Origin of the sequence: Bacillus sp. SJ-10 (assembly GCF_002843505.1) — a bacterium.
GTDB lineage: Bacteria > Bacillota > Bacilli > Bacillales > Bacillaceae > Bacillus > Bacillus velezensis.
Genome location: NZ_CP025258.1, coordinates 1,047,070 through 1,103,327, shown reverse-complemented (window position 1 = coordinate 1,103,327; position 56,258 = coordinate 1,047,070). Strand labels below are relative to the sequence as shown.

General features: G+C 46.9%; 63 protein-coding genes and 1 pseudogene (2 of these 64 only partly in view). 11 read left to right on the top strand and 53 right to left on the bottom strand.

Going from position 1 to position 56,258, the window contains the following annotated elements; translation table 11 throughout:
• The 3 genes from cls (CXL14_RS05660) to xynA all read left to right on the top strand — a co-directional run.
• Positions 1-987, top strand: the 3' portion of a protein-coding gene (gene cls, locus CXL14_RS05660) for a cardiolipin synthase (RefSeq protein WP_007407575.1). Its footprint begins 462 nt before the window's first position; 987 of the gene's 1,449 nt are visible here — the last part of the coding sequence; its start codon lies off the left edge, out of view; the stop codon is at positions 985-987.
• A 135-nt stretch (positions 988-1,122) separates the two neighbouring features.
• Positions 1,123-1,509: a DUF5362 family protein gene (locus tag CXL14_RS05655; protein ID WP_014419086.1), complete on the top strand. Its 387-nt coding sequence runs from the start codon at positions 1,123-1,125 to the stop codon at positions 1,507-1,509.
• A gap of 443 nt (positions 1,510-1,952) precedes the next feature.
• On the top strand, positions 1,953-2,594 hold the full coding sequence (xynA, locus tag CXL14_RS05650) for an endo-1,4-beta-xylanase XynA (protein WP_014419087.1): 642 nt from the start codon (positions 1,953-1,955) through the stop codon (positions 2,592-2,594).
• A gap of 329 nt (positions 2,595-2,923) precedes the next feature.
• Here the strand turns inward: xynA and CXL14_RS05640 are convergent, their stop codons facing one another.
• The 16 genes from CXL14_RS05640 to CXL14_RS05570 all read right to left on the bottom strand — a co-directional run bounded on the left by CXL14_RS05640 (position 2,924) and on the right by CXL14_RS05570 (position 16,208).
• The gene (locus CXL14_RS05640) at positions 2,924-3,328 is read right to left on the bottom strand and encodes an Rrf2 family transcriptional regulator (protein ID WP_014419089.1); all 405 of its coding nucleotides are present in this window, start codon (positions 3,326-3,328) and stop codon (positions 2,924-2,926) included.
• Positions 3,329-3,469: 141 nt separating this feature from the next.
• Positions 3,470-5,179 (bottom strand): urease subunit alpha, encoded by a 1,710-nt coding sequence (gene ureC, locus CXL14_RS05635; protein WP_014419090.1) that lies wholly within the window; start codon positions 5,177-5,179, stop codon positions 3,470-3,472.
• Positions 5,176-5,550: an urease subunit beta gene (gene ureB, locus CXL14_RS05630; RefSeq protein ID WP_003151199.1), complete on the bottom strand. Its 375-nt coding sequence runs from the start codon at positions 5,548-5,550 to the stop codon at positions 5,176-5,178. Before ureB ends, ureC begins: the two co-directional genes overlap by 4 nt.
• Positions 5,547-5,864 (bottom strand): urease subunit gamma, encoded by a 318-nt coding sequence (ureA, locus tag CXL14_RS05625; protein WP_014419091.1) that lies wholly within the window; start codon positions 5,862-5,864, stop codon positions 5,547-5,549. Before ureA ends, ureB begins: the two co-directional genes overlap by 4 nt.
• Positions 5,865-6,217: 353 nt before the next feature.
• Entirely contained in the window at positions 6,218-6,406 is a 189-nt protein-coding gene (locus CXL14_RS05620; protein ID WP_026092293.1) for a CsbD family protein, read from the bottom strand.
• Between the two features lie 74 nt (positions 6,407-6,480).
• Positions 6,481-6,960, bottom strand: a complete 480-nt coding sequence (locus CXL14_RS05615) for a hypothetical protein (protein WP_053285346.1) — start codon at positions 6,958-6,960, stop codon at positions 6,481-6,483.
• A 121-nt stretch (positions 6,961-7,081) separates the two neighbouring features.
• The gene (locus CXL14_RS05610; RefSeq protein ID WP_017418744.1) at positions 7,082-8,212 is read right to left on the bottom strand and encodes a response regulator aspartate phosphatase; all 1,131 of its coding nucleotides are present in this window, start codon (positions 8,210-8,212) and stop codon (positions 7,082-7,084) included.
• Between the two features lie 190 nt (positions 8,213-8,402).
• Entirely contained in the window at positions 8,403-9,428 is a 1,026-nt protein-coding gene (gene moaA, locus CXL14_RS05605; RefSeq protein ID WP_014419094.1) for a GTP 3',8-cyclase MoaA, read from the bottom strand.
• Positions 9,429-9,445: 17 nt separating this feature from the next.
• Positions 9,446-10,234, bottom strand: a complete 789-nt coding sequence (gene fdhD, locus CXL14_RS05600) for a formate dehydrogenase accessory sulfurtransferase FdhD (protein WP_014419095.1) — start codon at positions 10,232-10,234, stop codon at positions 9,446-9,448.
• 94 nt (positions 10,235-10,328) lie between these two features.
• Positions 10,329-10,493 carry a hypothetical protein gene (locus tag CXL14_RS20145; RefSeq protein WP_007407587.1) on the bottom strand — a complete coding sequence of 55 codons (165 nt, stop codon included), beginning with the start codon at positions 10,491-10,493 and terminating at the stop codon, positions 10,329-10,331.
• 85 nt (positions 10,494-10,578) lie between these two features.
• A complete protein-coding gene (locus tag CXL14_RS05595) occupies positions 10,579-11,259 on the bottom strand; it encodes a VWA domain-containing protein (RefSeq protein ID WP_012118657.1) in 681 nt (226 codons plus the stop codon).
• Positions 11,260-11,568: 309 nt separating this feature from the next.
• Positions 11,569-12,255 carry a VWA domain-containing protein gene (locus tag CXL14_RS05590; protein ID WP_007407590.1) on the bottom strand — a complete coding sequence of 229 codons (687 nt, stop codon included), beginning with the start codon at positions 12,253-12,255 and terminating at the stop codon, positions 11,569-11,571.
• 265 nt (positions 12,256-12,520) lie between these two features.
• The gene (gene spoIID, locus CXL14_RS05585; protein WP_014419096.1) at positions 12,521-13,552 is read right to left on the bottom strand and encodes a stage II sporulation protein D; all 1,032 of its coding nucleotides are present in this window, start codon (positions 13,550-13,552) and stop codon (positions 12,521-12,523) included.
• Positions 13,553-13,751: 199 nt separating this feature from the next.
• Positions 13,752-15,062: a UDP-N-acetylglucosamine 1-carboxyvinyltransferase gene (gene murA, locus CXL14_RS05580; protein ID WP_007614362.1), complete on the bottom strand. Its 1,311-nt coding sequence runs from the start codon at positions 15,060-15,062 to the stop codon at positions 13,752-13,754.
• Between the two features lie 33 nt (positions 15,063-15,095).
• Positions 15,096-15,836: a YwmB family TATA-box binding protein gene (locus CXL14_RS05575; protein ID WP_053285345.1), complete on the bottom strand. Its 741-nt coding sequence runs from the start codon at positions 15,834-15,836 to the stop codon at positions 15,096-15,098.
• A 141-nt stretch (positions 15,837-15,977) separates the two neighbouring features.
• Complete coding sequence (locus CXL14_RS05570; RefSeq protein ID WP_007614366.1) at positions 15,978-16,208, bottom strand: DUF1146 family protein; 231 nt, start codon at positions 16,206-16,208, stop codon at positions 15,978-15,980.
• A 172-nt stretch (positions 16,209-16,380) separates the two neighbouring features.
• Between CXL14_RS05570 and CXL14_RS05565 the strand changes: the two genes are divergently transcribed.
• A complete protein-coding gene (locus CXL14_RS05565; protein WP_007407595.1) occupies positions 16,381-16,851 on the top strand; it encodes a hypothetical protein in 471 nt (156 codons plus the stop codon).
• Between the two features lie 44 nt (positions 16,852-16,895).
• Here CXL14_RS05565 and CXL14_RS05560 read toward each other — a convergent pair whose 3' ends face one another.
• From CXL14_RS05560 to spoIIR, 18 genes are all read right to left on the bottom strand, one after another.
• Entirely contained in the window at positions 16,896-17,294 is a 399-nt protein-coding gene (locus tag CXL14_RS05560) for a F0F1 ATP synthase subunit epsilon (protein WP_053285344.1), read from the bottom strand.
• 23 nt (positions 17,295-17,317) lie between these two features.
• On the bottom strand, positions 17,318-18,739 hold the full coding sequence (atpD, locus tag CXL14_RS05555) for a F0F1 ATP synthase subunit beta (protein WP_003151173.1): 1,422 nt from the start codon (positions 18,737-18,739) through the stop codon (positions 17,318-17,320).
• Between the two features lie 25 nt (positions 18,740-18,764).
• A complete protein-coding gene (atpG, locus tag CXL14_RS05550) occupies positions 18,765-19,628 on the bottom strand; it encodes an ATP synthase F1 subunit gamma (RefSeq protein WP_003151172.1) in 864 nt (287 codons plus the stop codon).
• Between the two features lie 75 nt (positions 19,629-19,703).
• Positions 19,704-21,212, bottom strand: a complete 1,509-nt coding sequence (gene atpA / locus CXL14_RS05545) for a F0F1 ATP synthase subunit alpha (RefSeq protein WP_053285343.1) — start codon at positions 21,210-21,212, stop codon at positions 19,704-19,706.
• A 16-nt stretch (positions 21,213-21,228) separates the two neighbouring features.
• Entirely contained in the window at positions 21,229-21,774 is a 546-nt protein-coding gene (locus CXL14_RS05540) for a F0F1 ATP synthase subunit delta (RefSeq protein WP_003151169.1), read from the bottom strand.
• On the bottom strand, positions 21,771-22,283 hold the full coding sequence (gene atpF / locus CXL14_RS05535) for a F0F1 ATP synthase subunit B (RefSeq protein WP_003151168.1): 513 nt from the start codon (positions 22,281-22,283) through the stop codon (positions 21,771-21,773). The genes CXL14_RS05540 and atpF overlap by 4 nt, the downstream gene beginning before the upstream one ends.
• Before the next feature lie 142 nt (positions 22,284-22,425).
• Positions 22,426-22,638: a F0F1 ATP synthase subunit C gene (gene atpE / locus CXL14_RS05530; protein WP_003151167.1), complete on the bottom strand. Its 213-nt coding sequence runs from the start codon at positions 22,636-22,638 to the stop codon at positions 22,426-22,428.
• A 45-nt stretch (positions 22,639-22,683) separates the two neighbouring features.
• Complete coding sequence (atpB, locus tag CXL14_RS05525) at positions 22,684-23,418, bottom strand: F0F1 ATP synthase subunit A (RefSeq protein WP_014419099.1); 735 nt, start codon at positions 23,416-23,418, stop codon at positions 22,684-22,686.
• Between the two features lie 7 nt (positions 23,419-23,425).
• Entirely contained in the window at positions 23,426-23,809 is a 384-nt protein-coding gene (gene atpI, locus CXL14_RS05520; RefSeq protein ID WP_003151155.1) for an ATP synthase subunit I, read from the bottom strand.
• 419 nt (positions 23,810-24,228) lie between these two features.
• Positions 24,229-24,858 (bottom strand): uracil phosphoribosyltransferase, encoded by a 630-nt coding sequence (gene upp / locus CXL14_RS05515; protein WP_014419100.1) that lies wholly within the window; start codon positions 24,856-24,858, stop codon positions 24,229-24,231.
• 134 nt (positions 24,859-24,992) lie between these two features.
• Positions 24,993-26,240, bottom strand: coding sequence for a serine hydroxymethyltransferase (glyA, locus tag CXL14_RS05510; protein WP_014419101.1), 1,248 nt, complete (start codon positions 26,238-26,240; stop codon positions 24,993-24,995).
• A gap of 147 nt (positions 26,241-26,387) precedes the next feature.
• Positions 26,388-26,930: a TIGR01440 family protein gene (locus tag CXL14_RS05505; protein WP_007407598.1), complete on the bottom strand. Its 543-nt coding sequence runs from the start codon at positions 26,928-26,930 to the stop codon at positions 26,388-26,390.
• 13 nt (positions 26,931-26,943) lie between these two features.
• Entirely contained in the window at positions 26,944-27,393 is a 450-nt protein-coding gene (gene rpiB / locus CXL14_RS05500) for a ribose 5-phosphate isomerase B (protein ID WP_003151149.1), read from the bottom strand.
• A gap of 133 nt (positions 27,394-27,526) precedes the next feature.
• A complete protein-coding gene (locus CXL14_RS05495; RefSeq protein ID WP_017418735.1) occupies positions 27,527-27,982 on the bottom strand; it encodes a low molecular weight protein arginine phosphatase in 456 nt (151 codons plus the stop codon).
• A 73-nt stretch (positions 27,983-28,055) separates the two neighbouring features.
• Positions 28,056-28,613: a manganese efflux pump MntP gene (locus CXL14_RS05490; RefSeq protein ID WP_021494810.1), complete on the bottom strand. Its 558-nt coding sequence runs from the start codon at positions 28,611-28,613 to the stop codon at positions 28,056-28,058.
• A gap of 68 nt (positions 28,614-28,681) precedes the next feature.
• A complete protein-coding gene (locus CXL14_RS05485; protein ID WP_053285342.1) occupies positions 28,682-29,722 on the bottom strand; it encodes an L-threonylcarbamoyladenylate synthase in 1,041 nt (346 codons plus the stop codon).
• Between the two features lie 156 nt (positions 29,723-29,878).
• Entirely contained in the window at positions 29,879-30,322 is a 444-nt protein-coding gene (locus CXL14_RS05480) for a GNAT family N-acetyltransferase (protein WP_007614382.1), read from the bottom strand.
• A 70-nt stretch (positions 30,323-30,392) separates the two neighbouring features.
• Positions 30,393-31,073 carry a stage II sporulation protein R gene (gene spoIIR / locus CXL14_RS05475; protein ID WP_014419106.1) on the bottom strand — a complete coding sequence of 227 codons (681 nt, stop codon included), beginning with the start codon at positions 31,071-31,073 and terminating at the stop codon, positions 30,393-30,395.
• A 160-nt stretch (positions 31,074-31,233) separates the two neighbouring features.
• On the opposite strand from spoIIR, the gene CXL14_RS05470 reads away from it, so the two are divergent.
• Positions 31,234-31,608, top strand: coding sequence for a UPF0715 family protein (locus CXL14_RS05470; protein WP_003151143.1), 375 nt, complete (start codon positions 31,234-31,236; stop codon positions 31,606-31,608).
• On the opposite strand, the gene CXL14_RS05465 is transcribed toward CXL14_RS05470, so the two are convergent.
• The 3 genes from CXL14_RS05465 to prfA form a co-directional block, all read right to left on the bottom strand.
• Positions 31,595-31,873 (bottom strand): DUF5316 family protein, encoded by a 279-nt coding sequence (locus CXL14_RS05465; protein WP_025649375.1) that lies wholly within the window; start codon positions 31,871-31,873, stop codon positions 31,595-31,597. The genes CXL14_RS05470 and CXL14_RS05465 overlap by 14 nt on opposite strands.
• A 70-nt stretch (positions 31,874-31,943) precedes the next feature.
• Positions 31,944-32,804, bottom strand: coding sequence for a peptide chain release factor N(5)-glutamine methyltransferase (gene prmC, locus CXL14_RS05460; protein ID WP_017418732.1), 861 nt, complete (start codon positions 32,802-32,804; stop codon positions 31,944-31,946).
• 1 nt (position 32,805) lies between these two features.
• Positions 32,806-33,876 (bottom strand): peptide chain release factor 1, encoded by a 1,071-nt coding sequence (gene prfA, locus CXL14_RS05455; RefSeq protein WP_003151139.1) that lies wholly within the window; start codon positions 33,874-33,876, stop codon positions 32,806-32,808.
• A 111-nt stretch (positions 33,877-33,987) separates the two neighbouring features.
• Here prfA and gloA2 point away from each other — a divergent pair, with 111 nt between their 5' ends.
• Complete coding sequence (gene gloA2 / locus CXL14_RS05450) at positions 33,988-34,371, top strand: SMU1112c/YaeR family gloxylase I-like metalloprotein (protein WP_007614387.1); 384 nt, start codon at positions 33,988-33,990, stop codon at positions 34,369-34,371.
• A gap of 110 nt (positions 34,372-34,481) precedes the next feature.
• Entirely contained in the window at positions 34,482-35,045 is a 564-nt protein-coding gene (racA, locus tag CXL14_RS05445) for a chromosome-anchoring protein RacA (protein WP_021494805.1), read from the top strand.
• Positions 35,046-35,078: 33 nt separating this feature from the next.
• Here racA and CXL14_RS05440 read toward each other — a convergent pair whose 3' ends face one another.
• The 11 genes and pseudogenes from CXL14_RS05440 to spo0F form a co-directional block, all read right to left on the bottom strand.
• The gene (locus tag CXL14_RS05440; protein ID WP_007407608.1) at positions 35,079-36,035 is read right to left on the bottom strand and encodes an AEC family transporter; all 957 of its coding nucleotides are present in this window, start codon (positions 36,033-36,035) and stop codon (positions 35,079-35,081) included.
• Between the two features lie 86 nt (positions 36,036-36,121).
• Positions 36,122-37,819: an oxaloacetate-decarboxylating malate dehydrogenase gene (malS, locus tag CXL14_RS05435; protein WP_007407609.1), complete on the bottom strand. Its 1,698-nt coding sequence runs from the start codon at positions 37,817-37,819 to the stop codon at positions 36,122-36,124.
• Positions 37,820-38,095: 276 nt separating this feature from the next.
• Entirely contained in the window at positions 38,096-38,686 is a 591-nt protein-coding gene (locus CXL14_RS05430) for a thymidine kinase (protein ID WP_038464350.1), read from the bottom strand.
• Positions 38,687-38,770: 84 nt separating this feature from the next.
• On the bottom strand, positions 38,771-38,971 hold the full coding sequence (gene rpmE / locus CXL14_RS05425; RefSeq protein ID WP_003151132.1) for a 50S ribosomal protein L31: 201 nt from the start codon (positions 38,969-38,971) through the stop codon (positions 38,771-38,773).
• Between the two features lie 121 nt (positions 38,972-39,092).
• Entirely contained in the window at positions 39,093-40,379 is a 1,287-nt protein-coding gene (rho, locus tag CXL14_RS05420) for a transcription termination factor Rho (protein WP_003151107.1), read from the bottom strand.
• 22 nt (positions 40,380-40,401) lie between these two features.
• Positions 40,402-40,583 (bottom strand): annotated as a pseudogene (locus CXL14_RS20620) (hypothetical protein).
• Between the two features lie 201 nt (positions 40,584-40,784).
• On the bottom strand, positions 40,785-41,750 hold the full coding sequence (glpX, locus tag CXL14_RS05415) for a class II fructose-bisphosphatase (protein ID WP_003151105.1): 966 nt from the start codon (positions 41,748-41,750) through the stop codon (positions 40,785-40,787).
• A 33-nt stretch (positions 41,751-41,783) separates the two neighbouring features.
• Positions 41,784-43,073: a UDP-N-acetylglucosamine 1-carboxyvinyltransferase gene (locus CXL14_RS05410; protein WP_007407612.1), complete on the bottom strand. Its 1,290-nt coding sequence runs from the start codon at positions 43,071-43,073 to the stop codon at positions 41,784-41,786.
• Between the two features lie 309 nt (positions 43,074-43,382).
• Positions 43,383-44,021: a fructose-6-phosphate aldolase gene (gene fsa, locus CXL14_RS05405; RefSeq protein ID WP_007407613.1), complete on the bottom strand. Its 639-nt coding sequence runs from the start codon at positions 44,019-44,021 to the stop codon at positions 43,383-43,385.
• Positions 44,022-44,139: 118 nt separating this feature from the next.
• On the bottom strand, positions 44,140-44,997 hold the full coding sequence (locus tag CXL14_RS05400) for a class II fructose-bisphosphate aldolase (protein WP_003151102.1): 858 nt from the start codon (positions 44,995-44,997) through the stop codon (positions 44,140-44,142).
• A 175-nt stretch (positions 44,998-45,172) separates the two neighbouring features.
• Positions 45,173-45,547: a sporulation initiation phosphotransferase Spo0F gene (spo0F, locus tag CXL14_RS05395; RefSeq protein WP_012118670.1), complete on the bottom strand. Its 375-nt coding sequence runs from the start codon at positions 45,545-45,547 to the stop codon at positions 45,173-45,175.
• 164 nt (positions 45,548-45,711) lie between these two features.
• Between spo0F and CXL14_RS05390 the strand changes: the two genes are divergently transcribed.
• Complete coding sequence (locus CXL14_RS05390; RefSeq protein ID WP_007407614.1) at positions 45,712-46,233, top strand: DUF2529 domain-containing protein; 522 nt, start codon at positions 45,712-45,714, stop codon at positions 46,231-46,233.
• A 47-nt stretch (positions 46,234-46,280) separates the two neighbouring features.
• Here CXL14_RS05390 and pyrG read toward each other — a convergent pair whose 3' ends face one another.
• The 3 genes from pyrG to CXL14_RS05375 all read right to left on the bottom strand — a co-directional run bounded on the left by pyrG (position 46,281) and on the right by CXL14_RS05375 (position 50,992).
• Positions 46,281-47,888 (bottom strand): glutamine hydrolyzing CTP synthase, encoded by a 1,608-nt coding sequence (gene pyrG / locus CXL14_RS05385; protein ID WP_003151098.1) that lies wholly within the window; start codon positions 47,886-47,888, stop codon positions 46,281-46,283.
• A gap of 240 nt (positions 47,889-48,128) precedes the next feature.
• A complete protein-coding gene (gene rpoE, locus CXL14_RS05380) occupies positions 48,129-48,656 on the bottom strand; it encodes a DNA-directed RNA polymerase subunit delta (protein ID WP_014419114.1) in 528 nt (175 codons plus the stop codon).
• 227 nt (positions 48,657-48,883) lie between these two features.
• Positions 48,884-50,992, bottom strand: coding sequence for a (Fe-S)-binding protein (locus tag CXL14_RS05375; RefSeq protein WP_101287725.1), 2,109 nt, complete (start codon positions 50,990-50,992; stop codon positions 48,884-48,886).
• A 138-nt stretch (positions 50,993-51,130) separates the two neighbouring features.
• Here CXL14_RS05375 and cls (CXL14_RS05370) point away from each other — a divergent pair, with 138 nt between their 5' ends.
• From cls (CXL14_RS05370) to CXL14_RS05360, 3 genes are all read left to right on the top strand, one after another.
• Positions 51,131-52,330: a cardiolipin synthase gene (gene cls / locus CXL14_RS05370; RefSeq protein ID WP_101287723.1), complete on the top strand. Its 1,200-nt coding sequence runs from the start codon at positions 51,131-51,133 to the stop codon at positions 52,328-52,330.
• Between the two features lie 12 nt (positions 52,331-52,342).
• On the top strand, positions 52,343-53,305 hold the full coding sequence (uvsE, locus tag CXL14_RS05365) for a UV DNA damage repair endonuclease UvsE (protein WP_101287721.1): 963 nt from the start codon (positions 52,343-52,345) through the stop codon (positions 53,303-53,305).
• A 68-nt stretch (positions 53,306-53,373) separates the two neighbouring features.
• A complete protein-coding gene (locus CXL14_RS05360; RefSeq protein ID WP_003151087.1) occupies positions 53,374-53,646 on the top strand; it encodes a hypothetical protein in 273 nt (90 codons plus the stop codon).
• 66 nt (positions 53,647-53,712) lie between these two features.
• On the opposite strand, the gene CXL14_RS05355 is transcribed toward CXL14_RS05360, so the two are convergent.
• The gene (locus tag CXL14_RS05355) at positions 53,713-55,440 is read right to left on the bottom strand and encodes an ABC transporter ATP-binding protein (protein WP_101287719.1); all 1,728 of its coding nucleotides are present in this window, start codon (positions 55,438-55,440) and stop codon (positions 53,713-53,715) included.
• 80 nt (positions 55,441-55,520) lie between these two features.
• Positions 55,521-56,258, bottom strand: partial view of a cardiolipin synthase gene (gene cls, locus CXL14_RS05350; protein ID WP_101287717.1) — the end only. Its footprint extends 765 nt past the window's final position; 738 of the gene's 1,503 nt are visible here — the last part of the coding sequence; the start codon falls outside the window, past its right edge; its stop codon occupies positions 55,521-55,523.

Genomic DNA, 56,258 nt, shown 5'->3' with positions numbered 1-56,258 from the left:
GATGAACTGGGAAAAAAATTGCGCGATGCCTTAGTGAAAAAAGCACGGGAAGGCGTAAAAGTCAGAGTGTTATATGATGAACTCGGTTCAAGATCACTCAGAAAAAAATTCTTCAAACCGCTGCGGGACGCCGGCGGCCATGTGGAAGTCTTTTTTCCTTCCAGGCTTCGTCCGATTAATTTGCGGCTCAATTATCGGAATCACCGCAAGCTCGTCATCATTGACGGCGAAACCGGCTATGTCGGCGGCTTTAACGTCGGAGATGAATATCTCGGCCTGAATCCGAAATTCGGCTACTGGCGCGATACGCACCTCAGGCTTCAAGGCACGGCGGTACACGCCATTCAGACACGGTTTATCCTCGATTGGAACCAAGCCTCCCATCATCATACGCTCACATACGTTCCGAATCATTTTCCGGAATGCGAGCCGAAGGGCAATGTCGGGATGCAGATTGTCACGAGCGGACCGGACTCAGAATGGGAACAAATTAAAAACGGCTATATCAAGATGATCTCAACGGCCAAACGGTCGATCCTGATTCAGACGCCTTACTTTATTCCTGACTCAAGTCTTTTAGATGCCCTCAGGATCGCCTGTCTGTCAGGCATCGACGTCAAAATCATGATTCCGAACAAGCCGGATCACGCTTTCGTTTACTGGGCGACTTTATCTTACATCGGCGATCTTTTGAAAGCCGGAGCCTCAGTCTACATTTACGATAACGGCTTTATTCATGCAAAAACGATTGTCGTCGATGATGAGACGGCTTCCGTCGGTACGGCGAATATCGACGTCAGAAGCTTCAGACTTAATTTTGAAGTCAACGCCTTTATTTATGACGTCACCATCGCGAAAAAACTCATTTCCTCATTTAAAGAAGATCTGCTCGTCTCCAGAAAATATACGTATGAAGAATATCAGGAGCGTTCGCTGCGGATCCGCATTAAAGAATCGATTTCAAGACTTCTTTCGCCGATTTTGTAATTCCCGGGGTGTTTCTCGGGAATTTTCTGATACAAAAACGGACACGGCACGAAAAAACACATTTTATATTCAAAAGAATGACCGAATAGTGTATAAATGAAAAGTGAGTATTTTTTTGTAAAGGAGTGCCATAGTTTGAAACCTGAATCAGTGAATCGTTCGCTTATTTCTATTTCGAAATGGGGAAAAGCGACAGGTATTTTATTTATTATCGTGGGTGCGTTTGCGGCGCTGTCGGGCGCGTTTTTCTTTTTAATCGGAGCCATTCCCGGCGTTTTGCAGATCATTGCCGGCATTTTTCTGATGCGCTCGGCAAATGAAGCGGGACAGATGACGGAGCAGTTCAATGAACTGTCAGAGGAACATATGCTGGAGAATTATGCAAAGTTCGTGAAAATGCAGGGGATCTACCTGATTGTGACGGTCGGCTTGTCCGTTCTCGGTATCGTTCTCTTCATTGTCCTCATGACGCTCGGCATCGTGGACGGCGTGTTTAATAATATTGATGCCAATACATATTAAAAAGGAAAATCCCGGCGCATCCGCCCGGGATTTTTTCTTATTCCGCTTCTTCGGTAACGGTAAAGTTTTTCTGCTTTGGATTTTCCAATAACTCTGTCTGCAGATATTTTTTCGGACATTCCGGCTTCAGCTCAAAAAAGTTTTTTCAAATAAAACTTTTCCTCAGAGTTTCAACTGAAATCTCTCAATTGTTCGACTGTTCCTGATCAGGTTTAGAAGCAAGAATTGTGATTCTGCAAAATAAGGATAAAAGCCATGGCGGAACAAGACCACTTATAATACATTTTTTGGGTCTTTGTAATTAAATTACAATTGTTCTTAATATTCACTCATGTATTCATGCTATTATATTGAAAGGAACGATCAAAAGCGTTGGCGTTCGTTAAATATTTACGAGTGCTGCCTCATGTCAAAGTCAGAAAAAATAGTATAGGAGGTAACATATGTTTAAGTTTAAAAAGAAATTCTTAGTTGGATTAACGGCAGCTTTCATAAGTATCAGCATGTTTTCGGCAACCGCCTCTGCAGCTGGCACAGATTACTGGCAAAATTGGACTGATGGGGGCGGAACAGTCAACGCAGTCAATGGATCTGGCGGGAATTACAGTGTTAATTGGTCTAATACCGGAAATTTCGTTGTTGGTAAAGGCTGGACTACAGGCTCGCCATTTAGAACAATAAACTATAATGCCGGAGTCTGGGCGCCGAATGGCAATGGATATTTGACTTTATATGGCTGGACGAGAGCACCTCTCATCGAATATTATGTAGTGGATTCATGGGGTACTTACAGACCTACCGGAACGTATAAAGGTACTGTAAAGAGTGATGGAGGTACATATGACATATATACAACGACACGTTATAACGCACCTTCCATTGATGGCGATAACACTACTTTTACGCAGTACTGGAGTGTTCGCCAGTCGAAGAGGCCGACCGGAAGCAACGCTGCAATCACTTTCAGCAATCATGTTAACGCATGGAAGAGTCATGGAATGAATCTGGGCAGTAATTGGGCTTACCAAGTCTTAGCGACAGAAGGATATAAAAGCAGCGGAAGTTCTAATGTAACAGTGTGGTAACAGCTCATCTTTAATTAGGGGCAGCTAACGGGCTGCTGATCGTTCCTCGAGAAATTTTAAATGATTATTAAGAGGCGAACGGTTTTAGCATTGCTGGAGGCAGGATATCATTTTTTGTTTAACTTGCTCACAGCTGACACCTTCACATAAGCCTTAAGCAAAATAAAAATATCCCGGTAACCGCCTCCTTTAGTTTCGGAGGATTTTTTCATTAAACAGATCGCAATCCCGCATCCAGGCTTGTCTGAATATGGAGCCAATACCGTGATTTCCTCATTACCTCTTGTAAACATTTTTGTTACACCAATAGCGGGATGAACCATCTCTTTTTAACAAAAGAGATGATTCATTACATCATAAAGGGACTTGCTCGCAAGTTCATTCTCCATTGCCCGCTGTACGCTTCCGAACGTCTCATCGAGCGCGCGCTGCATATTTTTGCCGACCGGACAGTCGGGGTTCGGATTGTCGTGAACCGCAAAAAGCTCTTCCTTATTCTGCACAGCCCTGTAAACCTCTAAGAGGGTGATCTCCGACGGATCTTTTTTCAGGCTGGCTCCCGGAACACCCGCCCGGGATGTCAGAATACCCGCTTTTTTCAGCTGGCTGATCGTTCTCCGCACGACGACGGGATTGGTGTTTACGCTGCCCGCAATCATGTCCGATGACGCCCGTTCATCCGTTGAGATCAGCGATAGAATGTGAATGGCCACAGCAAGACGGCTGTTAATCATGTTTTTCACCACCGTTGTAACCGTAATAGTTACATTTCATTTGTTTGTCAACTACTAATATACACTAAAACGGGCGGCAGGATGAAATCAAGTTGGCAATAGAGGTGTAAACAGGCCGGCGGGAAACCGGCCGGAGAGGGATTAAAATAAGAAATAACGCTGTCCGAGCGGAACATAGCTGACAGGCTGGCATGCCAGCTCTTCTCCGTCGGCGAACACCTGATAGGTTTTCGGATCGACTTGTATATTCGGCATCGCGACATTCAGCTTCATGTCGAGCTTACTCAGCTTACGGATATTCCGTACGGGAGAAATCATTTTTTCAAGGCCGAGCTTTTCCGGCACACCGTTTGCGATACCGGCCTGGGACATAAATGTAATAGAGGTATTTCGGTTTGCTTTACCGTATGATGCGTACATCTGCCGCATAAACACGGGCTCAGGCGTCGGAATGGAAGCATTCGGATCTCCCATCTGGGCGCGGGCGATCATGCCGCCTTTGAGCACAAGTTCAGGTTTGACACCGAAGAAAACCGGGTCCCATAGTACAAGGTCGGCGAGCTTTCCTTTTTCAACGGAACCGACTTCATGGCTCAGGCCGTGAGTGACGGCCGGGTTGATCGTGTATTTGGCGATATAGCGTTTGGCGCGCACATTGTCATTGCCGTTTTCTCCTGATAGAGCGCCACGCTGCTTTTTCATTTTATCGGCCACCTGCCATGTCCGGATAATCACTTCTCCCACCCTGCCCATCGCCTGTGAGTCAGATGACGTCATGCTGATCGCGCCGATATCGTGCAGAATATCCTCCGCCGCAATGGTGGCCGCTCTGATGCGTGAATGACTGAATGCCACGTCTTCAGGCACTTTTGAATCTAAATGATGGCAGACCATCATCATATCAAGATGCTCGTCCATCGTGTTGACGGTATACGGAATCGTCGGCGTCGTAGAGGACGGCAGGATATTGGCGTAAGATGCGAGTTTCATAATATCCGGTGCGTGGCCTCCGCCGGCTCCCTCTATGTGATATGTATGGATAACCCGGTCGCCGATCGCATCAAGCGTATTTTCTAAAAAGCCCGCTTCATTTATCGTATCTGTGTGGATCGCCACCTGAATGTCCGCCTCATCCGCCGCTTCCATGCAAGCTTTAATGGCGCTTGGCGTTGATCCCCAATCTTCATGCAGCTTCAGGCCGATCGCGCCTGCTTCCACCTGCTCGATCAGCGGCGCTTTATCGGATGCATTCCCTTTTCCTAAGAAACCGACGTTGATCGGAAACTCCTCGGCCGCTTCCAGCATTCTCGACATGTACCATGCACCGGATGTACAAGTCGTCGCTTTACTTCCCGTCGCAGGACCCGTTCCGCCGCCGAGAAGCGTGGTCACGCCTGAAGAAAGCGCGACTTCCATCTGCTGCGGGCAGATAAAGTGGATATGCGTATCCACCCCGCCGGCCGTTACGATTTTCCCTTCGCCGGAAATGACTTCTGTTCCGGCACCGATAATCATGTGCGGGTCCACCCCATCCATAATATCCGGGTTGCCGCTTTTCCCGACGCCGACAATCCGGCCGTCCTTCACCCCGATATCCGCCTTGACGATCCCGGTATAATCCAGGATGACGGCGTTTGTAATAACCAGATCAAGCGCTCCGTCTTTCCCGGTGATACGCCCGTTCTGCCCCATGCCGTCCCGGATTGTTTTCCCTCCGCCGAAAATCATTTCTTCACCGTAATTCGTGAAATCTTTTTCGACTTCAATCCATAAATCCGTATCTCCGAGTCTGACTTTGTCTCCCGTTGTCGGTCCGAACAGTTCTGCGTATTGCTCACGTGACATTTTCATCGGATCGCCTCCTCCATCCATCCGGCTTTTTTAAGATTTGACAGAGTCTTCTCTTTTCCCCGCTCATCCATATACGTATCGGCCATGCCGTTGAGACCTCTGACCGTTTTTCGCCCTCCGATTTCCACGAGCGTGACGGTTTTCTCTTCTCCCGGTTCAAAACGGACAGATGTGCCTGACGGGATATCAAGGCGCATGCCGATTGCTTTGTCCCGATTGAAGGAAAGGGCGCCGTTGGCTTCGGCAAAATGAAAATGCGATCCTACCTGCACTGACCGCGTTCCGTTATTGGTGACTGACACCTCCAGCGTCTTCCGGCCTTCGTTAATGGTGATGGTCCCCTTTGCGACTTGAATCGCTCCCGGCTTCATGACTTCACCCCCGCTTTGATCGGCTGATGAACGGTGACAAGCTTAACCCCGTCCGGGAACGTCGCTTCCACCTGAATGCTGTCCAGCATTTCCGCAACGCCTTCCATAACGTCTTTTTCCGTCAATACATTGCGGCCGGATTCCATCAGCTCAGCAACGCTTTTTCCGTCTCTCGCGCCTTCCATCAGATAACAGGTCAAATATGCGGCGGCTTCGGGATAATTCAGCAGAACGCCGCGCGCCTTCCGCTGCTTAGCGAGCTCTCCCGCCGTAAAAATAAGCAATTTTTCTTGTTCAACCGGTGTCAGTTTCATCTGTATTCCCCCTTAGTGATAGTCAAACACAATCCGCATGGTCATACCGAAACGATGCAGGCGGCCGTCACCCCCTTCACCTCATGAAATGTTAAGTGATAAAAGTTATTCGACGGTGAACGGCCCGATTCCTTTTGCAGAAATTACCGATTTCTGATTTTTTTCTTCAACAAACGTTTAATTAAATGTGAAGAAAGGTTACATTCTATGTGAATATTATAAAGAAATTACCGGTGAATTTATAGAATATTTAAAAATTTAGTGAATATTAACCAAATGAACTGGAATTTTTGTCATTTCTCATAACAAAAAGCCCAAAATATTTTGGGCTTTTGCTGTGTTTCACTATCAAATTAATCATCACTGAGTTTATCTTTCGTTTTACCGACACCCTTTTGCAGGCTGCCTTTCGCTTTGTCTTTTTTACCTTCCGCTTTTAAGTCGGACTTGTCTGCCATGTCGCCTGCTTTGTCCTTTGCTTCCCCTTTCATTTTGTTCATGCCGCCTTTTACTTTGTCTTTTAAACCGTTATCTTCACTCATGATCTCTTCAGCTCCTTTTTTGTTCTGTGTACTTGTTTTCTTCCCTTTCAGCCTGAACGCAAACATTTCAACTCTCAATTATTGATTTCACAGCGTTCCCCGTAGCGGAGCACTTTGTAAACAGCCAATCCGTCTGACAGCTTATTATCCCCGTATTGCACCGGCAGAAGGGCAAAGAAAACATAATAAGTTGAAAAATAGACAAATTGGTAAAAAAATAAGTTTGGCTCAAGGACATCTTTTATGATCAGCAGATTTATTAAAAAGATAGAAGCGAGATTAAACAGACAGCCTCCGGAATAGACGAGCGCGCTCGTCAGGCGGTTATCTACCCGCAATTCGCCGAACTTGCAGAAAGAATCTATGAAGTAGATACGCCGAACCTGAATCGGCCCTACTTTTAAAAGACGTTTCCCCATTCCGATATCCAATGATGCCTTGCCCCCGAACAGCATGGCCATAAAGCTGTGTCCCGACACATGGATGACAGACACCATCGGCAGAATGATGAGAAATGATACGAAAAACTTTATCATATCATTGAATCCGAACAACAAATCCCTCCTTCCCATCATACTTTTTTCTCTCTTTTGCGATTTTTCCGTTTTTTTCTATGGTCAAACGTTATGATGTGCATAAAAAAATAACCATCTGCTGAGCAGATGGTTAAGAAAATTATATATCGTATAAACACTGTTCTTTTTGAATGTTTTCTCTCATGCGAATCGCTTTTTCATAAAAATACGCCGCTTCTTTATATTGCCCATGTCCGCTTGTGTAAATGGCGGCCTCCAAGGCGAAATCTTCAATATACACATACAGCGATTTTTCATTCATATAGTCAAACACTTCATGGATTAAATCCATATTGAGTGACTCCAAATAAAGCGCTTGTAAAAACTTATACTTCTCTAAACTGAATCGGTCGCCCCGTTCTTTCGCGATCATGACCCCTCTTTCATAATAGGTAAGGGCCGCTTGGTCATCATGCAGCCTGAAAAGGGTGTGCGTTAAGCTGAACAGTGCCTTCGGAAGCTGTTCAAGCTGATGCTCTTCAAAAACGGGAACCGCTTTTCTAAAGTACCGGGCCGCTTCATCCAGATCGCGCTTTTCAGAATAACAATTCCCCAGATTGTAAAGCGAAGACCCGATCAGGCGGGGCTGTCCTTCAAGCAAAGAAAGGCGGAGGGCTTCGTCTAAATGCTCAAGCGCTTTGTCGTAGTTTTTGCAGTCGATGTAGTTTCCTGAGATGACGAAATGGCATTGAATTCTCCGCACTCTGTAGAAATCGTGTTTCATATACGTATCCAGCGCCTGAATCCCGTGATTCATGGAAAAATGAGTCTGCTTCATGACATAAAACACTTCAGACATCTTGAAATGGAATTCCGCCCTCTCTATATCATCCTCGACAAATGAAAGGAGTTTTTCCGCTTTCCGGTAAAAAGAAATAGCCGCAACATAGTTATTGTGATCGAATTCATACATCCCTCTGAACAAATGGAAATAATACTCAGACAGTCCCGATATGCTGTCCGTGCTTTCGATCGTCTTTTGCAGCTCGCTGTACTGAATCTGTGATTGTTCGGTGCATTCCGGCTTGACGTAATCAAGCATAATATGATGGCGGTAGCTGATCAGCTGATAATATAACAGCAGCAGCTGGTCTTCCTCCATACGTTGTATATCCTCATCAATTTCCTCTTTCAGCTTTATGGCATCAGCCGCTTGAAAGGCTAAAATGTGCTTGTACCATTTGTTGATCTTAACTCCAACTTGAGATGACGGAATCTCGTATGCGGTCATGCCCCTTTCACAACCTTTTCTAATTTCTATTGGTTATATTTTAACATATTGTATGGCTTTGGAATTGCATAACTTGATTGTCCTGCATCAAAATTCCTATCATATATTTCGGCTGTCACCGGTATTTTTTGAACAGACCGCTCTCATAATGTGAATAAAAAAGCCTGCCCTGGTCCGGGCAAGCTTTTCTTCATCCGCCTATATAAGACATTTCCACTTTCTTTTTCCCATCCGTTTTAGAAAGCGCGCGGTCAATTGAATACTGATCCGTGCGATTTCTCCAGACAGAAGCGATGGATTCCGTCAATTCGTCATCGGTCAGACCGCCGCGCACGAGTTTCCGAACATCATAACCGCTTGACGCAAACAGGCACGTAAACAGCTCGCCTCTCGCCGACAGGCGCGCTCTGTTGCAGGAGGCGCAGAATGCATCCGAGACGGAGGAAATTACGCCGATTTCGCCGGAACCGTCAAGATAGCGGAACCTGGAAGCGACCTCTCCTTTATAATTCGCTTCTATCGGCTCCGTCGGCATGTGCTGGTTGATCAGATCAATAATCTCGGCCTTCGTGATCACGTCTTTTTTATTCCATTGATTCGTATTGCCGACATCCATAAATTCAATAAACCGGAGAATATGACCCTTTTCTTTAAAATAGCGGGCCATCGGCAGGATATCTTTTTCATTGACGCCCTTTTGAACAACCATGTTGATTTTCACACCGAGTCCGGCCGATTTTGCCGCCTCAATGCCCTCAAGCACCTTGTTCACCGAAACCCCGCGGCCGTTAATGGCCTTAAACCGCTCATCCTCTAAAGAATCGAGGCTGACTGTCACGCGATGCAGCCCCGCCTGCTTCAGTTTTTCCGCATACACGGGAAGCAGAGAGCCGTTTGTCGTCATCGCGATATCTTTAAGTCCGGGGATGCGCGCAAGTTTTTTGATCAATTCAGGCATATCTTTTCTCATGAGCGGCTCTCCGCCCGTCAGCCTGATTTTTTCAACGCCGAAGCGGCCGACAAACAGCTTCGCAAGCCGCTCAAGCTCCTCGAAGGAGAGCAATTCCGTCTTTTGTAAAAATGGATAATCCGGTCCGAATAATTCGGCTGGCATACAGTACGTGCATCTGAAGTTGCAGCGGTCGGTTACAGAGATACGAAGATCCCTGAGCGGCCTTTCCCTTTTGTCTGTCACCCGGCGCGTTTCTGTATTCATAAGCCCAAGACCCCTTTCTATTGTTCAACCCGTTCAGGATGTGTGTATACGTTAAATGATCCGTTTCTGACAAAACCTATCGCGGTTATGTTCAGCTCTTCCGCCATTTGCAGCGCGAGCTCCGTCGGGGCCGATTTTGAAATGACAATCGACACCCCGATTTTTGCGGCTTTTAATAAAACCTCTGAGGAAATCCGGCCGCTGAAGACGATCAGCTTGTCACGGACCGGCATTCCGTTTTTCAAACAGCAGCCGTACAGCTTATCCAGCGCGTTGTGGCGCCCGATGTCCGTCCTCATGAAGAGCAGCTTATCCGTATCGCACAGCGCCGCATTATGGACACCGCCCGTTTCCCGGAAGGTGCCGCTCCCGCTTTGCATCTCCTTCATCAGGCGAAGGCACGTCTCAGGAGTTATGGTGATACGGCTGACGGCGGTTTTGGCCGTTTTCACATCCTGCTGAAAGTAAAAATGGCGGCCTTTCCCGCAGCATGAACCGATGACCCTCTTCGTATAGTCTTTTTGCTCAAGCACTCCGGGATTCGTCAGTTCCACATATGCAAATCCGAGACTTTCATCTATAGTAAAGCTTTTGATCTCTTTTTCAAAACGAATGACGCCTTCTGATGCGAGAAATCCGATGACGAGTTCCTCTAAATGGTCAGGCGTGCAGACGAGCGTAACAAATTCCTGCCCGTTCACCATGACGGTCAGCGGATACTCTGAAACCATCCGATCTGCCGTCTTTGTTAATACCCCTTTTTCATAGCGGTATATGTCTCTTACCGCTGTTGTTTTTTCATCCACTGTTTTCCCCTCCGCAGTATCCTTCTCTTTTATTCTTCCACAATCCCTGTATTTTGTCGAATTTGCGGTTTAAAAAAAGAGCCCTCTTAGGACTCTATGTTTCATTGCGATGATGTCTGCTCAGAATGGTGAATAAAATAACTGCGGCGATAATGGCCAATATACTGACGAATATGAAGGCGGCAAGCTTCAGAAAAATTCCCATCAGAACAAAAACGACTGCCGCCAGCACTAATATAATGCCTGCTCCTTTTAACAACAGCGTTCATCTCCTTTTATCCGTATCATTCCCGCGGTTCCGTTTTCTAAACAAAAAAGACGCCGCGCGGGCGTCCTTTTTTAACCTATTCTTTTGCTAAATCCTTTGCAGCGTCTTCCCAAGCCTGTTTGAACTCGTCCGCGCTGTCAGCTGAGACATATGTGCCGCCTCCCGCTTCCGCCGCTTTTTCAAGGCTTTCGCTTCCTTTCATGCCGAAGTTGAAGCCGATGATATTGACGATCGTGTTGACATTCGCTTTACGGAGCTTTTGAATTTCGGCCTGAGGATTCCCGCCGCATGTTTCTTCACCGTCTGTGATCAGATATACGACGTTTTTCCCCGTGGCGCCGGCCCGCTCAAATTCTTCACGCGTATCAGAAAGCGCTTTCGCAATCGGTGTCCAGCCGGTCGGTTTAATCTTGCTGAGTGATTGCTCAAATGGAGTCACGGCGTACGGCTGAAGGCCGTATAACGTTTCTGTCGCGTTACATGATACGGCTTTGCCTGAGTTTTTATTATTGCCCTTATGCCCGAATACCCGAAGCATCAGATTCGTGTCTTCAGGAAGAACTTCCGCAAAAGAAGTGACAGACTCTTTCGCAACATCTATTTTACGCTCTCCCCCTGTTTTTTGTATCATGCTTCCGCTTGCATCAAACAGCACGGCAACGTTTGTTTCTTCGTGCTTTTTCTCAGCTGCAAAAACAGGTGATCCGAGTGAAAGCGTCAAAAGTCCGACAATCCCCGCAGTGAACATTTTTTTCATTTCCTTCATTCCTCTCCGTTTGTTTTTGGCCGATGGGCCCCCGGCTCTTCTCTATGCTAGATGACGAGTATGCAAAAAGATATAGGGCGGGATTCCTTTTGTATAAGCGGCGGTACGCCGTTAAAAATGAGCAGAATTATGCGCATCATCCTAAAAAGATTGGATAAATGATGACAGATTTAATGCCTTTTTCGCCCTTTTTGTAATATAAGTCCGGAATCTGATTCTTTTTACAGTTTTCTCTTCATCTTTTCTTGAAATTTTTGTTAAATAAAAATAAAAAAAAGGGCCGATAAACGGCACCTTTTCTTATTCCGCTAATGAACTCGCTGCCATTGTAAAGATGCGGTTCATATCCTTTTGGCTGTGAGCTTCGTAATATTTTCCTCCGCCCGCTTTGGCAATCTCGTGAAGCTGGCCGTTGAAGCCTTCCTTAAAGTCAAAGCCGATCACGTTGACTTTAATATGCTGTTTGCGGAGTTCTTTCGCTGTCTTAACAGGATCTCCTCCGCATGTCTCCTCGCCGTCCGTCAACAGGAAAACGGATTTACTGCCAAGTTTGTGCAAACCGGTAAAGGAAGCCTTCGCATCCTCTAATGCTTTTGCAATCGGTGTCCAGCCCGTAGGCCCGATTCCGTTAAGAGAGTTAAGGAAGCTCTGTCTGTCAAACCTTTGGAATCCGTACACACCGCGAATGGATTCACAAGATTGAACCTTTCCGGAGTTTTTATTATTGCCTTCCGAACCGAAAACCGTCATTCTGACCTGTGATTTAGATTTAATTTGATCCGCAAAACGGACAATTTCTTCTTTTGCCATGTTGTATTTAGAAACACCGTCAATCCGTTTTGCCATACTGCCGCTCGCATCAAGTAAAATGGCGGTATTGTTTTTAAATGAAAGAGTCTTCTCGTTTGCATTCTCGGCAGCAAAAGCAGGAGATGCAGCAGTCAGCATCAATCCGAGCATGAGTATGAGTGAAAATGTTTTTTTCATTGCTTTTTCCCCTTTTCAATAGATTTACGTTCAACGCCGAACAATATTTATCGTAAATGAGATGAAAAGGGAAATAAATAGGACGGCGTTCCTCATTATTTTTGCGTATATTCACATAGAAGCGGCATTTTTATCAGTGATTTACACCCGGCGCTCAGCCTTCAATCGGCATTTGTCAGCCTTTAGGCTTTCGTTATATGAGTCTGTTGGTTGCTTTACCGTTTATGGAATAGTTTTCAAAAAAAACAGACGCTCATGAAAGCGTCTATTTTTTCGCCATATATTTGTTTAAAAATGAATCTGCTTCGGAAATGTCCACTCCCTGATAATAATGCTTGACGATGTCCGCCACGGATTTCCCCTGCTGCGCCATGTAATTGGCCCCGTACTGGCTCATGCCGACGCCGTGGCCGAATCCTTTTGTCGTAATGGTGATGCTGCCGCCGTTTCGTTTCCATTCAAAGTCGGCAGAACGGAGTCCGAGTTTTTCCCGGATGTCTCTTCCCTTCAGCTTTTTGCCGTTTATGACGGCCGTCGCCACTTGATGGCCCGGCGTTCTGGCTGTAATCTGTCCCACTGTGTTTTGTCCCGAGAGCTGTACGCCGAGCTTTTGCTGAAACTCCGGCACACTGAAGGTCTGGGTGGCGAGATATTTCGGCGATTGTTTATCCCACGGACTTTTCACGCTCTTTAAATAAGGAATGGCGCTTGTCCAATAGGCTTCCGCATTTTCCGTATACCCGTTGCTCGTAGAGAAGAAAGATGCCTCAATCGGCTTGTTGTCGTACGTTAAAATCTTTCCTTGCGTGCCGGCGACCGCGTTTGTGATTTTCTTGAGGTTGTGTGCGTACTTAGAACCCCATTCTTTTTTCAGCTGGCTTTTGCTTTGATAGACTTGGAACATTTGCGTATCATCCACCAGTGATCCTTTCGGCGCCTGAACGGCTGAGTCAGCGACCATCAGTCTGACGATGAATGTCCGGGCGGCGAGCGCCTGGGCTTTTAAGGCCTCCGGTTTAAAATCTGCGGGCATTTCGGAAGCCACAACACCGACCACGTACTCTTCAAGCGGAATGTTTTCTACAGAATGATTGGATGTCCGATAAACCGGAATGGATACAGGTGATTCTTTCAATGTTTCTGCTCCTTTTGTTTCTCGTGTGGTGTGTGCTGTTTTGTGTCCGGGCTCTCTGTTTACGGCTGCTCCTTTTTCTGCCTGAAACGGAAGGACGAGAATGGTGGGGACTAGAAGAATAAGTATACACAGCCCGGATAGTAGAAATACAATCGGTTTCATATATCAGCTGCCTCCTGCTTGGGATTCGACTCTACTTCATCTTATGGGCAGGGACAAGCTAATATGACTTCCTTTTGGACAGAATCTTTATTCCATTTTTCACGCGAAAAACGTATTCTTTTTTGGAAATCAGAGCATAATAATGATGATAAACCATAAAAAAACAGTATGCCAGATTGACATACTGTTTTTACAGCCATTATGCGTTTAGGTCAGTTACGACTTCTTTGCTTTCTTGTTCAGCGGCCGTTTCATCAACGACACGCTCGATGTCAGCTCCGAGAGCCGCAAGTTTTTGATGGAAATTCACATAACCGCGATCCAAGTGCTTCAGTTCCGTGACGCGTGTATGACCTTCAGCCACTAATCCCGCAAGAATCAGCGCCGCGCCCGCACGCAGGTCCGTAGCGGCAACTTCTGCGCCTTGCAGCTGTACAGGACCGTTAATGATCACAGAACGTCCTTCAATTTTAATGTCGCCATTCATCCGGCGGAATTCTTCAGCATGCATAAAACGGTTTTCAAACACAGTTTCAGTAATCATGCTTGTTCCGCTCGCACGGAGAAGCAGCGCCATCATTTGCGACTGCATATCAGTCGGGAATCCTGGGTGAGGCATCGTTTTAATGTCGATCGGCTTCAGCTGGGCAGGACCGATGACACGAAGGCCTTCTCCTTCATCCGTAATTTTGACTCCCATTTCTTCCATCTTCGCAATTAAAGACGTAAGATGCTCAGGAACCGCACCTTTGACTAATACATTTCCTTCCGTGATAGCCGCAGCCACCATGAAAGTACCCGCTTCAATACGGTCAGGAATGATGTTGTGTCTTACGCCGTGAAGCTTCTCGACACCTTCAATTTTAATGGTGCCTGTGCCGGCTCCGCGGATTTTTCCGCCCATCGCATTGATATAGTTCGCTAAGTCAACGATTTCAGGCTCTTTTGCCACGTTTTCAAGCGTTGTTGTTCCTTCAGCTAAAGCAGCTGCCATAATCAAGTTTTCTGTCGCACCCACACTTGGGAAATCTAAATAGATTTTTGCGCCCTGCAGACGGCCTTCCACTTCTGCTTCAATAAAGCCGTTGCCTACTTTGATTTTTGCACCCATTGCTTCAAAGCCTTTTAAATGCTGATCAATCGGTCTTGAGCCGATTGCGCAGCCGCCCGGAAGCGCTACTCTTGAATGACCCGTACGGGCTAACAGAGGGCCCATAACAAGCACTGACGCGCGCATTTTACGCACATATTCAAAAGGTGCTTCTGTTTCTAAAGCGTAAGAAGCGTTTACGGTAACTTCATTATTCTCAAAATGCACATCTGCTCCTAAATGACGCAACACTTCGTTGATTGTATATACATCGGAGAGCGTAGGTACATCACATATTACGCTTTTTTCTTCACTTGCTAATAAAGATGCAGCGATAACTGGTAAAACGGCATTTTTTGCTCCTTCAACTTTCACTGTGCCGTTTAACTTCTGACCGCCGCGGACGATGATTTTTTCCAAGGTATTCCCCTCCGCGTCCCTATATTCTCTATATTAATATTCAGTCGTCACGATTGGTGTGCCAACCGTAACGGTATGTTTTTCGCCCATTCCCGCACTTCTAAGCGCAACTTGCACATTCATCTTATGTTTCGATGTCATGATGTAATCTGTCCACTTATATGTAAATGCAGAAACAGAAACGAAATGAGGCTCAACTACATGTTCAACTGGACTTGCTTCAAATTCTTTCATGAGCTGTTCTGCTTTTTTTTGCAAAACAATACTCATATTATCATTTAAATGACCCTTTAGACAAGTAAAAATAAATACTTTATTTTGAAATATGTCATGTGCCTGCCGTTCAAACTGTTCATATGTATCATTCCAGTTTTCCGGTTGCTCCGGGCTCATTTGCTCATATAATAAATACGAAGTTGGGTTCTGGTTTTTGAGGGTAGTGACGAGCTGCAGTTTAAAAGTTGTGTGATTTTTTTTGTCAGAATACGTGCCGACGGCCTTTACGATTTTATCTTCCCGCGCGGTTTTCCAGTGATATTGCGGATACTGCGTCTTCAGTTCTTTTACCTTGTCATCAAATTCACTCAGTGACAGGTTCAGATTTTCTTTCGCATGAAGCGTCCATTCATCTACAGTGACCTGCTGCCGCTCCATTCCTTCGGCAATCTGGGCAAGCGGAGACAGCTCACTTGCATGAATGGAATGAAATACCGCTATTAAGGCGCTTAAAAAAACAAAAAATAAGATGATGCGGCCTTCTCTTTTTTTCTTCATATCGATCTCTCCCCCTTACTCCCATTTTTGCCGGAGCCGGGGAAAGCGATACATGGAAAACTTCGTCAAAACTCGCCAAGCGGGTGAAGAAAAATTGGTTGCTCACCCAGCGATTCCCTTCATTTCAACAGACGAAACATCTTAAAATAAGTATGGAAGCTGTTTCGAATAGGTAAGATAATCTAAAAAGAAGTCAGCGACTGCCGTACCGATCGCAATGGTAAGAAGAATGATCAGCAGCCTCGCCTGCACTATTTTTCCTTTTCGGATCAGCGGATCAAAGTTGACGGCCTGAAGCGCCCACCATGTCACCGCAATGCATACCAGGTGAACCAGGATGCTGATTGCGGCCTGCTGCCCCAATACATTCACAAATCCCATCTCCTTTCATTTTTTCCGCCCCTCATATCCTCTCTTATTATATAAGAAGAAGAGAGAAAGATGATCATTTTTACATCAGAATTTTTATCCAAAATTAGGGGCAATCCCCGCTTAAATGTCCGTTCTCCGGCATGATATACTTTTTTGGAAAGGAGATGGGAATATGAATCATTCCTTTTTTCATCCGGAAAAGCAGTATGGAGAAACACTTCCCGTATTTGACCACGAGTGGGAAGCGATAGCATTCTACTATGATTATAGACAGTCTCAAACAGAGGAACTGAAAGAATTATGTCAGTTTTTCAACATTTCTCTTGATTATTCACGCGGCAGCCTGCTGGAAGTGGAAGCTCTTTACTTCCGCAGCATACAAGAGCTGCTTTTGGCGGATTGGAACCTGCCGATTGACGAATTTGAGAAAATGCTCAGCGTGTATGTCATCGATTGCGCCATCCGACACCATGACGATGCCGAATGGGTCGTCAAACCTTATCCGTATACGGACGGCGCCTATACGACGGGTGTGCGGAGAGGAAACAAAACGTGGCACACCGACAACTGCTGCGAACATTTATATCTGCAAAAAGAAGAGGATCATCCGCTTATCGGCGTCTATGAATCTCTTATGCGTTAATATAGAAAAAGAATCCTTCTCAGACAGCCGAGAAGGATTCTTTTTTAGTTTCCTGCAACATCCAATCTGTTTACAGCCCGCTGTAGCGCAAGCTCAGCCCGACGAATGTCAGTATCATCTGATCGTTTGTTCAAACGGTCTTCCGCCCGCTTTTTCGCAGAAAGGGCGCGCTCTTTATCAATGCTTTCCGCTGTTTCAGCGGCTTGTGCAAGGATAGTGACCTGATCAGGACGGACTTCTAAAAATCCGCCGCTGACAGCCGCCAATTCGGTCTGCCCGTCTTTTTTAAGGCGGACAGCGCCGATTTTAAGCGGAGCCACGGTCGGAATATGGCCAGGCAAGATACCGAGATCACCGCTCTCGGCTCTTACACTTACCATTTCAATATCAGCATCATATACTGGGCCGTCGGGAGTAACGATATTGACTTTAACGGTCTTCATGCTTTTACCCTCCTAGGACCAGATTAAACTTCTACACCCATCTCTTTTGCATTCTCAATGACTTCTTCAATGCGTCCCACAAGACGGAATGCATCTTCCGGAAGATGGTCATATTTACCGGAAAGGATTTCTTTAAAGCCTCGTACCGTTTCTTTAACAGGCACGTAAGAACCCTTTTGTCCTGTAAACTGCTCAGCTACGTGGAAGTTTTGAGAAAGGAAGAACTGGATACGGCGGGCGCGGTGAACGACAAGCTTGTCTTCTTCGCCTAATTCGTCCATACCGAGAATCGCGATAATATCCTGAAGTTCTTTGTAACGCTGAAGCGTTGACTGGACTTCACGCGCCACCGCATAATGCTCTTCTCCGACAATTTCCGGAGCAAGCGCGCGGGAAGTGGAAGCCAGCGGATCAACCGCAGGGTAGATACCCATTTCAGTTAATTTACGCTCAAGGTTAGTCGTTGCATCCAAGTGAGCGAACGTTGTCGCCGGAGCCGGGTCAGTGTAGTCATCGGCAGGCACGTAGATCGCCTGGATAGATGTAACTGAACCAACGTTTGTAGACGTAATACGCTCTTGAAGCTGACCCATTTCTGTCGCAAGCGTCGGCTGATAACCAACCGCAGAAGGCATACGGCCGAGAAGCGCGGAAACCTCTGAACCCGCTTGTGTGAAACGGAAAATGTTATCGATAAAGAACAGTACGTCCTGTCCTTGTTTATCACGGAAATGCTCAGCCATTGTAAGACCCGTCAGTGCTACACGCATACGTGCGCCCGGCGGCTCGTTCATTTGTCCGAAGACCATGGCTGTTTTCTTGATAACGCCTGAATCGCTCATTTCGTAGAAAAGGTCGTTCCCTTCACGAGTACGCTCTCCTACACCGGCGAATACGGAAATACCGCCGTGCTCTTGCGCGATGTTGTTGATTAATTCTTGGATCAATACGGTTTTACCTACGCCGGCGCCGCCGAACAATCCGATTTTACCGCCCTTGATGTAAGGAGCGAGCAGGTCAACAACCTTAATTCCCGTTTCAAGAATTTCAACCTCAGTTGAAAGCTCATCGAATGAAGGAGCTGATCTGTGGATCGGGTCCTTTTGAGCATCCGCAGGCAGCGGTTCATTTAAATCAATTTTATCTCCCAGTACGTTAAATACGCGTCCGAGAGTCACATCACCGACAGGAACGGAAATCGGCGCACCTGTATCAACAGCTTCCATTCCGCGCTGAATTCCGTCCGTAGATGCCATGGCAATTGTACGGACTGTATCATCGCCTAAATGAAGAGCAACCTCTAGCGTTAGGTCGATGCCTACTTCATTTTCGCCTGTAGCTGGCTGTGAAACTTTAATCGCATTATAAATCGCAGGCAAGTGGCCGTCCTCGAAACGTACGTCGACAACCGGTCCAAGCACCTGACTTACGCGTCCTTTCTTCATCGCTATCCCTCCTGACAAAATCTTTCTATTCTAAAGCGGCTGCACCGCCGACAATTTCGGTAATTTCTTGTGTAATCGCCGCTTGACGCGCGCGGTTATATGAAAGCGAAAGTGAATCAATGAGTTCTTTCGCATTATCAGTCGCATTTTTCATTGCTGTCATTCTCGCAGCGTGTTCACTTGCTTTACTGTCAAGAAGCGCGCCGTAAATTAAGCTTTCCGCATATTGAGGAAGCAGCACTTCGAGCACCTCTTCTTCATCCGGTTCGAACTCGTAAGAAGCCGTGCGCTTCCCGCCGCTCGTTCCGAAATCCGTTAAAGGCAGCACTTTTTTCTCCGTCACTTCCTGTGAAATCGCACTGACGAAATGGTTATACACCAAATGCAGTTCATCAAAAGCGCCGTCGATAAACATTTGAACCGTCTGACGGGTCAAATCTTTAATCTGAGCAAAAGTGACCTCGTCGCCAAGCCCCACTAACTCAGACAAAATCGGCATTTCCCGTTTTTTGAAGAAATCGCGGCCGACTCTGCCGATTGCAATCACCGTATATTCATCTTTAGACTGATGGCGTTCTTGAATGGTGCGGTAAGCGTTTCGCAAAACCGAACTGTTAAACGCACCCGCAAGCCCGCGGTCAGACGTAATGACGAGATACGCCGTCTTTTTCACTTCTCTTGAGACAAGCATCGGGTGTTTCGCGTTTTTCGCGCCTTTTCCGACGTTAAACACAACCTCCTGGATCTTATCCATATACGGAGCAAATGACTTCGCGTTGGTTTCCGCACGGTTCAGCTTCGCAGCGGATACCATCTGCATGGCTTTTGTAATCTGGCTTGTTTTTTTCGTTGACGTGATCCTTGACTTAATATCGCGTAATGAGGCCAAAGATTTCACCACCTTTATTCTTCATTTGCGTAAAAAGAGAGAAAAAGAGAACCTTTTTCTCTCATCTTCTAAGGGTTAGTTGCTTGGTGCAAATGTGCGTTTGAAGCCTTCGATTGCAGCTTTGAAGTCTTCATCAGCAGGAAGGTTTCCTGTTTGCGCAATGCCGTCAAGCAGATCTTTATGGTTTTGATCAAGGTACATGTAGTACTCTTCTTCAAAACGTCTGATATCCGCAACCGGAATATCATCAAGATATCCTTTTGTCAGCGCATAAAGAATGGCTACCTGTTTTTCAACCGGAAGCGGTTTATTCAAGTCTTGCTTCAGCACTTCAACTGTACGCGCACCGCGGTTCAGTTTCGCCTGAGTCGCCTGGTCAAGATCAGATCCGAATTGGGCGAACGCTTCAAGTTCACGGTATGAAGCCAGGTCAAGACGCAATGTTCCCGCTACCTTTTTCATCGCTTTGATTTGGGCTGATCCGCCGACACGGGATACGGATAATCCGGCATTGATCGCAGGACGCACGCCTGAGAAGAATAGGTCGGATTGAAGGAAAATCTGTCCGTCAGTAATGGAAATGACGTTTGTCGGGATATAAGCGGAGATATCTCCTGCTTGTGTTTCGACGAACGGCAGCGCCGTAATTGATCCTGCGCCTTTAGCGTCACTCAGCTTGGCTGCGCGCTCAAGCAGACGGGAGTGAAGATAGAATACATCCCCAGGGAATGCTTCACGGCCCGGCGGACGGCGAAGAAGCAATGACAGCTCACGGTAAGCGGCCGCTTGTTTGGATAAATCATCATATACGACGAGAACGTGCTTGCCGTTGTACATGAATTCTTCACCCATTGTCACCCCTGCATACGGTGCAAGGTACAGAAGCGGAGCCGGCTGTGAAGCGGACGCCGTCACGACAATCGTGTAATCAAGCGCGCCATGCTTACGAAGTGTTTCCACTACGCCGCGCACTGTAGATTCTTTTTGACCGATCGCTACGTACACACAGATCATGTCTTGATCTTTTTGGTTTAAGATTGTATCAATCGCAACAGATGTTTTACCTGTCTGACGGTCCCCGATAATCAGCTCACGCTGTCCGCGGCCGATCGGAATTAACGCGTCGATCGCTTTGATACCCGTTTGCAGCGGCTCATGTACTGATTTACGGTCCATTACGCCTGGAGCCGGGCTTTCGATCGGACGTGTTTTGCTTGTCAGAATCGGACCCAGTCCGTCTACCGGCTGTCCGAGCGGGTTGACGATACGTCCGATTAATTCTTCACCTACAGGAACTTCCATGATGCGGCCCGTTCTTTTGACCTCATCACCTTCACGGATATCTCTGTAAGGTCCTAAGATAACGATACCTACGTTGGATTCTTCAAGGTTTTGAGCCATACCCAAAACGCCGTTTGAAAACTCAACAAGTTCACCGGCCATACAATTGTCAAGGCCGTGCACACGCGCAATACCGTCTCCGACTTGGATGACTGTACCTACGTCATGAACTTCAATTTCAGATTGGTAATTTTGAATTTGCTGCTTTATCAGCGTGCTAATCTCTTCAGCTTTGATGCTCACTTAGGTTTCACCCCTTCTATCGATTTCCTCCGGCAAGTTGACGTTCCATGCGCTCAAGCTTTCCGCTCACGCTTCCGTCATAAATCCGGTTTCCAATGCGGACTTTAATGCCGCCTATTAAATCCGTCTGCACTTCATTTCTGATTCTGAGCGAAGCGATTCCGGCTTTCTTTGCAAACACTTGAGACAATGATAACATTTCCGCTTCTGACAGCGGTTTTACTGAATAAACAACCGCGTCCTCTGTCTGACGGGCCTGATTGGCAAGTTTGATAAACTCGTCTGTGAGATCAGGCACAATCGAAGACCGGCGGCGGTCAATCAGAAGAAAAATCGTATGCAGCACAGACTCAGACAGTGCGCCGAACGATTGCTGAATCAGCTCTTTTTTCTTAGCGGCCGATACCTTCGGATGGCTTAACACTTCCTGTAATCCGGCTTCGTTCCGGAACACTTCTTTTAGTACGGTAAGCTCTTCTTCGATTTCATTGATTTGAGAAGTCTCAACGGCAATGTCGAAAAGCGCTGACGCGTATCGTTTAGAGACAGCAGATCCACTCATCGGCTTTCTCCTACCTCTTTAAGATAGTCCTGAATCAGTTGTTCCTGGGCTTGTTCATCAAGCTCTTTTTCAATCACTTTCGATGCGATTAAGACAGAAAGTGATGCGACTTGCTCGCGAAGTGCGGAAACCGCTTGTTCTTTTTCTTTGACAATTTCGGTTCTCGCCGCTTCTTTCAATCTTTCAGACTCGGCGCGTGCAGCCTGAATAATGTCTTCCTTCTGCTTTTCACCCAGTTTTTTCGCATTTTCAATGAGTGATTGTGATTCCTGTTTCGCTTCTTTTAAAAGAACGCGCTGCTCTTCAATCAGCTTCTGCGCTTCTTTATTTCTTTCTTCAGCGGACGTAATTTCGCCGGCGATATGATCTTCACGCTGTTTCATTATATTTAATAGCGGTCCAAGAGCGAATTTCTTGAGAAGCGCTAATAAAACTAACATAGCTAACAATTGGAATAGGATATCTCCGCCGTTAAACGACAGTCCTAATTCAAGAGGTAATTGAGACATCTACTACGGCAACTCCCTTCTGCAGGTTTTCTCTGCTGATAAAAAGCCGTTTCGGTACGGCCTGCTTATCAGACATAAAGCAATGGCGAAGGTTCTCTTAGAGTGATCTTCGCCATTTTTAGTTCATATAAGGCTTTTTTGCTTAGCCAAAGAACGCTAAGAACGCGATAACGACAGCGATAATCGGAAGGGCCTCAACCAATGCGATACCCATGAACATAAGAGTTCTAAGTTCTTTTCCTGCTTCCGGCTGACGGGCGATTCCCTCTACCGTACGTGAAACGATCAGACCGTTACCAATACCTGCACCAAGTGCACCTAAACCGATTGCAATTGCAGCTGCTATTAAATTCATGAAAAAGTTCCTCCTTTAAAATGTTATCCGAATGGATATATGATTTTAATGATCATGACTGATTTTGTGTGACATGTACACCATCGTCAGCATCGTAAAGATAAATGCCTGGATGGTACCGATGAACAAGCTGAATGCCTGCCATGCAAGCATCGGAAGAATGGCTCCGACTGTACCGACCAAACCGAGAAAGAAACTGTTTGAGTAGAAATTCGTCGCCAGATTCGCAAGCAGGCCAAGAAGAATTTCCCCGGCGAAAATGTTACCGTAAAGACGAAGTCCGAGTGTCAGCGTATTCGCAAACTCCTCAATGATCTTCATCGGGAACATAAGCGGAACCGGTCTGAGGTAATCCTTAGAGTATTCCTTCAAACCTTTCATCTTCACGCCGTAATAGTGCGTTAACGACACAACCATAACGGCTAGAGTCAGAGTAATAGCCGGATCGGCCGTCGGTGATTTCCACCAAAGCTCGTGTCCGACCGTTACAGAAAACGGCAGCCCCAGCATATTTGATACAAATATGTACATCAGCAAGGTTACACCAAGCGCCAAGAAGTTAGCCCCTGTTTTTAAATCCATTGTACTGCCTATAATATTGCGGACAAAATCAACAATCCATTCCATGAAGTTCTGGGCTTTTCCCGGACGGATAGACAGCGTTCTCGTAGTAAGAATCGCAATCAGCAGCACAATCACACTTGCCACAGTAATCATCAGAATGTTTGTCAGATTAAAAGTAAGACCAAACAAATCAATAGTTCTGTAATCGTGATTCAATGGGTTTTCACCTCTCTTCCATTGATGAACGTTTGAGCTGAATAATGGAATCTATCATAATGACGGGATAAATTGTCATTAATCCAATAATCACACTTGCCACACTGACTTTATCGGGATATTTAAAGGCGACAGCCATCGCAAGTATCGCATTGCACCAACGCGCTGCGCTCCCGAGTGATCGTATGGACTTTCCTTTCGCCACGGCCTTGTCAAAAGCATTCATTCTTCTGGTCAAGAGCCACAAATTAAACAAACTGAAAACAGTTCCCAAAAAGAGGCCTAAAAAAACAGTTTTATACGCCGTAAGACCATATCCCAGCAAATAGATTGCTAAGATTACAAATACATATCTTCGTTGTCTGCTGAATGTAAGATTGGGATCGTCCATCAACTATCTGTCTCCTGATGAAAATGTAATATAATTCCTGGATACGGCAAAACATGCGGTTAACCCTTTGCAGAAGGCCTTTTTTGTCCGCAAAACGGCCTGTTCGAAAAAACCACTCATCCTCCTGATGCCACGGGATGCTGTTTCATTCGCTTAGATAAATCCTCATATAACGGGTTTTTTGGAGGATTTAAAATGAGGATGGATACTAGAAATGAAAGGAATGAAAACCTTCTCATAATACCCTCGTTTAGCATACAATAGCCCCTAACATGTGTCAATCTGTTTAAAGTTAAAAAACTTTTTATACCGGAAGCATACACAGAATGTTCACAAATTCACCTATAAATGTATGAACTCTGCCCATTCAGCAAATATCTGGATAAAAAAAAGAAAACCCCTGAATGAGGTTTTCCGATTTATTTGGTTCCGTACAGTCTGTCACCCGCGTCACCGAGGCCCGGAACGATATAGCCTTTTTCATTCAGTTTTTCATCAAGGGCGGCGATATAAATATCAACGTCAGAATGATGTTTCATCAGCTCTTCCACGCCTTCCGGAGCCGCTACAAGACACATAAAACGAATGTTTCTCGCGCCGCGCTTTTTCAGGCTGTTTATCGCTTCCACCGCAGAGCCTCCCGTAGCAAGCATCGGATCCACGACAATAAATTCGCGTTCTTCTACATCAGAAGGAAGCTTGACATAGTATTCCACCGGTTTTAAGGTTTCCGGATCACGGTATAATCCGACATGTCCCACTTTAGCGGCCGGGATTAATTTCAGCATGCCGTCAACCATTCCGAGACCCGCTCTCAGGATCGGCACGATACCGAGTTTCTTCCCTGAAATCACTTTGGATGTCGCTGTTTGAACAGGTGTTTTCACTTCCACTTCTTTAAGAGGAAGATCACGTGTAATTTCAAACGCCATCAGTGATGCGACTTCGTCCACCAGGTCTCTGAAATCCTTTGTGCCTGTATTTTCATTCCGAATATATGTCAGCTTATGCTGGATTAAAGGATGATCAAATACGTAAACCTTTCCCATACTGTGTTCAGCTCCTTTTTTGTTGTCCGAGTGACTTTTTCACACTTCTATTGATTCTACAGAAAAAGACAAACAGTTTCAAGAAAATCATAAAAAAACCCGCCGGATTAAGGTTCCGGCGGGTTTCTTCCTTATTAATAGTCCAGTTCTTTATATAAAGGAAACTTTTCAGTCAAGGCAGATACGCGCTGTCTCGCTTCTTCAAGTTTTGCTTCGTCTTCATGATTTTTCAGCGCGAGGCCGATGATGGCGCCGACTTCTTCAAGCGCGTCACCGTCAAAGCCGCGGCTTGTCACAGCTGCCGTACCGAGACGGATTCCGCTTGTGACGAACGGTTTTTCCGGATCGTAAGGGATCGCGTTTTTATTAGATGTAATGCCGATTTCATCAAGAACGTGTTCAGCGACTTTTCCGGTCAGACCGAGAGAACGGAGGTCGACAAGCACAAGGTGGTTATCCGTTCCGCCTGATACGAGCTGAATGCCCTCTTTGTTCAGAGACTCAGCCAGGCGCTTCGCGTTCGAGATGACGTTTTGCGCATATGTTTTGAACTCATCTTCAAGCACTTCTCCGAAAGAAACGGCTTTGGCCGCGATGACATGCATAAGCGGTCCGCCTTGGATTCCCGGGAAAATGGATTTATCAATCTTTTTGCCGAACTCTTCACGGCAAAGGATCATTCCTCCGCGGGGTCCGCGAAGTGTTTTGTGAGTCGTGGTCGTTACAAAGTCAGCGTAAGGAACCGGATTCGGATGAAGACCGGCTGCGACAAGACCCGCGATATGCGCCATGTCGACCATGAAGTAAGCGCCGACTTCATCAGCGATTTCACGGAATTTTTTAAAGTCGATCGTGCGGGGGTACGCGCTCGCTCCGGCAACGATGAGTTTCGGCTTATGCGCCAGCGCTTTTTCACGCACATCTTCATAATCTATATATTGCGTGTCTTTATCGACACCGTATTCTACAAAGTTGTATTGAACGCCGCTGAAATTAACCGGGCTTCCGTGTGTTAAGTGGCCGCCGTGGGAGAGGTTCATCCCGAGCACCGTGTCGCCGTGCTCTAAAATCGTGAAGTAAACAGCCATGTTCGCCTGAGCGCCTGAGTGCGGCTGAACGTTTACATGCTCAGCTCCGAAAATCTCTTTCGCGCGGTCGCGGGCGATGTCCTCGACGACATCAACATGCTCACAGCCGCCGTAGTAGCGTTTGCCGGGGTAGCCTTCAGCATATTTGTTTGTTAAAACAGAGCCTTGTGCTTCCATTACCGCTTCCGTCACGAAGTTTTCAGAAGCAATTAATTCGATCTTAGTCTGTTGACGCTTACGCTCATCTTTGATGGCGTTAAACACTTGTTTGTCTTGTACAGGTAAATGTTTCATCAGCGAGATCCTCTCCTATCCGTTTCCTGTTCTTTATTTTTACCACCCTTATTGTACATGGTTTTTCAGGTGAATGTAACAGCTTATTTAAAAAAATCACAAAATTTAATTAGAAAACACGAACATTATATAGGAAAAGTATTTTCATCATTCGCATTCATAAACGGCGCGAATTCCGCCTATCAGCTTCGGCCTTGTCCGGGCCATTGTCACATGTGCTTCTCCAAGCTCACGGCTCGATATCCGGACAGGGACGGCAACGGGTTTCAGATGCATGCCGATGAACGTATCGCCGATGTCAATCCCGGCGTCAGCCTGAATCGATTCGGCGAGCACGGGAGAACGCATCTGCCGGTATGCATAAGAGGCCATCGCTCCGCCCGCTTTCGGGACGGGGACGGCTGAAACAATGGGGAGCCTGAACCGCTCGGCCGTTTCCGCTTCAATGACAAGCGCCCTGTTTAAATGCTCGCAGCATTGAAAAGCAAGATGCACACCCGTTTTTTCCTTAAACCGGTTAAGTCCGCCGTATATCAATTCAGCCCAATCCCCGCTTCCGGCGGTGCCGATCCGGCTTCCGGCGGCTTCACTTGTACTGCATCCGATCACCAGCAGACTGCCGTCCGTCAGTCCTGCCTGCTCTTGAAACTCAGTCAGCATGTCCGTCCATTTTTGCTTCATCTCTTCCATTGTCCAGCACCTCTTACAGATTTTTTTCTTCGTAATCTGCGATTTTGCCGATCCGCCGTTCGTGGCGGCCGCCCGTAAATTCAGTCGTCAGCCAGACTTTTGCGATTTCGCGCGCCAGCCCCGGGCCGATGACGCGTTCGCCCATCGCAAGAACATTCGTGTCATTGTGTTCACGCGTCGCTTTTGCGCTGAAGGTGTCATGGGCAAGCGCACAGCGTATGCCCTTTACCTTATTTGCGGAGATGCTCATGCCGATGCCTGTGCCGCAAATTAAAATTCCCCTGTCAGCTTCGCCGTTCACCACTTTTTCCGCTACCGGAAAAGCGTAGTCTGAATAATCGACAGAGCCGGCGCCGCATTCACAGCCCATATCAATGTATTCAATCTGCAATTCATCCAAAAGACTTTTTATTTCTTCGCGGATATGGACGCCGCCGTGATCTGACGCAATAGCTACTTTCATTCATTTACCTCCTAGGTGTGGCTGGGCGAAGACAGCCCAGTGTGCTTGTCCTTTTTATTACGAAATCCGTTGATTTCATTCTACTCTTTCACATTCGTTTTGCAAATGACCTGTTTGCAGATTTTCTGACAGATTACTTGCTTTTTCTGTCAAGCAATTGATCAGCCAAAAGGGTCAGCAGCTCCTCCAGTTCGTCCCGCGTCTGTTTATAAACATCAAGCGGACCGCCGAACGGGTCAGAGATATCGCCGTTTTCCCCCGTTACGTATTCTTTAATGGTAAAGACTTTGCCCTGACTGTTTTGATATCGGCCTTCAATCAGCTGTTTGTGCTGTTCAGTCATCGCCAGCACCAGATCAGCCGTCTCGATATGTTCTTCCGATAGGGGAGATGAACTGTGATTGAGAGCGATCCGTTTTTCAAACAGCGCTTCTACGGCATGGGCCGACGCTTTTCCGTGCGGAGACGCGAATACGCCGGCCGAGCTTACGCTGACATCCAGCCCTTTCGTTTCTGCAATGGATTTAAAAAGAGCCTCAGCCATAGGACTGCGGCACGTATTGCCTGTACATACAAAGATTATTTTCATGTCCGTCACCTCTTACTGCCTATTATAAATGAAGAAAAAAGAAACGGCATCTTCGTTTCTTTTTTTACGTATCTTATATCGGTAAAAGCAGTTTCAGCCCGAATCCGATCAAAATGGCTCCGCCAAGCGCTTCGCTGTAGGAGCCGAGCCACGACTGCACCTTTCTTCCAGCCAAAAGGCCCGCCCATGTTAAAACGGTGCTGAAGACACCGAACAGCGTAACGGCCAGAAACGGATTGGAGCCGTTCATCCCGAGACTGAGCCCGACAGAAAAGCTGTCCAGACTGACGCCGACCGCAAACAGCAACAGTCCCGAGCCTGCCGGAGATATGAGCGGCCCGTCTGATTGTTTAAACGCGGCAATGATCATCTGCACCCCTAAAATGAAGAGAAGAGATCCGCCGATGTAAACGGCGAGCATCCCCAGAAAACCGGACAGCAGATGCCCGGCCGCCATTCCCACAAGCGGCATCATGACATGAAACAGCCCGATGACAACCCCTATATGAAAAATCTGTTTTTTCTTCAGCTGAATCATTCCCATCCCGAGCCCGACGGAAAAGGCATCCGTCCCCAAAGCAAATGCCATGATGCTTAAGGAGACAAGTTCCCCGATGAATAGATTCGACATGAAATAAAAACCCCCTTGGACGTGCCCGCTTGTTTAGCTTATGCATGTCCGATAAGGGGTAGAACAAGTTAATGGATAACGGTGCCGCCTGCGGCTTTCATCAGCCTGTTCATAATGGCGAGCCCCACTCCGGTATCCGGAAAGGACTCAGAAATAATCATGTCCACTTCCGCTTCATCAAAGCTGCGGAGCGCATCGTATAAGGCGGACGCCACTGTTTCAAGGTCGGCGCGTCTGCCGCAGACCTTGATATAATCAGCCTGGTAACTATCGGCGTTCTCTTCTGTTGTCAGAATGCCGATTCGTTTCCCCCGGCTTTTATATGTGTCTGCCAGTTCTTGAATTCTCCGGGCGCCGCCGTCGGCAATAGCCATCGGTGCAGAAGGCGCGTAATGTGTATATTTCATACCCGGAGAAATAGGAACCTCATCTTCTTCGGTCAGCCCTTTATCCACAAGAACCGGACCGGCGGCGGATTCAATCTGCTCTTTTGTCACGCCGCCCGGACGAAGCAGCACGGGCTGTTTCCCCGTACAGGACAGAACGGTTGATTCCACTCCGATTCCCGTCGCGCCGCCGTCCACAATACCGGCAATGCGGCCGTTTAAATCATGAGCTACATGCTCGGCCTTCGTCGGGCTCGGTTTTCCTGATAAATTGGCGCTCGGCGCTGCGATCGGCAGTCCGGCCGAGCTGATGAGGGCTAATGCTGCCGGATGATCAGGCATTCTGACCGCTACCGTCTCAAGTCCCGCGGTGACACGGGGTGACAGCACACCGGGCTTACACGGCAGGACAAGGGTCAGTGCTCCCGGCCAGAATAGCTTCATAAGCTTTTTCGCCGTCTCAGGAATATGGCTGATAAAACGATCAAGCTGGCTGATATGGGATATATGCACAATCAGCGGGTTATCGCTCGGCCTTCCTTTCGCCTCATATATTTTCGTCACGGCTTCCGTATTTTCAGCGTTAGCGCCCAGTCCGTAAACGGTTTCTGTCGGAAAAGCCACAACCTCATTCTGCCGGAGCAATTCCGCGGCTTGTGTAATCTGGGGATCGGTTGTGGATAATTCTGCGGAACAATCCACAAACCATCTTCTTGTTTTCATGTATAACCAAACTCCTTATTTTAAAGCGGTAAAACTTTATTTTCTCTCGTGTATTCCTTTTGAAAGTATAAAAGATGTCCTTTAATAAAACAAGTGTTATCCACAAACTGTGGACAACACTTTTTAATAAGTGGATAACCTTGTGTATAAGTTAGATCAGGCAGAGGTTTTCACCATTAAAAACGAACCTTCTGTGCATAACGAATTGCGAAAATGTTCGGACGTATACAGTTCATCAGGCGCATCGGCGCACGCTTCAAATCCCATCACATTCAGAAACTCAGCAGATGAGGGCTGATTGGCGACTAAGTAGACATCTTGAATCTCATGTTTTTTGCACAGCACATCCATACTTTGAAACAGTGTAACGATATGGCTTTGATTCAGCCTGTCCGACATGACGAGTGAACGGAGAAGCCCTTTTCCGCCGCTGAATTTTTCGATCCCGAGACAGGCGGCAATCTTTTTTTCACTGTCTTCCAGCACGATAAAACGGCTGATCTGCTGATCGATTTCCGCATGTGCCGTATCAGCCTTTTTCAAAAAGGCCTCCAGCGCCTCCGTATCTTGATCTCTTGCCACTCTCAGCTGATAAAACATATATTTCCCTCCGTTTCGATCAACTCTTTCTTCCAATCTATGAATCGAATCCGGATTTATGCCTTTTGCTTCAGGAAAATAGATCTGAAATCCAATCGACGAGGAAAAACTTCACTTCCGTATCATCGTCATCTTTCTTTTCTTTCTTCGCTTTATCAGCCTTTGCTTTTACGTCATCCAGCACTTTTTTAGTCTGTTTCTGCGTTTCTTCCTGCTTCTGTCCGCCGTCTTCCTGATCTTTCACCGCTTCGCCGTTTGAGAAATCAAGGAAGCACAGCGGCGGAAACAAGACGCACCACCAGTTGGCGCCCTCGCCATTGCCGAGTGTAATTAAAATCGCTTCATATTTTCCGGCCGGATAGACCATATTGCCGTACAGCTTTGTCGGAAACGAGATTTTATTGAATTGAACTGAAACGGATTGATGCGCACCCTTTTCTTTCATCGTTTGTTTGGCGATTTCTTTAATTTCAGGAAGCTTCGAACGAATGAGCCGCCGCGCTTCTTCAATGGAAGTGATATCTTTCACCCAGTCCGTGATTTGCTTGTTTACAGCATCTCTGATCTGGCGCTTGAGCTTTTGATCCTCATCGTTATCACTGTTGGCCAAAATTCTGAGCCGGATCGCTTCATCCGGTATGACGACGGGCTCATCGGCTGATGCCCGCGCCGTTTCTTCTTTTGTCAAACCCGCAAGCGCTCCTGATAATAAAAGAAAAATATATATGCAGATCATCATTGTCTGTTTCATCGGTCCCCACCGTTCCTCTCCGTGCTTTTTTTATCTAGTCCCATTATGGACATGACGGAAAAGGTTTAAACCGGCGGGAAGAAAAAAATCTAGCAAGCTGATAATCTGCATTGACAGATTCAAAATATGGTACGATATTATTTTGATAGGAGGTTTTCAGATGAAATATAATTACACCGTGCTGCTGTCGGCGGCATGTATGTCTGTCATTTATTCTATTTTGTATGTTCATCAATTCATTATCGCGGCTTTCATTTCGATGGCGTTTTATTTTTTGTTTCCTTATTTGATTTTTGCGCTGCCGCTTCAATACTTTCTGAATAAAAAGCCGAAGAGATTTCATCCGCTGTATTTTCTTTATTATTTAGGGGTGTCATTCATTGCAAACGGGATCATCTTCGGTCTTTTGCAGCCGTCAGGCCAATCTCTGTTTTCTAATTCAGCCTTTTATATCTTTGCGGTTTTAACAGCCGTCGTCTATTGGGTATGGGATTCCGTATTGCTGCAAAGACAAAATCCGGCTACAGAAGCGTAATCAGCAGACAGCCGGCTGAAGGGAGAGCGGCGCAAAAGAAAACGGCGGCCATCTTTAAACGGGCGTGCCGTCCTTCTTCTGTTTCAGAATGATAATTGGCCCGCTGCTCCGCTCCGCTTACGGCCAACCCGGAAACGATGATCGCTGTGACGATAAGAACAGCCGTAACGGCGCCGAAAATGATGCCAAAGCCAAACGGCAGAACAAACCCCGCCGCATAAGCTGCGGCGGCGAGTATACATCCGAAGGCGAACGCTTTTTTCAAGGCGGATGCCCCTTTCATTTTCTTTCCATTGTAACAAAAGCCCGCCGTGTGCGTCACCGGCGGGCTTTTTTCATGATGTGATGACCGCGGATACGGTTCTGTCTTTTCCGTTGATGTCCTGTACGACTTCCACTTCCGCATTCGGAAAGGAATGACGGAACAGGTCTTTCACGGCTTTTCCCTGATTATATCCGATTTCAAAGACGACAAGCGCTTTATCTTTCATGACAAGAGGCAGCTCCTCCATAAACCGCTTGTAGAATTTCAAACCGTCACCGCCGTCCGTAAGAGCATGAAGCGGCTCATGGAAACGGACGATATCCGACAAATCCGCCATTTCTTCTTCAGAAATATACGGCGGATTGGAAACAATAATATCCGCTTTTTTTCCTGATGAAATAAAAGGAGTTAACAGATCTCCCTGCAAAAAACACACGCCCGCTCCGAGGTTTTGCGCATTTCTTTCCGCCACCTGCAGCGCTTCTTTTGAAATATCCGAAGCCGATACTGAAAAATGTCCGCATTCAAGGGCGAGCGTCACCGCAATGGCTCCGCTCCCCGTACCGATATCAATGACGTTCAGGCGTTCTGCCTCGGAAAATGCCCGCTTCTGTCTGTCCAGCAGATGAAAGACGACTTCTTCCGTTTCCGGACGCGGAATGAGAACATCGTCATTCACAAAAAATTCCCTGCCGTAAAACTGTTCTTTCCCGATAATATATTGAATCGGAATACCTTCTTTATGCATCTCCACGTGCCGTCTGAATCGATAAAGCTCGTCCTCGCCGACGGTCTCCTGCAGACTTGCGAGAAGTTTGCTCCGATCCATTCCGGTATCATTTAACAGCAGCAGCTCGGCCGCGTTTTTTTCTCTTCCCGCTTCGGTTAAATAAGAAGAAGCCCAGCTTAGGGCTTCAAAAACGGTCTTCATCTTAATTTTCCGCCTGCTGGAGCTTGCTTGACTGGTCTTCTACGATTAACGCTTCAACCACTTCATCAAGCTTGCCTTCCAGGATTTGATCCAGCTTTTGAATCGTCAGGCCGATGCGGTGATCCGTCACACGGTTTTGCGGGAAATTGTATGTGCGGATACGCTCGGAACGGTCGCCTGAACCGACGGCTGATTTGCGGGTCTGATCATATTCAGCCTGAGCTTCCTGCTGGAATTTGTCATAGATTCTGGCGCGGAGCACCTTCATCGCTTTTTCTTTGTTTTTAATCTGAGATTTTTCATCCTGACAGGATACGACGACACCGGTCGGTAAATGCGTCAGGCGTACGGCCGACATCGTCGTGTTTACGCTTTGTCCGCCCGGTCCGCTTGATGCAAATGTATCGACGCGGATGTCTTTTTCGTGGATGTCCACTTCTACTTCTTCCGCTTCAGGAAGACACGCCACCGTCGCCGTGGATGTATGAATACGGCCGCCTGATTCCGTTTCCGGAACACGCTGTACGCGGTGCGCGCCATTTTCATACTTCAGCTTGGAGTATGCGCCTTTTCCCGTAATCATAAAGATGATTTCTTTGTAACCGCCCGTTCCGGTCACGTTTGCTTCCATGACTTCAGTCTTCCAGCCTTGGATTTCGGCATAACGGGAGTACATTCTGTAGAGATTTCCCGCAAACAGCGCGGCTTCTTCTCCTCCCGCTGCTCCGCGGATCTCCATGATTACGTTTTTGTCATCGTTCGGGTCTTTCGGGATGAGGAGCACTTTCAAACGCTCTGATAAGGTTTCCGTCTCTCCCTGCAGTTCGGAGATTTCTTCCTTCACCATTTCTCTCATATCGGCATCAAGCTTTTCCTCAAGCATCGCTTTCGCATCGGCAAGCTGTTCTGATGCGTCTCTGTATTGTCTATAGACTTCAACGGTTTCTTGTATATCAGATTGCTCTTTCGAATATTCTCTAAGCTTTTTCGGATCGTTGACCACTTCCGGATCACTTAAAAGCTCATTTAATTTTTCGTATCGTTGTTCAATTGACTGTAAACGGTCTAACACGGTCTTCACCTCTGTTTTCCTGTGCGTAACATTCTCATTATAGTATAGGGCTTATCGCCAGTCAAAAGCAATTCGCCTCTGTTATACTGAAGCAAAAAAGGAGGGGCGGATATGCTGAAATCCATCCACCATATAGCAATCATATGCTCTGATTATGAAAAGTCGAAAGCTTTTTACACCGAGATTCTCGGTTTCGGCATTATAAAAGAAACATACCGAAAGGATCGCGGATCTTATAAACTTGATCTGGCGCTGGACGGCGCGTACGCGATTGAATTGTTTTCCTTTCCCGATCCGCCCGAACGGCCGACCAGACCGGAAGCCGCGGGTCTCCGGCATCTCGCCTTCACCGTAAACGATCTTGAAGCAGCCGTCAGGGAGTTAAAGGAAAAGGGCGTCGGCACAGAACCGATCAGAACCGATCCGCTGACGGGGAAACGGTTTACCTTTTTCTTCGATCCCGACAAGCTTCCGCTTGAATTGTATGAAGCGTAACGTTTTTTGAAGAAATGCCGCTTTCTTTGGCGAATTCCTTCTTGTTTTGTCTAACATGAAGGGAACGCCGCCTCATGGTCGAATACCTAGCAAAAAGGAGGTATGTGATCATGAATACAAACATGGCCGCGAAAGAGCTCGGTGTCTCCGCAAAAACGGTGCAAAGGTGGGTCAAGCAGCTGAATCTTCCGGCTGAACGGAATGAGCTCGGACATTATTCCTTTACACCTGAGGATCTTGATGTGCTGAAATCGGTCAAACGGCAAATTTCTGAAGGCACTGCCCTTCTGGATGTTCAAGTGCCCCGGCAGCCGAAAAAACGGACGGGCTTCATTTTGCAGCGTCCGAAAATCAATGGCGGCGCTGAACAAAGATTGGCAGAGCTGGAGCGCAAACTGGACATTCTCACGAAAGAGAAACAAGGTGAGAACCATCTGCTTTCAAGGATAGAGGAGCTTGAACGCCAGCTGAAACAAAAGGCGGATGAAGGGGTGTCTTATCAGCTTCTTCAGCACAGACGGGAAATTGACGACCTCAATTCCGAATTGCAGACATTGGCCTCCCGCATCCAGGAACTTGCCCAGACAGCTCCCCTCTCAGAAACAGCCGCTTCTTCAGAACATAAGAAACCCAGAAAAAAAACAAGATTTTCGCCTTTTAAATTTCAATTCTAATCAAAAAAGCTCCCTGAAACAGGGAGCTTTTCATTATGCAGTCAGCGCAATGATGATCGGCAGTGAGATTAGAGATAAAATCGCACTGATTACAAACGCGGACGCAGTTTCTTCCTCTTGTTTTTCGAAACGTGTGGCAATCATCGCCGCTACCGCAGATCCAGGGAATGCAACGAGCAATACCGCTTTCGTGATCTGGTCAGCCGGAAGTCCGACTGCAAGAGCGATCAAGTACATCAGCGCAGGCTGAACGGCAACTTTTAACAAAGCGATACCGAAAGCCGGCAGACTGAGCTTAATGTTGCGGATACCGACAGTTACACCGACGGCGAAGAGCGCAACACCTGATGTTGTACTTCCGAGCTGATCAAGCATTTTTTCTCCCAAGCCAGGGAGTGTTACACCGCAGAGTACCAGAATGATACTGATAAGCGGTGCAGCCGCAAGCGGTTCGGAAAGACCGTGAAGAATAGACTTACCAGTCATTTTCCAGAAGTTCTCGTTTTCAGTGTCTTTTTTCTTAGATGACTCACCGACAGTAGCGATAATGATCGCAAGCGGGTCAAGGATGGCGTTAACCACGATACCCGTAACGGCGATAGGAATCGCTACTTCGCTTGCTCCGAATAAGCTTCCTAGTACGGGAATACCCATAAAAGCAAATGTCGGCTGTGCAGAGTTTAAAGAAAATACAGATGAATTCGTTAAATCATACTTGAAGATAAATTTGCAAACCAACAGAATGACGATAAAGAATCCGACAATCCCAATGATCAAAGCGACCATCAAAGGAACCTGTGATAAAAACGCACTTCTTGAAGTGGTTAAAATACTTGCGATAAAATGCGCCGGAAGCGCGTACTTCGTAACTAAGGTGCTTACCCCTTTTGCTGACTTCGCGTCATAACTTCCGAAGCGACCTGCGAACCATCCCAGCACGATCACGAAAAAGATCGGCGCCAGGAGGATTAAAATATCTAAGAAGCTCAAAATGTTCTCCTCCAAATCCTTAATGTCCGTATACTTTAGCCTTTACATAAAAGCTTTCCCTCGGACTGTAAAATTAATCGTAAAAATTATTTAGCGACAACTTGCTTATATTGCGGTTTCCACATTGCATCAAGAACGGCTTGTTCTACATTTTCAGGAATGCGGTTTGCCACGCCTTCTTTAATGGCAGTTTCCGCTACGGCGATCGCAACTTTAATTGAAACTTCTTGTAAGTCGCTCATGCTCGGCAGAAGGCCTGCACCCGGTGTTTCAAAATCAACGCTTTCTGCGATTGCGTCAGCAGTTGCCGCAAACATTGCAGGAGTAATCACTTTCGCTTCTACAACGATTGAACCGAGACCAAGTCCAGGGAACGCGAATGCGTTGTTAGATTGTCCGATTTCATGAGAAACGCCATTGTACTCTACATTGTCAAACGGGCTTCCTGTCGCCACAAGCACTTTGCCGTCAGTCCATTTGAAAAGATCGCTAGGAACGGCTTCAGCAAGCGGTGTCGGGTTAGACATCGGCATGATGACCGGACGCTCAACGTGTTTTGCCATTTCTTTGACGATTTCTTCACTGAACGCGCCGCTTTGGCCTGATGTACCGATTAAGATTGTCGGTTTCGCTTGACGGATCACTTCAATGAAAGGAATTTGTCCATTTTCATCGCGTTTCCAATCTTTAATTTCTTCAGCTGTGCGCAGGTACGGCTCTTGGAAATCAAGGATGTTTTCCATACCTTCTATTAACAAGCCTCTGTAGTCCATTGTGTAGAACGCTTTGTTGGCTTCTTCTTCAGAAAGACCGGCAAGCACCATAGTGTCTCGGATTTGGTCAGCGATTCCGATTCCGGCAGATCCCGCACCGAAGACAACCACACGCTGGTCTTTAATAGACGCGCCTGTTTTCTTCATAGCCGCAAGCACACCTGCAAGCGTAATCGCACCTGTTCCTTGAATGTCATCGTTGAATGTAAGAATTTCATGGTTGTATTTCTTCATGATATTGCGCGCGTTTTTGTTTCCAAGGTCTTCCCAGTGAAGAAGAGCTTTAGGGAAATATTTAAGCGCAGCTTTTACATAAGCGTCAACGAAAGCTTCGTAACGTTCGCCTTGGATACGTTCATGGCGGTTACCGATGTATAAAGGATCGTTCAGAAGTTTTTCATTGTTCGTACCGACGTCAAGAACGACAGGAATGACGCGGCTTGGGTCAATACCGGCAGCAGCTGTGTATACCGCTAATTTACCGATGGCGATGTTGATACCGCCTACACCCCAGTCACCGATTCCGAGGATGCTTTCTGAGTCTGTCGCAACGATCAGATCAATATCTCCGGCAGTGGCATGAAGGTTTTCAAATGCCTCTTCAATTCCTTCCACGTTGTCGATAGAAAGGTAAATCCCTTGAGGTCTTCTGTACTCATGGCTGTATTCTTGAATCGCTTCACCGACAGTCGGTGTGTAAACAACCGGCAGCATTTCACGAAGATGGTTTTGAAGCAATTTAAAGAAAAGAACTTCGTTACGGTTTTGCAAATCATTCAAATATACGTTTTGGCGAAGGCGGTCCGGCTGAGCTTGAAACTGCTCGTATGCGCGTTTTGCCTGCTCATCAAGAGACAGAATTGTCGGAGGAAGCAGCCCGTCTAATCCAAGGCTTTTTCTTTCTTCTGCTGAAAACGCAACACCTTTATTTAAAGTAGGGATAGATAGAACTTCTTTTCCTCTTAAAGTAGTTTCTAAGTTGCCTTCCTTCGTTACTTTAATATTATTCAAGAAAATCTCCTTCTTTCTTCAAATAGTTAACAAAGTTAAGTAATTACCCGTTTTGGCTAGTGTGATCGCGATCTGCTATATCTTTTTTTGACAATTATTCGAACAATGTCTCATAACTATTTACATTACTTAGTCATTTTATGCCTGTAAAAATGAAAATTCAAGAGATGAAAATTACTTAATTTTTTCATACTCTTTTTTAAGTTATTTAACTACAATTTTTGAAAAAACGTCAAAAAAACACCGGATTTTTTACCGATGTTTTCATGAAAAGGGTTATTTATCAGTCTGTTTTTTCGGCACTTCGTGATGATGTCTGCATCTCGCTTCGTATGACTCCGACGCGCCGACTAAAATGACCGGATCATCATAAGAAGCGGGCTTCCCGTCAATCAACCGCTGCGTACGGCTTGCCGGCGACCCGCAAACGGAGCAGACCGCCTGCAGCTTCGTCACCGATTCGGCAACCGCCATCAGATTCGGCACCACGCCGAACGGCTCTCCCCGGAAATCCATATCAAGTCCGGCCGCGATGACACGATAGCCTTTATCCGCAAGCGAGGATAAGTCGCCGATGATAGATTCGCCGAAAAACTGCACTTCATCTACCGCGATGACGTCCGTGCTTTCACTGATATGATCCCATATTTCAGCCGAAGACGAGATGACGTGGCTTGTCATGGATGTGCCGTTGTGAGAAACGACGGCCTCCTCGCTGTAGCGATTATCAATAGCAGGTTTGAACACCTTGACCTCCTGCTTCGCATATGTCGCTCTTTTCACTCTGCGGATCAGCTCTTCTGATTTCCCAGAGAACATGCTGCCGCATATCAGCTCAAGCCATCCGCTTTGCTTCATTATGTACATAGGCTATCCGCTCCCCTTTTTTTCCTGTTTATGAACATAAAAAACAGGCAAGAAGCAATTCTTGCCTGCCTGTAAAATCTATTATTACTTAAGACCGTATTTTTTGTTAAAGCGATCAACACGACCATCAGCAGAAGCGAATTTTTGACGTCCAGTGTAGAATGGGTGGCATTCAGAGCAAATCTCAACGCGTACCTCTTCTTTTACTGAGCCTGTTTCAAATTCATTTCCGCAAGCGCATTTAACTGTTGCTTTTTTGAAATTAGGATGAATTCCTGCTTTCATTGTATCCATCTCCTTCCGCCCTGAATCCCGTGTGGAAACAGAGTTATTATTCCGGAGTAATCCGGAACGCATATGAGAGAATTATATCAGTCATTTACTGCATTTGCAAATACATTTTTTATCAGCGGCGGGCTGATGATGAAAGGTTCGCCTGCTTCCATTCTTGGTTGATCAGATCGAAGAATTCTTGATTCGTTTTTGTTTTTTTCATTTTTCTCATAAACTTCTCTGCGAAGTCCGGAGAATCAGACATCGATTTGCGGATCGCCCATAAACGGTCAAGATGCTCTTTCGGCACGAGCAGCTCTTCCTTCCGGGTGCCGGAGCGGCGGATATCGATCGCCGGGAAAATCCGTCTTTCCGCAAGAGAACGGTCAAGGTGAAGCTCCATGTTGCCCGTTCCTTTAAACTCTTCATAGATGACGTCATCCATCCGGGAGCCCGTGTCTACGAGCGCCGTCGCCAAAATGGTCAGGCTGCCGCCCTCTTCAATGTTTCGCGCGGCACCGAAAAAGCGCTTCGGACGATGGAACGCAGCCGGGTCAATCCCGCCGGAAAGCGTACGTCCGCTTGGCGGGATAACGAGGTTGTAGGCCCGTGCCAGGCGGGTAATGCTGTCCATCAGAATGATAACGTCTTTTTTGTGTTCAACGAGACGCATCGCCCGTTCAAGCACAAGCTCCGCTACCTTAATGTGATTTTCCGGCACTTCATCGAACGTCGAGCTGACGACATCGCCCGCTACGGAACGTTCAATATCCGTTACTTCTTCCGGTCTTTCATCAATTAAGAGAACGATCAATTCAGCGTCAGGCTGATTTGTCGTAATGCTGTTAGCGATTTCTTTCAACAGCATGGTTTTACCGGCTTTCGGCGGCGCCACGATCAGACCGCGCTGGCCGAAACCGACGGGAGCCATCATATCGAGAATTCTTGTTGAGAGATAATTCGGTTTCGTCTCAAGCACCATTTGGCGGTCCGGATAAAGCGGAGTCAGCGCGGGAAAATGAACGCGCTCTTTCGCAGATTCCGGATCATCTCCATTTACCGCTTCAACGTGCAAAAGTCCGTAATAGCGTTCGTTTTCTTTCGGCGGCCGCACCTTGCCGGATACTTTGTCACCGTTTCTTAAATCAAAGCGGCGGATCTGGGAAGCAGAAATGTAGATGTCTTCTGAGCTTGGCGAGTAATTAATCGGTCTGAGGAAGCCGAATCCTTCCGATTGGATGATTTCGAGCACGCCTTCCATAAACAGAAGATCCTCCTGCTCGGCGTTGGCTTTCAGAATGGCAAAGATTAATTCTTTTTTAGTCAGTTTGCTGTAGTAGGAGATTTTATAATGTCTGGCCAGTTCATATAGTTCTTTTAATTTCATATTTTCCAAAGAGGAAATAGATACGTCTTTCATAAAAACACCACGCTTTTCATAGTCAATGTATTGCTGTTTTCATTAAATCGGCTGCTTCGCATGATTCCGCCAAAGCACATTCTTTTATAAAACGTTCAGGAACTTCTATCGGTAACACTTCCACCCATGATCGGCGCTTTTTTAAAAAAGGAATGTCTTAATGAGTTTTGAAGGAAGCGAGGACAAAAACTTGAGAAGATCAATATTTATATCGTCTGTATGCGGTAGAATTTGAAAATTTCCCAGTACTCAAAAGAAGGAATGACACAGAAAAATCGCAGCACTCTTTATTTTTACCTCATTTCAAAAAATTATTCAACTTAAATAATGCTTTGACATATAAATGATAGGGTTGACTCTTTATTGCAAAAGAAAAGCGGGACTTTCCGTCCCGCTTTTCTCTATTTATGGCCGGATCACAAGATTTGGTTTTTTCTTCAGGCTGTGTCTTCCGTCAACGAATCGGACCGTTCCTGATTTCGCCCGGATGACCAGACTTTCAGTCGTACCGACGGAGCCTTTGAACTGAACGCCTTTCAGCAGCTCTCCGTCCGTGACGCCCGTTGCGGCAAAAATGGCGTCATCCCCTCTCACAAGGTCCTCCATCCGGAGCACTTTGGATACATCAAGGCCCATTCGCTCACAGCGGGCCTGCTCTTCCGCACTTTGCGGCAGAAGCCTGCCGATGATTTCGCCGCCGAGCGCTTTTAACGCAACGGCAGACAGCACGCCTTCAGGAGCCCCGCCTGAACCGAAGAGAATGTCTACTCCCGTATGGTCAAAGGCCGTATTGATGGCGCCCGCGACATCACCGTCGTTGATCAGTTTGATTCTGGCGCCCGCCTCACGCAATTCAGAGATGATTTTTTCATGTCTGTCACGATTTAAAATGGTTGCCACGACATCTTCAATGTCTTTGTTTTTCGCTTTCGCAACGGCTTTTAAGTTATCAATGACAGGCGCTTCGATATCGATGCAGCCTACCGCTTCGGGACCGACCGCGATTTTTTCCATATACATATCCGGGGCGTTCAGCAGTGTTCCATGGTCGGCGACCGCGATCACCGTCAGCGCATTCCAGCCGCCGCTCGCTACGATGTTTGTGCCTTCAAGAGGATCGACGGCGACATCGACGCGCGGGCCGTATCCGTTTCCGAGCTTTTCGCCGATGTAAAGCATCGGCGCTTCATCCATCTCGCCTTCCCCGATCACGACCGTGCCTTTCATCGGCACCGTGTCAAACACGTCACGCATTGCGCTTGTCGCCGCATCATCAGCTTCATCTTTTTTCCCGCGGCCCATCCATCTGGCAGATGCTAAAGCCGCCGCTTCAGTGACTCGAACCAATTCCATCGATAAGCTTCTTTCCATTTCAACACGATCTCCTCTCAAAAGTCCGCATTTCTATGAATTTTGGAGCTGTTCTATCTCTTCGTCCGTCAGCCTTTGCCGCCAGATTGTGGCGCCCAGGCCTTCGAGTTTTTTCTCAAGATTGCTGTAGCCGCGGTCTAAATGCTCGAGACCGGTAATTTCGGTTACGCCGTCAGCCATGAGCCCGGCGACGACCAGACAAGCGCCTGCACGCAGATCGCTCGCCTTTACTTTTGCGCCCTGAAGCTCGGCCGGACCGGTGATAATGGCCGACCTGCCTTCCACTTTCATGTTGGCCCCCATCCGTCTCAGCTCATCTATATGTTTAAATCGGGCCGAGTAGATGGTGTCGGTTACGACGCTCGTGCCGCTGGCTCTCGTTAACAGAGATGTCATCGGCTGCTGAAGATCAGTCGGAAATCCCGGGTAAACAAGCGTTTTTACGTCGACCGGTTTTATCTGCTTCTGCCCGCCGAGCATAAGAAGCTGATCGTCACTCGTCTCAATGTGAAAACCCATTTCCCTGAGCTTCGCCGTTAAAGACTCCAGGTGAGTCGGTATGACATTATCAATAATGACTTCTTTCCCCATCGCGGCGCCGGCGATCATAAAGGTGCCCGCCTCAATTCTGTCCGGAATGATCGTATGCCTGCATCCGTGCAGCTCTTTTACGCCGTCGATTCTGATTACATTGGTTCCCGCGCCTTTGATCTTTGCGCCCATGCTGGTGAGCAATGTGGCAACATCAATAATCTCAGGTTCCTTGGCGGCGTTTTCTATCACGGTTTTACCTTCAGCCAGTACAGCGGCAAGCATGATATTGATCGTCGCTCCGACGCTGACGACATCTAAATAAATCCGTGCGCCTCTCAGCCTTTCGGCGCGCAGATAAATCGCGCCTTGTTCATTGGTGACTTCCGCCCCAAGCGCTTCAAATCCTTTGATGTGCTGGTCAATCGGCCGCGGCCCGAGATGGCATCCGCCCGGCAGTCCGATGACCGCCTGTTTGAAGCGGCCCAGCATCGCGCCCATTAAGTAATAGGAAGCGCGGAGTTTTTTCACTTTGCCGTTGGGAAGCGGCATGCTGATCATCGGGGAAGGGTCGACGACCATTTCTCCTTTTTCAAAATGGACGTTTCCGCCGATTTCTTTCAGCAGGTCACGCAGCGTTTCAATATCTGAGATCTCCGGAAGCCCTTCGATCGTTACTTCGGAATTTGCCAGAATGGTTGCGGGTATCAATGCGACGGCGCTGTTTTTCGCACCGCTGATATGTACGGTTCCGTTTAACGGATCGCCGCCGGCAATATTCAACTTTTCCATGATAGTCTCCTTCCATAAGAAGATAGCTGCGGAGCGTAAATAAAATGGCATTTTATTCTGTCTCTGCAAATAAAGCTCTTGTCCAAAATGTAGCCAATTCGAAGAGAAAGAATACAAGGACATTATAAAATAACAGGAAGAAAATAGCGAAGCTTTGCGGGGCATTTTTAACACAGGATGCACAGAGGCCCGCCGGGTTCACATTCCGGGGAAACACACTCTTCACTTTAATACTGAAGGCCCGCTGCCAAACAGGAAAACATAAGGGTGCGGCAAACGGATGCAACCGGTTTGCCGCCCTTTTCACCCTTATTTATTCCAGTCTGCCAAGAATTGCTCGATGCCTTTATCCGTTAACGGATGTTTCGCCAGCTGGTGAATGACTTTAAGCGGCATCGTACCGATATGCGCACCGCGTAAAGCGGCTTCAGTCACGTGCTGCGCATGACGGATGGAAGCTGCGATGATTTGTGTATCAATATCATGAATGTCAAAAATCTGTCTAATTTCTGAAATCAGTTCAAGACCGTTATGGCCGATGTCATCCAGACGGCCTAAGAACGGAGATACATAAGTCGCTCCGGCTCTTGCCGCCAAAAGCGCCTGGTTGGCACTGAAGATGAGCGTTACGTTTGTTTTAATGTTCAGGTCGCTCAGCGCTTTTACGGCTTTTAACCCTTCAGACGTCATCGGGATTTTCACCGTGATATTCGGCGCGATTTTCGCAAGTTCTTTACCTTCTTCAATCATCTCTTCAGCATTCAGGGAAATGACTTCCGCGCTTACTGATCCGCTCACGACTTCCGTAATCTCACGAAGTCTGTCATGGAAAGACACGTCAGCTTCTTTCGCCACTAAACTAGGGTTTGTCGTAACTCCGGCAAGAACGCCAAGTTCATAAGCTTCTTTAATCTCGTCAATGTTTGCTGTATCAATGAAAAATAACATAAGGAAAGCCTCCCCAGTAATAAATTTTCAGAACTGTAAAACATGATTGCGCTTTCTAAAGGTAAGACATAAAACCGCCTGTCAATGCTGTCAGGCGGTTTATGGATGTTACATTGGATTAAGCTTGGTTTGAAGAACCGAACTCACGCATTTTGCCGATAACCGTTTCTTTGATCGCTTCACGAGCAGGTCCAAGATATTTACGAGGATCGTATTCGTTCGGCTTAGCTGCCAATGTTTCGCGGACAGCTTTTGCAGAAGAAATTTGGTTTTCAGTGTTTACGTTGATTTTAGCCGTACCAAGTGAGATTGATTTTTTAATGTCGGCAGTCGGAATTCCTGTACCGCCGTGAAGTACTAACGGAAGGCCGGTTGATTTGCCGATATCTTCCATTTCTTTGAAACCGAGGTTCGGTTCGCCTTTGTAAGGGCCGTGAACAGAACCCAGTGCAGGTGCAAGGCAGTCGATGCCAGTGCGCTCTACAAGTTCTTGACACTCTTTAGGATCAGCATAGATTACGCCTTCAGCGATCACGTCATCTTCCTGTCCGCCTACAGTTCCAAGCTCAGCTTCAACTGAAACGCCGTGGAAATGAGCAAGCTCAACCACTTTAGCTGTAGTTGCTACGTTTTCCTCAAACGGGTGGTGAGATGCGTCGATCATTACAGAAGTGAAACCTGCATGAATCGCTTTCGCACAAGATTCAAAGCTTGAACCGTGGTCTAAGTGAATGGCGACAGGAACTGTCACTTTGTATTCTTCCATAAGAGCTTTAACCATGGCAACCACTGTTTTGAAGCCGCCCATGTAGCGTCCCGCGCCTTCTGAAACACCAAGAATAACCGGGGATTTTTCCTCTTCTGCTGCTTGTAAAATAGCTTGAGTGAACTCAAGGTTATTTAAGTTAAATTGTCCAACAGCATATCCTTTTTCTTTAGCTGTATTCAACATTTCCGTCATTGAAACTAAAGGCATGTCGAAAGTCCTCCTTATGTAGCCTGATTTGCTTCTTCTCGAAAAAAGCTTTCCACCTATAGCATGACCATAAAAACCTGTCATATGTAAAACAACAGATCGCTTTTTCTCCATCTCTAGGATACCAACTTTTCGACAAATCGGCAACACAATGACATAATTGTTTCTAATTTTATTAATTCGATTTTAGAGGTAAATATTTTTTCACCGCGTCTCTGATCTCATCAATGTCAAAAGGTTTCGCAAAATGGGTCAGCGCTCCGAGCTCTTTTGATTCCTTAATCATATCGAGTTCTCCGTAAGCGGTCATGATAATGACGCGGATGGATTCGTCAATCATCTTCATGCGCTTGAGAATTTCGATTCCGTCCATGCCGGGGATTTTCATATCTAAAAGCACGAGATCGGGCCGTTCTTTCGTTACGATGTCCAGCGCCTGTATGCCGTTGGCGGCCTGAAACGTCTGGTACCCTTCTTTATGAAACACTTCATTGAGCAATATGCGTATACCGTATTGGTCATCTACGATTAAAATCTTTTCATTCATCATTTTACACCCCAATATTATCATTTTCGTCAAAAGGAAGCAGTTGTTTATGTATTCTGTTTGATTTTCACATTTCCTTTAATTATAATAGTCTACTTTCCGACATTTTCTGAGCATTTTCTCTTTTGTTGTATACTGTTCTTGTATGTGTAAAGGAGGTTTCACTCATGTTAAAGATATTTACGACACAGCTTGCAGGCATTTTTTCCCGCATTCAGGATAAGGAATCCGAAGCAATAGAAGACGGCGCGCGCCTGCTGGCGCAGGCAGCCGTCAGCGGTCATACCATTTATTTATACGGCGCAAATGAGATGCAGGGCATTTTGTGCGAGGCGGAACTCGGCTCAGAACCGATGCCTTCCGTCAAAGCGTTTCCGGATACAGCTGATTCGATTACAGAAAGCGACAGGGTGCTGATGTTTTGTTCAGGTCCGGGCACGGCTGAAGAACAGGCGCTGGCTCAAAAGCTTTATGAAAAAGGGATCGGCCTCGTTGGCGTATCTCCTGTCATCAAAGATCAAACCGGGATTGAGGAATTTTGTGATGTTCATATTGACAGCAAATTAAAAATGCCGCTTCTGCCTGATGAAGACGGGACAAGATACGGCTTTCCTTCATTAATGACAGGCCTGTATGTCTATCACGCACTTTCCTTTACGTTAAAGGAAATGATGCAGGAATATGCCTGATGCAGAAAAAAGACTTGCCGCTTTTAAAGGAGGCAAGTCTTTTTTTATTACTTCTGTTCTGCAGCTTGTACGGAAGCGCCGATAAAGTCTTTGAATAAAGGCTGAGGTCTTGTCGGTCTTGATTTGAACTCAGGGTGGAACTGGCAAGCGACATACCAAGGATGGTCTTTCAGCTCGATGATTTCCACAAGACGGCCGTCAGGGCTTGTTCCTGAGAACACAAAGCCGTTCTCTTCCATTTGCTGTCTGTATTCGTTGTTGAATTCATAACGGTGGCGGTGGCGTTCGTATACCACTTCATCCGCATACGCTTCGAAGGCTTTCGTGTCTTCCTGAAGCTTACAAGGGTACAGTCCGAGACGAAGCGTTCCTCCAAGATCCTCGACATCTTTTTGTTCCGGCAGAAGGTCGATGATCGGATAAGGAGTGGACGGATCGATCTCCGCAGAGTGAGCCCCTTCCAGACCTAATACGTTTCGCGCATATTCAATGGATGCAATCTGCATACCGAGGCAGATGCCGAAGAACGGAATTTTATTCTCACGCGCATACTTGGCGGCGATGATTTTCCCTTCTACGCCGCGGTCTCCGAAACCGCCGGGCACGATAATTCCGTCTGTGCCGCCAGTCAGCTCTTGAATATTGCTTTCTGTCACTTCTTCGGCGTTAATCCATTTGATCTTCACATCAGCGTCAAACGCATAGCCGGCGTGGCGCAGTGATTCAACGACTGAAATGTAAGCGTCCTGAAGCTCGACGTATTTACCGACGAGGCTGATTGTAATGGTTTTAGACAAGTTTTTCACTTTCGTGACAAGGTCTTTCCATTCCGTCATATCCGGGTCTTTGCATTCTAATTTCATATGATCGCAGACAAGCTTATCGAGTCCCTGCTCCTGAAGATTAAGCGGGATGGAGTAAAGGTTGTCCGCATCTTCGCACTCGATGACCGCTTTCGTGTCAATATCGCAGAAGAGCGCGATTTTATCTTTCATATCTTGAGAAATCGGCATTTCCGTGCGCACGACGATGATATTAGGCTGAATACCGAGGCTTCTCAGCTCTTTTACGCTGTGCTGCGTCGGTTTTGTTTTCAGCTCGCCCGCCGCTTTGATGTACGGAACAAGCGTACAGTGAATGTACATCACGTTTTCATGGCCGATGTCGCTTTTCATTTGACGGATGGCTTCAAGGAACGGAAGGGATTCGATGTCTCCCACTGTTCCGCCGATCTCAGTAATGACTACATCTGCGTTTGTTTCTTTGCCTGCACGGTACACGCGGTCTTTCAGTTCATTTGTGATGTGCGGAATGACCTGAACCGTTCCGCCGAGGTAGTCCCCGCGGCGCTCTTTTTTCAATACGGCAGAATAGATTTTACCGGTCGTCACATTGCTGAATCTGTTCAGATTAATGTCAATGAAACGCTCATAATGCCCTAAGTCAAGGTCAGTCTCAGCGCCGTCATCGGTAACGAATACCTCACCGTGCTGGTACGGGCTCATCGTTCCCGGGTCAACGTTGATATAAGGGTCAAATTTTTGGATAGTGACGCTCATGCCTCTGTTTTTCAAAAGGCGGCCAAGTGATGCAGCCACAATTCCTTTTCCGAGTGATGATACAACTCCCCCGGTTACAAAAATATATTTCGTCATTTCGTTTGCTCCTCTCTTCGGTCTGCGCTACATTCCTTAAAATGTGCCGTTTTATAGAAAATCATTTCACTAAAAACAAATGATGTGTAAAAGAATTTGGGAGATGAAAATAAGAAAGCTCCCTTTCAATTTCTTGAAAGGGAGCGTAGCACTCTTATGAATTCTCTTCTTTTTGAAGAGCCCAAAATACATACTACATAGTTCGACAATGAAAGTCAAGATCGTTTTGCCGATATAAAATCAGTCTTTGCGATCCTCTTCCTCATCATCATAATCTTCCTCATCTTCTTCAATCATCTCGTCTTCGATCTCAAGCTCGTCGTCATCTTCTTCATCGACATCTTCGTCGTCAAAGCTGTCTGCGTCAAGGTCAATATCTTCTTCCATTTCATCGAGATCGATGTCATCTTCATCAACTTCCTCGAATTCATCAAGGTCGAGATCTTCCTCAACGACTTTTTTCGCTTTTTTCTTTTTCGCTTTTACAGTCGGCTGTGTTTCTTCGTCCAGCTGATCGTACGGATACCAGCTGCGAAGCCCCCACGTCTGGTCTGACAGAGCAATAAAGCGGCCGTCAATGTTCAGGTCTGTATAAAATTGGGCGATACGGTCGCCCAGTTCCTCTTTCGTAACACCGAGCAAGGAGATCATTTCATTCAGCAGCTCCTGGAACGGAACCGGTTTTTTATGTTCTGAGAAAATTTCGTGAGCGATTTCAACTAAAGCCATCTGCTTCAGCTGTTCCTGAGAATATTGTTTGATACTCAAGGTCGGACACTCCCTTTCTATTACTTATATGTATCTGTTTCTATCCTATAATAAGAACGAATTTGTATTGTTTTGTTCATAAACCATACCTCTCATTATAAACAAATTAAAACAGAATATGCTACCCTTAACAGCGTAATTTAAGAAATTTTAGAGCCGTCCCTTCATAAATCGGCTGATGTGCGAAAACAAAGCCGCCGGCATATGCGCCGGCGGCCCGCTTCTTTCTATAAAGACTCTTGTTTTTCAGCGCCGAATACAGACATGGCGAGCAATTCACTGACATCATAAGTGCCGATCGCGTCATCGGCTTCTTTCGCTTTCGTACCGTCACCGAGCATAGTCAAACAGTAAGGACATCCGGAGCTGATGACCGTCGGACTGACAGAAAGCGCCTGCTCAGTCCGGGCCGTGTTGATTCTCGCTCCCGTTTCTTCTTCCATCCACATGAGCCCTCCCCCGGCGCCGCAGCACATCCCGTTTTCGCGGCTGCGCTCCATTTCCTTCAATTGAACGCCCGGAATGGCTTTTAAGATCGCTCTCGGCGGCTCATACACTTCATTGTACCTTCCTAAATAGCACGAGTCATGGAAGGTAATCGTTTCATTCACCGGGTGAAGCGGTTTTAGTTTTCCCTGTGACACAAGCTCGGCTAATAATTCAGTATGATGATAGACTTCGGCCCGGAATCCGAAATCAGGATATTCATTTTTGAACATATTATAGGCGTGCGGATCAATCGTGACGATTTTTTTGATTCCGTGTTTTTCAAATTCGCCGATGTTGTGTTCCGCCAGCTCTTGGAACAGAAACTCGTTGCCCAAACGGCGCGGCGTATCGCCTGAGTTTTTTTCCTTATTGCCGAGAATCGCAAAGGATACGCCCGCTTCATTAAGCAGCTTTGCAAATGAGACGGCAATCTTTTGGCTCCTGTTGTCGTAGGAACCCATTGAGCCGACCCAAAACAAATAGTCGAACTCTTTGTCTTGTTTTTTCATTTCTTTCACTGTCGGAATCTCTGTATCGGCCTGCTCCCGCCAGTTCTCCCGCTCTTTCCGGTTTAAGCCCCACGGGTTTCCCTGTCTTTCAATGCTTGTCATGGCCCGCTGCGCGTCGCTGTCCATCTTCCCTTCCGTAAGCACAAGATAGCGGCGCAGATCGATAATTTTATCAACGTGTTCATTCATGACCGGACATTGATCTTCACAGTTGCGGCAAGTGGTGCACGCCCAAATCTCCTCTTCCGTGATGACCTCGCCGATTAAGCTCGGGTTGTAATCAATGGCTGCGGCCGCTTCACGCGATCCTCCCCCTGAGGAAGCCGCGGCGAGCTGATTCGCCTTCGTGTGCTGAAAAACGGGCGCGGGCACCCACGGAGATTTTGACGTCACGGCAGCGCCTTTTTCCGTCAAATGGTCTCTGAGCTTTAAAATGAGGTCCATCGGCGAGAGCATCTTGCCCGTACCGGAGGCCGGACACATATTTGTACAGCGGCCGCATTCGACGCAGGCGTAAAGATCGACAAGCTGAGAGCGGCGGAAGTCTTCAATCTTTCCAACGCCGTAGCTTTCTTTCGTCTCATCGGTGAAATCGATTTTTTCCAGCTTTCCTTTTGAATCCAGCCTGCTGAGGAACACATTCGCCGGACCCGCAATTAAGTGCGCATGCTTTGATTGCGGCACGTACACTAAAAAGCTGAGCAAAAACAACAGATGAAGCCACCATGAAACATAAAACACGCCGGCGGCCGCCGGCGCTGAAAGACCGCCGAGCACAAACGCAATGGAGGAAGCGATCGGTTCCGTCCAAGACAGAGAATGATCGTGCCATAAAAGGTTCATGGCGTTCCCGAGAAGCACCGTCACCATCAATCCGCCGATAAACAGCAGGACAAGCCCCGCTTTAAACCCGCGTTTCAGTCTGACGAGTTTTTCAATGTAGCGCCGGTAAAACGCCCAGACTACGGCGATTAAAATCAGAAACGTGACGATTTCCTGAAAAAAGGTAAACGCCGGATAAAGCGGACCGAACGGCAGATGCCGGTCAGGAAGCAGCCCTTTCAGAATAAAATCAATTGCGCCGAACTGAACGAGTATAAAACCGTAAAAAAACAGAACGTGGATGATTCCGCTCTTTTTATCTTTCAGCAGTTTTTTCTGTCCGAACACATTCACCCATATCTTCTGAAGACGTTCTTTCAGGCGTTTATCAAATTCTTCCCTTTGGCCGAGCTTAATATAAGCGATCCTCGTTCTGATCAGGTAAACGAATAAATAAACGGCGTAAGCGGTTACAGCTGAAAACAGCAGCGCGTTTACCATGAGAAATGCGTTCATCTTGTCTCCCCCTTTGTTCTGATACCCCTCTTCATTGTCATATCTTTACTTTATCATAAATAATGAATGAGTGTTCAGTCAATAATTAAATTCACATTCTCAGGGCACACTACGAATACTTCGGAAAGGAGCGTCGGTATGAAGGTCATTTTTGTGTTGCTTGTCATTTTTATCATATTGATCGCACTTATGCTGCTTGATATGCTGCTTGGCCGGGCGGCGTACAAAAAACAGGCGTATGAGCCCGTTTTTGACCCGAAAAAGAGTGATATCACACTCATTCACTGCGGCAGCGAGCTTGTGCGGCAGATGACGGCTGATATCCGCCAAGCCGTCTCTTCTATTCATATGATGTTTTTTATAATGAAGAACGACCAGGCCAGCCTTGAGATGTTTCATTTATTGAAAGAAAAGGCCCAGGCAGGCGTCTCCGTATATCTGCTGCTGGATTGGGCGGGCAGCCGCCCAGTGAAAAAGCCTTCTATTCAAACGATGAAAAAAGCCGGCGTTCACGTTCATTTTCTAAATAAACCGGCATTTCCGTTTCTATTTTTCAGGCTGCAAAAACGGAATCACCGGAAAGTGACCGTCATTGACGGCAAAATCGGCTATGTCGGCGGTTTTAATATCGCTGAAGAGTACCTCGGCAAAAAAGCGAAGTTCGGAAACTGGGAGGATTATCACCTGCGGATGACCGGCGAAGGCACGGCGGATCTTCAGACTCTTTTTGTAAGCGATCTGAAACGAAACACCGGAAAAACACCCGGATCACCCGGGGTTTATCCGGCATTATCCGAAGGGAATATCTTTCATAGGACATATGCATCTGACGGGTTTTCGCTTGAATCGCATTATGAAAACTGCATCCGTAAGGCGGAGAAAAAAATCATTATCGGCACGCCTTATTATGTACCGAGCAAAAAGCTTCAGGAAGCGCTTATTTCAGCCTGCCGAAAAGGCGTCAAAGTCATCTTGATCGTGCCGATGAAGTCAGACCACCCGCTCGTTCGGGAAACAGCTTTTACTTATTATCCCGAGCTTCTGAAGGCCGGCTGCCTCATCTATCGGTATTATCAAGGCTTTTATCATGTCAAAGCCTTCATTATAGATGACCGCATCAGCATTATCGGCACGCCGAATTTTGATAAACGGAGCCTGTTCTGGAATGAAGAGGTGAATGTCATCATTCATGATGAAGCCTTTACAAAGGAAGTGCTTTCAACCATAAAGCAGGACATCGAAAAATCCGAGCTTCTCACATTAGAAAAAGTGAAACAGCGCTCCGTCAGACAGCTTCCTGCAGAATGGCTGGGAAAGGCCATATCTTACTTTTTATAAAGGAGAAACCATATGCTGTTCAGATTCGGATTCGTCGCAAACGCCATGTGCCTTTGGGACGCGTCCCCCGCCAAAACCTTAACATATGCGCGCTATACCAAACTTTCCCGCAGTGAGCGGAAAGAGGCCCTGCTTTCTGTGACGAAAGCAAATCTCACCAATACGCTGCGCACCATCCACTATGTGATCGGCCACGGCATTCCGCTGTACAGATTCTCAAGCTCGATTGTGTCGCTCGCCACGCACCCGGATGTGCTGTGGGATTTTGTTACGCCGTTTCGCCAGGAGTTTCGTGAGATCGGCGGGCTGGTCAGAAAATATGATCTCAGAACGAGCTTTCATCCGAACCAATTCACGCTTTTTACAAGCCCGAAACAGGAGATTACCGCAAATGCGGTCAAGGATATGGCCTATCACTATGACATGCTGGACGCAATGGGCATCGCGGACCGTTCCGTCATCAACATCCATGTCGGAGGCGCTTACGGTGACAAACAAAGCGCGCTTGGCCGTTTCCGAGTGAATCTGAAAGAACTTCCCGATGTCATCAAACAGCGGATGACTTTGGAAAACGATGATAAAACATATACGTCCGAGGAAACACTCAGTGTTTGTGAGCAAGAAGGCATTCCGTTTGTGTTTGATTATCACCATTTTTACGCCAATCCGACCGATGACGCTGATTTAGATGACATTCTTCCGCGGATGATCAAAACATGGCAGCGGATCGGCTTAAAGCCGAAGGTCCATCTCTCCTCGCCAAAATCAGAATCAGCCTTACGCAGTCATGCGGACTATGTGGATGCGAATTTTATTCTGCCGGTGCTGGAGCGGTTCAGACAATGGGATACGGACATCGACTTTATGATTGAGGCGAAAGAGAAAGACCGGGCGCTGCTCCGGCTCGTCGAAGAATTAAGCGCCATCCGCGGAGTCAAACGCCTGGCGGGCGGAGTGCTGAAGTGGAAGGCATAACCAGGTTTATCACCCGTTTATATGGGGAATTTCCGAAATAACAGACCATCAGACGGAGGAGAAAACATATGAAAAACATTACATCTTTGAAAATAGCCGCTAAGAAGTTCACTTTACGAAACATGCTTCAGCTTTATCAGCTTTGCCACACGGGAGGCCACGAGCTGTATATCTACTCTAAAAAAACGATGTGCAAAATCAAAGATATCATTGAGCTGGAAACGTTCAGAATGGCCCATAAAGAACAAGAATACTTAATTGTAGTGGAAGGAAAGAAAGCGGTGCAGCTTGTTGACCGTTTCAAACATATCATCGAACCTGCGCAAAAAGAAGCCCATTAAATACGGACTACATAAAAAAAGGATAGACAGGAGGCTGCCCGGCCCCTTTTGTCTATCCTTTTTCTTTTATTGATGTATCAGCTCGCCGAATTGCGCCTGATGGAGTCTCTGATACATGCCGCCGGATTCCAGCAGTTCCTTATGATGACCTTGTTCAGCAATGCCTTCTTTCGTGACGACGACGATCCGGTCCGCATCCTTAATCGTAGCCAGCCGATGGGCGATCACAAGCGTTGTGCGTCCTTCAGACAGCTCTTGCAGCGATTTTTGAATGGCGGCTTCCGTTTCTGTATCGAGGGCTGATGTAGCCTCGTCTAAAATTAAGATCGACGGGTTTTTCAAAAACATTCTGGCGATGGAAAGCCGCTGCTTCTGCCCGCCTGACAGTTTCACGCCGCGCTCGCCGATTACCGTGTTTAAACCGTCGGGATACCCGTTTACCAAATCCTCTAAATGCGCCTGGCGGACGGCCTGCCAGATTTCTTCCTCAGACGCATCGAGCCGCCCGTAAGCAATGTTTTCCCGCAATGTGCCGGAAAACAGAAAGACATCCTGCTGGACGACGCCGATTTGTCCGCGCAATGATGACAGCGTCATGTCCTTAATATCGATGCCGTCGATGGAAATCACGCCTTCAGATGGCTCATAAAAGCGCGGCAGCAGACTTGTCAGCGTTGATTTTCCCGCTCCCGAAGGCCCGACGAATGCGACTGTCTCCCCGGCATGAATGGACAAATTGATTCCCGACAGAACCGGACTGTTTTCTTCGTAACCGAACGACACCTGTTCATAGCGGATATTCCCTTTTAAACCGGACACATGTCTCGCGTTCGGGGCGTCCTTGATATCAGGCTCCGTTTCCAGTATCTCCATAAAGCTTTTAAAACCGGCAATGCCTCTCGGATACATCTCAATAATCGCGTTGATTTTATCAATCGGACGGAACAGAACGTTCGTCAGCAGCACAAAAGCGACAAATTCCCCGTAAGATAGCGATCCGCGGATCACGAACCATGTCCCGCACAACAGGACGAACAGCGTGACGAATCTTGTCAGCATGTAACTGATCGAGCCGTTTTTCGCCATGATTTTATAAGACGTCAGCTTTGTTTTGCGGAAACGCTGATTGTTCACATCAAACCGATGCGTTTCAAACGCTTCATTGCTGAAAGCCTGAACAAGACGGATGCCGCCGATATTGTTTTCAACCCTCGCGCTGAAGTCTCCGACGTCTTTGTTCAGTTTTGTAAACGCAGAGGTCATTTTTTTATTAAAATACAAAGCAAGCCAAATGACGACCGGCATAATGATAAAGGTCAACAGAGCGAGCTGCCAGTTAATGAACAGCATCACACCGAACGCGCCCAAAATCGTCATGATCGCGATAAACAGGTCTTCAGGCCCGTGGTGGGCGGTTTCTCCGATATACATCAAATCATTGGTGAGCTTGGACATTAAACTGCCCGTTTTGTTGTTATCGTAAAATTTGAACGAAAGCTTTTGCAGATGGTCGAAAAGCTTTTTCCGCATATCGGTTTCAATGTTAATGCCCAGCATATGGCCCCAATACGTCACAACATACTGAAGTGCCGAGCTGAGGGCGTAGACCCCGAATAAAGCCGCCGAAGTCAAAATAATCAGACTCCAATCCCGCCCCGGGAGCAATGTATCGATAAAGTAATTGACGATCAGAGGAAAACTCAGCTCCATCAATCCGCCGGCGATGGCAGAAAAGAAGTCGAGAAAAAACAGCTTCTTGTACGGTTTATAATAAGAAAAAAATTGTCGCAGCACGATTCCGTCCTCCTTGTGCCTCTTTCTTAATGATAATATTTCTCAATTATACTATACACAAGGAGTTTTAAAAGCGTTTTTTATAAAACGCCGGAAAATAACCGTGCGAAGGATTCCTTCGTTCTTTCCCATAATGTGCGCTTATAGAAACGGACGGGGCTGATTTTTTCAGACTCCTTTATATCCTCCAGATAATGCGCTTCAAGATCTTTGATCGCCTCTTGATCTGTAAAAAAGACATTGACTTCAAAGTTCAGCTGAAAGCTTCTCATGTCCATGTTCGCCGTCCCGACAGAGGCGAGGTTTCCGTCAGTGATGAGCACCTTTTGATGCATAAAGCCTTTTTGATAAGAATAGACTTCGATTCCTTCGCGAAGAAGCTCGGGGAAATACGATCTCGTCGCGTACTGGGTTAAAAATCCGTCATTGGTTTCCGGCACCATGACACGCACCCGGACGCCCCTGGCAGCAGCCTCCTTTAGCGCTGTGCGGATCGGCTCATTCGGCACGAAATAAGGCGTCGCGATCCATACAGACGATTCGGCCGCCGCTATCATGGCATAATACAGATCGCTCATCCGCTCCTTCATATCGGGGCCTGTCGGAACGACTTGATAGACGCCGCCGCTTTCTGCCGCAACCGGGCGGGTATATGCTTTCTGATCAATCAGCACCTCATCTGAAACGTATTCCCAATCAAGCATAAAAATGCTGTGAAGCGTCTGAACGATTTCTCCTTCGACTTTCATATGGGTGTCCCGCCAAAAGCCGACATCTTGGTCTTTGCCGATATACTCCTTGCCGACATTCAGCCCGCC

What these genes read in the sequence shown, in the direction of transcription:
- xynA (WP_014419087.1), top strand. Translation starts at nt 1,953, where the DNA reads ATGTTTAAGTTTAAAAAGAAATTCTTAGTTGGATTAACGGCAGCTTTC.
- CXL14_RS05640 (WP_014419089.1), bottom strand. Translation starts at nt 3,328, where the DNA reads ATGATTAACAGCCGTCTTGCTGTGGCCATTCACATTCTATCGCTGATC.
- ureC (WP_014419090.1), bottom strand. Translation starts at nt 5,179, where the DNA reads ATGAAAATGTCACGTGAGCAATACGCAGAACTGTTCGGACCGACAACG.
- ureB (WP_003151199.1), bottom strand. Translation starts at nt 5,550, where the DNA reads ATGAAGCCGGGAGCGATTCAAGTCGCAAAGGGGACCATCACCATTAAC.
- ureA (WP_014419091.1), bottom strand. Translation starts at nt 5,864, where the DNA reads ATGAAACTGACACCGGTTGAACAAGAAAAATTGCTTATTTTTACGGCG.
- CXL14_RS05620 (WP_026092293.1), bottom strand. Translation starts at nt 6,406, where the DNA reads ATGAGTGAAGATAACGGTTTAAAAGACAAAGTAAAAGGCGGCATGAAC.
- CXL14_RS05610 (WP_017418744.1), bottom strand. Translation starts at nt 8,212, where the DNA reads ATGACCGCATACGAGATTCCGTCATCTCAAGTTGGAGTTAAGATCAAC.
- moaA (WP_014419094.1), bottom strand. Translation starts at nt 9,428, where the DNA reads ATGAATACAGAAACGCGCCGGGTGACAGACAAAAGGGAAAGGCCGCTC.
- CXL14_RS05595 (WP_012118657.1), bottom strand. Translation starts at nt 11,259, where the DNA reads ATGAAAAAAATGTTCACTGCGGGGATTGTCGGACTTTTGACGCTTTCA.
- CXL14_RS05590 (WP_007407590.1), bottom strand. Translation starts at nt 12,255, where the DNA reads ATGAAAAAAACATTTTCACTCATACTCATGCTCGGATTGATGCTGACT.
- spoIID (WP_014419096.1), bottom strand. Translation starts at nt 13,552, where the DNA reads ATGAAACCGATTGTATTTCTACTATCCGGGCTGTGTATACTTATTCTT.
- CXL14_RS05575 (WP_053285345.1), bottom strand. Translation starts at nt 15,836, where the DNA reads ATGAAGAAAAAAAGAGAAGGCCGCATCATCTTATTTTTTGTTTTTTTA.
- CXL14_RS05565 (WP_007407595.1), top strand. Translation starts at nt 16,381, where the DNA reads ATGAATCATTCCTTTTTTCATCCGGAAAAGCAGTATGGAGAAACACTT.
- CXL14_RS05560 (WP_053285344.1), bottom strand. Translation starts at nt 17,294, where the DNA reads ATGAAGACCGTTAAAGTCAATATCGTTACTCCCGACGGCCCAGTATAT.
- atpD (WP_003151173.1), bottom strand. Translation starts at nt 18,739, where the DNA reads ATGAAGAAAGGACGCGTAAGTCAGGTGCTTGGACCGGTTGTCGACGTA.
- CXL14_RS05540 (WP_003151169.1), bottom strand. Translation starts at nt 21,774, where the DNA reads ATGAGTGGATCTGCTGTCTCTAAACGATACGCGTCAGCGCTTTTCGAC.
- atpF (WP_003151168.1), bottom strand. Translation starts at nt 22,283, where the DNA reads ATGTCTCAATTACCTCTTGAATTAGGACTGTCGTTTAACGGCGGAGAT.
- atpE (WP_003151167.1), bottom strand. Translation starts at nt 22,638, where the DNA reads ATGAATTTAATAGCAGCTGCAATTGCAATCGGTTTAGGTGCACTTGGT.
- atpI (WP_003151155.1), bottom strand. Translation starts at nt 23,809, where the DNA reads ATGGACGATCCCAATCTTACATTCAGCAGACAACGAAGATATGTATTT.
- upp (WP_014419100.1), bottom strand. Translation starts at nt 24,858, where the DNA reads ATGGGAAAGGTTTACGTATTTGATCATCCTTTAATCCAGCATAAGCTG.
- glyA (WP_014419101.1), bottom strand. Translation starts at nt 26,240, where the DNA reads ATGAAACATTTACCTGTACAAGACAAACAAGTGTTTAACGCCATCAAA.
- CXL14_RS05505 (WP_007407598.1), bottom strand. Translation starts at nt 26,930, where the DNA reads ATGGAAGAGATGAAGCAAAAATGGACGGACATGCTGACTGAGTTTCAA.
- rpiB (WP_003151149.1), bottom strand. Translation starts at nt 27,393, where the DNA reads ATGAAAGTAGCTATTGCGTCAGATCACGGCGGCGTCCATATCCGCGAA.
- CXL14_RS05495 (WP_017418735.1), bottom strand. Translation starts at nt 27,982, where the DNA reads ATGAAAATAATCTTTGTATGTACAGGCAATACGTGCCGCAGTCCTATG.
- CXL14_RS05490 (WP_021494810.1), bottom strand. Translation starts at nt 28,613, where the DNA reads ATGTCGAATCTATTCATCGGGGAACTTGTCTCCTTAAGCATCATGGCA.
- CXL14_RS05485 (WP_053285342.1), bottom strand. Translation starts at nt 29,722, where the DNA reads ATGAAAACAAGAAGATGGTTTGTGGATTGTTCCGCAGAATTATCCACA.
- CXL14_RS05480 (WP_007614382.1), bottom strand. Translation starts at nt 30,322, where the DNA reads ATGTTTTATCAGCTGAGAGTGGCAAGAGATCAAGATACGGAGGCGCTG.
- spoIIR (WP_014419106.1), bottom strand. Translation starts at nt 31,073, where the DNA reads ATGAAACAGACAATGATGATCTGCATATATATTTTTCTTTTATTATCA.
- CXL14_RS05470 (WP_003151143.1), top strand. Translation starts at nt 31,234, where the DNA reads ATGAAATATAATTACACCGTGCTGCTGTCGGCGGCATGTATGTCTGTC.
- prmC (WP_017418732.1), bottom strand. Translation starts at nt 32,804, where the DNA reads ATGAAGACCGTTTTTGAAGCCCTAAGCTGGGCTTCTTCTTATTTAACC.
- gloA2 (WP_007614387.1), top strand. Translation starts at nt 33,988, where the DNA reads ATGCTGAAATCCATCCACCATATAGCAATCATATGCTCTGATTATGAA.
- racA (WP_021494805.1), top strand. Translation starts at nt 34,482, where the DNA reads ATGAATACAAACATGGCCGCGAAAGAGCTCGGTGTCTCCGCAAAAACG.
- CXL14_RS05430 (WP_038464350.1), bottom strand. Translation starts at nt 38,686, where the DNA reads ATGTACATAATGAAGCAAAGCGGATGGCTTGAGCTGATATGCGGCAGC.
- rpmE (WP_003151132.1), bottom strand. Translation starts at nt 38,971, where the DNA reads ATGAAAGCAGGAATTCATCCTAATTTCAAAAAAGCAACAGTTAAATGC.
- rho (WP_003151107.1), bottom strand. Translation starts at nt 40,379, where the DNA reads ATGAAAGACGTATCTATTTCCTCTTTGGAAAATATGAAATTAAAAGAA.
- glpX (WP_003151105.1), bottom strand. Translation starts at nt 41,750, where the DNA reads ATGGAAAGAAGCTTATCGATGGAATTGGTTCGAGTCACTGAAGCGGCG.
- CXL14_RS05410 (WP_007407612.1), bottom strand. Translation starts at nt 43,073, where the DNA reads ATGGAAAAGTTGAATATTGCCGGCGGCGATCCGTTAAACGGAACCGTA.
- fsa (WP_007407613.1), bottom strand. Translation starts at nt 44,021, where the DNA reads ATGTTATTTTTCATTGATACAGCAAACATTGACGAGATTAAAGAAGCT.
- CXL14_RS05400 (WP_003151102.1), bottom strand. Translation starts at nt 44,997, where the DNA reads ATGCCTTTAGTTTCAATGACGGAAATGTTGAATACAGCTAAAGAAAAA.
- spo0F (WP_012118670.1), bottom strand. Translation starts at nt 45,547, where the DNA reads ATGATGAATGAAAAGATTTTAATCGTAGATGACCAATACGGTATACGC.
- CXL14_RS05390 (WP_007407614.1), top strand. Translation starts at nt 45,712, where the DNA reads ATGTTAAAGATATTTACGACACAGCTTGCAGGCATTTTTTCCCGCATT.
- pyrG (WP_003151098.1), bottom strand. Translation starts at nt 47,888, where the DNA reads ATGACGAAATATATTTTTGTAACCGGGGGAGTTGTATCATCACTCGGA.
- CXL14_RS05375 (WP_101287725.1), bottom strand. Translation starts at nt 50,992, where the DNA reads ATGAACGCATTTCTCATGGTAAACGCGCTGCTGTTTTCAGCTGTAACC.
- cls (WP_101287723.1), top strand. Translation starts at nt 51,131, where the DNA reads ATGAAGGTCATTTTTGTGTTGCTTGTCATTTTTATCATATTGATCGCA.
- uvsE (WP_101287721.1), top strand. Translation starts at nt 52,343, where the DNA reads ATGCTGTTCAGATTCGGATTCGTCGCAAACGCCATGTGCCTTTGGGAC.
- CXL14_RS05360 (WP_003151087.1), top strand. Translation starts at nt 53,374, where the DNA reads ATGAAAAACATTACATCTTTGAAAATAGCCGCTAAGAAGTTCACTTTA.